This window comes from Acidovorax sp. GW101-11A03 (assembly GCF_059424825.1).
This window is the reverse complement of record NZ_JBWKZU010000029.1, coordinates 1-56,102: the sequence shown is the minus strand read 5'-3', so window position 1 is coordinate 56,102 and position 56,102 is coordinate 1. Positions and strand designations below refer to the sequence as shown.

Below are 56,102 nucleotides of genomic sequence, written 5' to 3'. Positions count from 1 at the left end.
CCCCGGCGGTGCAGTTCGTCAATCAGGGTGCCGAGGATCATGGCGCCCGTGGCGCCCAGCGGGTGGCCCATGGCGATGGCGCCGCCGTTCACGTTGACCTTGTCGTGCGGTACGCCAAGCTCGCGCATGAAGCGCATGGGCACGGCGGCAAAGGCCTCGTTCACTTCGAACAGGTCGATCTGGTCAATGGTCATGCCCGCGCGGGCCAGCGCCTTCTTGGCAGCGGGCACGGGGCCGGTGAGCATGATGGTGGGGTCGGCGCCGCTGAGCGCCGTGGCCACGATGCGTGCGCGCGGTGTGAGGCCATGTGCCTTGGCGGCGGCCTCGTTGCCGATCAGCACGGCGGCTGCGCCGTCCACAATGCCCGATGAGTTGCCCGCGTGGTGCACATGGTGGATGCGCTCCACCTGCGGGTAGCGCTGCAGCGCCACGGCGTCAAAGCCCATGCCGCCCAGTTGCTCGAACGAGGGCTTGAGGGCACCCAGGCCCTCCAGCGTGGTCTTGGGTTTGATGAATTCGTCTTCCGCCAGGATGGTCTGGCCGATGAAGTCGCGCACGGGTACGACCGAATTCTTGAAGTAGCCCGCTGCGCGCGCAGCGGTGGCGCGGCGTTGGGATTCGAGCGCGAAGGCGTCCACGTCGGCGCGGGTGTATCCGTCCAGCGTGGCGATCAGGTCGGCGCCGATGCCCTGGGGCACGAACAGCGTGGCGGAGTTGGTCTCCGGGTCTTGCGCCCAGGCGCCGCCGTCGGAGCCAATGGGCACGCGGCTCATGCTCTCCACGCCGCCCGCCACCACCAGGTCTTCCCAGCCGCTGCGCACCTTCTGCGCGGCCAGGTTCACGGCTTCGAGGCCCGAGGCGCAGAAGCGGTTGACCTGCACACCCGCGCAGCGAAAGTCCCACCCGGCCTTGAGCGCCGCCACCTTCGGTAAAACCGAGCCCTGCTCGCCCACGGGTGAGACGATGCCCATGACCACATCGTCCACCGCTGCGGTATCAAAGCGGTGGCGCGCCTGCAACTCAGTCAGCAGGCCCACCAGCAAGTCGATGGGCTTGACCTCGTGCAGGGTGCCGTCCTTCTTGCCCTTGCCGCGCGGGGTGCGCAGCGCGTCGAAAACATAGGCTTCGGTCATGGTGTGGTCTCCAGATTTGAATGAAATTGGCCGTTTGCGCGCGTCCATCAAGCGCTGATAGCTATAAAAAATGGAGCATCAACGCGCTGGCAGGCCCATGCCGCGTGAGATGACTTCTTTCATGATCTCGTTGGTGCCGCCGTAGATGCGCTGCACGCGCGCGTCGGCGTAGGCGCGGGTGATGGGGTATTCCCACATATAGCCGTAGCCGCCGAATAGCTGCACACATTCGTCCATCACCTTGCACTGCAGATCGGTCGTCCAGTACTTGGCCATGCTGGCGGTCTGGGTGTCGAGTTGGTCTTTCACGATCAGCTCGCAGCATTTGTCCACAAACACGCGGGCCACCTGCACCTCGGTTTGCAGTTCGGCCAGGGTGTAGCGGGTGTTCTGGAACGATGCGACGGGCTGGCCGAAGACCTTGCGCTCTTTGACGTAGTCCAGCGTCCAGTCAATCGCGGCCTGGGCCGCAGCCACGGCGGTGATGGCGATCTGCAGGCGCTCCCATGGCAGCTGCTCCATCAGGCAGATGAAGCCGCGCCCTTCCATGGCGGGCCCGCCCAGCAGATTCTCGGCGGGCACCTTCACGTCGTTGAAGAACAGCTCGGAGGTGTCTTGCGCCTTCATGCCCATCTTCTTGAGGCGCTGGCCCTTTTCAAAGCCGGGCATGCCGCGTTCGACCAACAACAGGCTGGTGCCCTTGGCACCTGCGGCCGGGTCGGTCTTGGCGACCACGATCACCAGGTCGGCATGCCAGCCGTTGGTGATGAAGGTCTTGCTGCCGTTGAGCACGTAGTGCGATCCATCTGCACTCTTGATGGCCGTGGTCTTGATGCCCTGCAGGTCGCTGCCCGCAGCAGGCTCGCTCATGGCGATGGCGCCCACCACGGCGCCGCTGGCCATCTGCGGCAGGTACTTGCGCTTTTGTGCCTCGGTGCCGTAGTGCAGGATGTACGGCGCCACGATCTCGCTGTGCAGACCAAAGCCTATGCCGGTGGTGCCTGCACGCGCCAGCTCTTCCATCTGCGCCACCGAATACAGTTTGTCGGCCCCGGCGCCGCCGTATTCCTCGGGCAGGCTCATGCACAGAAAGCCGTTGGCGCCCGCCTGGCTCCACACCTCGCGCGCCACATAGCCCTGGTCTTCCCAGTCGGCGTGGTGGGGCGTCACCTCTTTCTCGATAAAGCGGCGGAAGCTGTCGGCAAAGGCCTGGTGGTCGGGCTGGAAGAGGGTGCGTTCGATCATGGTGCTGCTCGATCCTATTTATGCAAAGTTACTGCTTGGTTAAAATCATTTTGCCATCGACGCCGCCGGAACGCACCCCCTGAAATGCAAAAAGCCGCCCGAAGGCGGCTGGGGTGAGGGCGCTCAGGTCCTCATGGCTTGACGTAGTCCGACACCACCTTCCACTTGCTGTCGGTGATCTGTGACAGGCGCGAGAGGTCGCTGCCCAGGCGCTTTTGCGGGCCAAAGGTGGCTTCGGCGCTGCCGAACATGTCGGGTGGAATCACCATCGTGTCCATGGCCTTGATGAAGCTGTCGGTGCTCAGGTTGGGGCCCGCCTTCTGTGCCGCCTTGATGAAGGCATCGACCGCGTTGTAGCCATAGACCGAGAAGACGGTGGGGTCTTCGTTGAACTTGGTCTTGTACTTGTTGGCCCAGAAGCGGATGGGCTGGCTGGCCTCGTCCAGGTAGGGGTGCTGCACCGTCATGGTGGCGTACAGGCCGTCCATGGGCTTGCCGCCCAGCTTGTGGATGAGGTCGGTGTAGGCAGCGCTGGAGCCCAGGAAGGTGGGGTTGAAGCCCGTCTTGCGCGCCTCGCCAATCGTGCCGATGGTCTCGCGAATGATGGTGCCCAGGATCACGAAGTCGCATTCCGAAGACTTCATCTTGGCGACCTGCGACGAAAAATCGGTAGCGCCGCGCTTGTACGAGGTCTTCTCGGCGAACTCCATGCCGATGGACTTGAGCGCGGCTTCGCCGCCGCGCATCACTTCCAGGCCGAACTCATCGTCCTGGTAGATGGTGCAGATCTTCTTGGCGCCTTTTTCCTTGATGAGCTTGGGTGCGGCCAGGCGGATCTGGTCGTAGTAGGTGGCGGCAAACGAATACTTGAGCTTGTGGAAGGGCTCGTACATTTCCCGCGCGGCGGTGATGGGGAAGAAGTTGATCACGTTCTTGCTGAACTGCACGGGCATGGCCGCCAGATTCTGGGCCGTGCCGATGTGGCCCACCATGATGAAAATCTTGTCCTGGTTGACCAGCTTCTGTGCGGCCAGCACGGCTTTCTTGGGGTCGTAGCCTGAATCTTCCACCTTCAGGTCCAGCTTGCGGCCATTGATGCCGCCCTGCTCGTTGGCTTCGTCCACGCGCAGCATCATGCCCAGCCGCACCTGCTTGCCAAACCCTGCCAGCGGGCCGGAAAGATCCTGGATGGAGCCCAGCGTGATGGTGTCCTTGCTCACGCCCTGGCTGGGCTGGGCTTGGGCGGAGGCACCGGCCATGGCCACGAGGGCCAGCGCGGCGATGTGATGAAACTTCATGGCACGTCTCCTTCGGTTGGATCGAAACAAAAACGATCGCTCGTTATAGAACGATGCCCGGGGTGGGGCACCAGCACTTTCCCTATCCTGACGGGGTTGGTTTGGGTTTGGTTGGGTTTGCGTGCCGCGCGCGCCTACCGGTACATGGCCTCGATCTGGGGGGCGTACTTTTGCTGCACCAGCTTGCGCTTGAGCTTCATGGTGGGCGTCAGCTCTTCATCCTCGGCCGTGAGCTGGGTGTCGAGCAGGAAGAACTTCTTGATCTGCTCCACGCGGGCGAACTTGGCATTCACACGGTCGATTTCGGCCTGGATCAAATCCTGCACCTCGCGCGCACGGGTCAGGCTGGCGTAGTTGCTGAAGGGCACGTCGTGGTCCTGCGCAAACTTCTCCACGTTCTCCTGGTCGATCATGATGATCACCGTGAGGTAGGGCAGCTTGTCGCCAATCACCACGGCGTCGGTCACGTAGGGGCTGAACTTGAGTTCGTTCTCCAGCTCGCTGGGCGTGATGTTCTTGCCACCCGCCGTGATGATGATGTCCTTCATGCGGTCGGTGATGCGCAGGTAGCCGTCGGCGTCGATGGCGCCCACATCGCCCGTGTGCAGCCAGCCGTCGGCGTCGATGGTTTCGGCGGTCTTTTCAGGCAGGTTGAGGTAGCCCTTGAACACGTTGGGGCCGCGCACCAGGATCTCGCCCGTGGCGGGGTCGATGCGCACCTCGTTGTAGCTGGCGGCCGGGCCGATGGAGCCGGGCTTGATGCGCGTTGCAGGCACGCCGGTGGCGGCGCCGCAGGTTTCGGTCATGCCCCATACCTCCAGCATGGGCACACCCAGTGCCAGGTACCACTTCACCAGCTCGGGCGAGATGGGCGCGGCGCCGGTGACGAGAAAACGCGCGCGGTGGATGCCGATGAGCTTGCGCACGTTGTTGAGTGCCAGCCAGCGCGCCAGCTGGAACTGCAGCTTCAGCAACCCGCCCACCGGCTGGCCCGCCAGCACCAGGTCGGCAATGCGTGTGCCGACGCCGATGGACCAGGCATAGGCCGCCTGCTGCAGCCGCGTGGATTCCTTCAGGGCAATCATCACGCCGGAGTAGAACTTCTCCCACACGCGCGGCACGGCCGTGAACACCGTGGGCGCGATCTCGCGCACGTTCTCGGGCACGGTGTCGGGGTTCTCCACAAAGTTCAGGCGCGCGCCGGTGTAGAGCGAGAAGTACTCGCCGCCCATGCGCTCGGCAATGTGGCACAGCGGCAGAAAACACATGGTCTCGTCCGCCTCGCTGCGCGATATCAGCGTGTTGTAGCCGCGCACGGTGTAGGTGAGTGCGGCGTGTGTGTGCATGGCGCCCTTGGGCTTGCCGGTGGTGCCCGAGGTGTAGACCAGGATGGCCACATCGTCGGGGCGGCAGGCCTTGACGCGCTGCATCAGCGCATCGGGGTGCTGGGCGTTCCAGGCGCGGCCCAGCTCGCGCAGGTTCGCCAGGCTCAGCACATCGGGGTCGTTCAGGCCGCGCAGGCCCTCCATGTCGAACACGACGATCTTGCGCAGCAGCGGCAACTGGCCGCGCACCTCCAGCGCCTTGTCGAGCTGCTCGTCGTCCTCCACAAACAACACCGTGGTGCGCGAGTCTTCGCTCAGGTAGTGCACCTGCGCGGCAGCGTCGGTGGGGTAGATGCCGTTGGCCACGCCGCCGCAGCTCAGCACGGCCAGGTCGGCCAGTACCCATTCGATGTTGGTGTTGGACAGGATGGATGCGCACTCACCCGGCGCAAACCCCAGTGACATCAGGCCGCCCGCGATCTCGCGCACAGCCTCGGCCGTCTGGTCCCAGGTCCAGCTCTTCCAGATGCCCAGCTCCTTCTGGCGCATCCAAACGCGCGGGCCACGCTCGGCCACGGCGTTCCAGAACATGGCGGCGATGGTGTCGCCTGCCAGCACGTCGGTGCCTGCGGGCTGGATGTGATCGAGGTCCCAGAGATTGCTCATGTTGTCCTCATCGCCATGTTTTCTTCTTTTTCCACCTGCGCTCACCGCGCACGCCTTCATCCTTCATGCCGAGGTAGAACTCCTTGATGTCGTCCTTCTCGCGCAAGCGCTCGCAGCTGTCTTCCATCACGATGCGGCCGTTCTCCAGCACATAGCCGTAGTCCGATGCGTTGAGCGCCATATTGGCGTTCTGCTCCACCAGCAGGATGGTGGTACCGCGCTCGCGGTTGATGCGCACCACGATCTCGAAGATCTCCTTGGTGAGCTTCGGACTGAGGCCCAGGCTGGGCTCGTCCAGCAGGATCAGCTCGGGCGCAGCCATGAGCGCGCGCGAGATGGCCAGCATCTGCTGCTGCCCGCCCGAGAGCAGGCCCGCGTCCTGCGCGGCGCGTTCCTTCAGGATGGGGAAGTAGCCGAACACGGTTTCGATGTCGCGCGCCACGCCATCCTTGTCGGCGCGTGTGTAGGCACCCATGAGCAGGTTGTCGCGCACCGAGAGCAGGGGGAACACCTCGCGCCCCTCAGGCACATGCATCAGGCCCCGGCGTACGATGGCGGCCGGGTCGTTGGCGGTGATGTCGGTGCCCTGGAACTCGATGGAGCCCTTGCGCGGGTCGATGATGCCGCTGATGGTCTTGAGGATGGTGGTCTTGCCCGCGCCGTTGCTGCCCAGCACGGCGGCGATCTCGCCGCGCCGCACCTGCAGGCTCACGCCCCGGATGGCCTTGATGGGACCGTAGGCGCTCTCCACGTTCTGCAGGCGCAGCAGGGGCTGGTCCGCTGCGGCCACAGCGGACGGGGTGGTTGCGGCCAGCACGGCGCTCATGTGCGGACTCCCATGCTGGAACCTGCCGGGCGGCGCAGATTGCTCACATCGTCGATCGTGCCCAGGTAGGCTTCCACCACGCCAGGGTGTGTCTGCACTTCGCGCGGTGTGCCCATGGCCACCACCTCGCCCTGGTTCATGGCCAGCACGCGGTCAGACACCTTGGAGACCAGCGACATGTCGTGTTCCACCATCAGCACCGTGATGCCCAGTTCATGCTGGATGTCCTGGATCCAGAAGGCCATGTCGTCGGTCTCCTCCACGTTCAGTCCAGACGAAGGCTCGTCGAGCAGCAGCAGCTTTGGCTCGGTGCACAGCGCGCGGGCCAGCTCCACCACCTTGCGCACGCCGTAGGGCAGGCCCGCCACCATGGTGTCGCGGTAGTGCTGCAGGTCGAGAAAGTCGATGATCTGCTCGGCCTTTTCGCGCGCCAGGATTTCCCCTTCGCGCACCTTGCGGGTGAAGAACATCTCGGCCCACAGGCTGCTGTGCTGCTGCGTGTGGCGGCCAATCAGCAGGTTGTGCAAAACGCTCGCGTGTTCAAACAGCTCGATGTTCTGGAAGGTGCGCGCAATGCCCAGGCTGGCCACCTTGTGGGGGGGCTGGTCGGTCAGCGGCAGCATGGCGCCGCCCGGGCCTGCATAGGCAATGGTGCCGGTGGTGGGCGTGTAGATGCGGCTGATGAGGTTGAACACCGTGGTCTTGCCCGCGCCGTTGGGGCCGATGAGGGTGAACACCTCGCCACGCCGCACGTCAAAGCTCACGTTGTTGACGGCCAGCACACCGCCAAAGCGTACGCTGAGATTCTGGGCCGAAAGCAGGACTTCGTTGGTCATCGCAGTCATTTCAACCTGTCGGATTTTTGAAAGGACTTCTGCCGCTTGAACATGCCCTGGCGGTAGAACGGGAACATCTGCAGCCAGGTGCGCACCTTGAGCCAGCGGCCGTACAGGCCCATGGGCTCGAACAGCACAAAGGCAATGAGCACCGCGCCATACACAACCGCTTGCAGCCCAGGCGCCTGGCCGATGGCAGCGGGCAGCCAATCCTTGCTGAGCGAGATGAGCTGCGGCATCGAGATCAGGAAGATCGCGCCCAGGAACGCCCCGTGCACCGAGCCCAGGCCGCCAATCACGATCATGAGCAGCAGGTCGATGGACTGCAGGATGTTGAACTGGTCGGGCGAGATGAACTGCAGCTTGTGGGCATACAGTGCGCCGCCGATGCCCGCCAGCGCGGCCGACAGCGAGAACGACAGCGTCTTGTAGCGCGCGAGGTGGATGCCCATGCTCTGCGCCGATATCTCTGAATCGCGGATGGCGACAAACGCGCGCCCTGTGGGCGAACGCAGCAGGTTCAGGATGGCCAGCGTGCAGACCACGGTGATGACGAGGCACAAGAAGTAGAACGACTCCGTGGTCTCGAACGCATAGCCGCCGATCTGCGGTGGCACCAGGTGCTTGCCGGAATTGCCGCCCGTCACCGACTCCCAGCGCGCAAACACCTCTTCGACGATGAAGCCAAACGACAGCGTGGCCATGCCCAGGTAGATGCCCTTGACGCGCAGCGCGGGCAGGCCCACCACCACGCCCACGGCGGCCGACAGCCCTGCCGCGCAGGCCAGCGACAGCGCAAACGGCCAGCCCATGCCCGTGAGCACGGCCTGCGTGTACGCCCCCACGCCCAGAAAGGCCGCGTGCCCGAGCGAGAACAGCCCCGTGAAACCCGCCAGCAGCATCAGCCCCAGGCCCACGATGGAGTAGATAAGCACAAAGGTGAGCTGCGCCAGCCAGTACTCGGGCGCGACCCAGGGCGCGGCGACCAGCGCCAGGCCCAACAGGCTGTACCAGAACACGTGGCCGCCGTGTTTGGCCAGGCGGATGTCTTGCGCGTACGAGGTCTTGAAGATGAAACGCATGCTTGTCTTTCAGACCTTTTTACGGAGCTTTTCACCGAACAGTCCGTTCGGTTTGACCATCAGCATGATGAGCACCACGATGTACGCCGCCGTGTCCTTGAAACCGTCGGGCAGGTAAAAGCCTGACAGCGATTCGACGATGCCAATCACCAGCCCACCGACGATGGCGCCCGGCAGGCTGCCGAAGCCCCCCACCACGGCGGCCGGAAACGCCTTGAGCCCGATGAAACCCATGTTGGCGTGCACAAATGTGATGGGTGCCAGCAGCAGCCCCGCCACCGCCGCCACCACGGCTGCCAGCCCCCAGGCCAGGCCGTTGAGCCGCTGCACCGGGATGCCCATGTAGTAGGCCGCCAGCTGGTTTTGCGATGCGGCCTGCATCGCAATGCCCAGCTTGCTGTAGCGGAACATCGCAAACAGCAGCACGCACAGCACGCCCGTGGCGCCGATCACCACCAGCTGCTCGGCGCTGACCACCAGCTCGCCCAGCCGCAGGGACTGGTCCTTGTAGGGCACGGGCAGCGTGTGCGTGTCGGTGCCGATGTTGGGGATCATGGTGACCAGGCCGCGCATCACATAGCCGATGCCGATGGTGAGCATGACGATGGAGAACGCAGGCTGGCCAAGGATGGGGCGGATCACCGCGCGCTCGACCAGCACCCCGAACAGCCCCATGGCCACCACGCTGGCCAGCACCGCCACCCAGAAGGGAAAGCCCAGCACGGTCATCAGCGCCAGGCCGCAGAAGGCGCCGAGCATCATGAGTTCGCCCTGCGCAAAACTCACGGTTTCGGTGGCTTTGTAGATGAGGACAAAACCCAGCGCGATCAGCCCGTAGATGCACCCCTGGGAGACACCGCTGATCAACAGTTGCACAAATTGCACCCTGGCTCTCCAGAAGATTTTTACAAAGCGGTTGCTTTGCATAAATAATGCTGCCTGCGACCGCTGCCCACCGCACTCGGGGCTAACCCTGATGGGGGGCGTGATCGGGTAGCGGCGGATATTGACCCAGCACCAACCCCCGCGCAATAGGAGTTACGTCGGGTGCACACAACCCGCCCACAGGAGAGCCCCATGTCCGTAGAGGTGGAAACGCAAGGCCGTGTCACGCTGGTGACACTGCGCAGGCCCGATGTGCGCAATGCGGTGGACGCAAACACGGCGCGGGCCTTGCACGCCGCATTTGTCGCGTTCGACCAGGACGCGCAGGCAGACGTGGCCGTGTTCCACGGAGCAGGCGGGCATTTCTGCGCGGGCTGGGATCTGCAGTCGGGTGCGCGTTTGCTGGCCGACGGTGTGGCGCCCGAGGCGCTGGCGCAATCGCTCGATTTCGCCCCCGATGCGGTCCACCCGCCGGGGCCGATGGGCCCGAGCCGCTTGCAGCTGACCAAGCCTGTGATCGCTGCGATAGAAGGTGCGGCGGTGGCGGGCGGCATGGAGCTGGCGCTGTGGTGCGACCTGCGTGTGATGGCCGAGGACGCGTACATGGGCGTGTTCTGCCGCCGTTTTGGCGTGCCCCTGATCGACGGCGGCACTGTGCGGCTGCCGCGCCTGGTGGGCCTGTCGCACGCGCTGGACCTGATCCTGACCGGCCGCAAGGTCGAGGCCGACGAGGCTTTGCGCATGGGCCTGTGCAACCGCGTGGTGCCTGCGGGCCAGGCGCTGCAGGCGGCCCTGGCGCTGGCACACACGCTGACCGCCTTTCCGCAGGCCACGCTGCGCGCCGACCGTGCGAGTGCGCTGGCGGGCGAGGGTTTGCCTCTGCAGCAGGCGCTGCTGCAGGAGTGGGCCGGTGGGCGCGAATGCCTGGCCGAAGCGCTGCGCGGGGCCACCCGGTTTGCCACCGGGGAAGGGCGCCACGGCAAGTTTTAGATAAAAATGGCCGTTTGCGCCTGTCCATCATGCGCTGATAGCTACAAAATCAGGAGCATTCAGGGCCGTGCCCCTTGTTCCTTGCACCACATCCATCCCAGGAGACCCATGAGCAAATCCGCGCCCCCCGCCCCGCAAGCCTTCGAGCCCGCCTTCATCGCCGGGCTCAAGTCCATCTTTGAAGAGAAGATTGTTTTCAACCAGGTGCTGGGCCTCAAGATCACGTCGCTGGCGCCCGATGGCGTGGTGGGGCGCATCGACATGAAGCCCGACCTGGTGGGCCACTATGCCTACAACCGCATCCATGGCGGTGTGATCAGCGCGGGGCTTGACGCCATGGGCGGTCTGGCCGTGATGGCCGCGATTGGCGCCAAACACCTGGACGAGCCGCCCGAGCAGCGCCTGCACCGCTTTGCCAAGCTGGGCACCATCGACCTGCGCATTGACTACCTGCGCCCCGGCATTGGCAGCCACTTCGAGCTGCGCGCCCAGGTGCTGCGTCTGGGCTCGCGCGTGGCCACCACGCGCATGGAGTTTCTGGGGCCCGATGGGCAGATCATGTCGGCCGGGGCGGCGGCCTACATCGTTTCCTGATCTCAAGGGACCGGCCGCGGCTCCAGGTTGCGCGCCGTGCCCAGCCAGGTGGCGCACAGCGTCTCGGTGCCCGATGCGTCCACTGCGAGCACGTCGGCGGCGCAGATGCTCAGCAGCCTGCCCGCGTCCACCACGCGGCCCCGCGCGCGCAGGCAGGCGCCGCGCGCCGGGGCAAACAGCTTGACGGTGCCATCCACCGTGGCGTTGGCCCAGCCGGGCGGCAGCAGGCTACCTGCGGCGGCCACGGCGGCGAAGTCGCCCAGCGCATACACGGCCGTGGCCTGCAGCTGGCCGGGGCGAAAGCAGAACGATTCCAGGATGGGCATCTCCAGCGTCACGGCGCCCGGCGCTGTGTGCACGAAGCGCAGTCCCAGGGTGCGCGCCATGGGCATGGCCAGCACGGCCGCCTGCAGGCGCTGCAGGGCGGGCAGGGTGCCGGGGGTGTCGGCCGTGGACGTGTCGGGGGTCATGGGCGGTCTCCTTGTTAAGGTGGGGTGGGGGCGCGGCGCACCCGGGGCCAGGGCGCACGCGGCGGGGTGCCGTTGGCAGCAGGGTGCTGGCGTGTTTCCTGCTCTGCCTGGCGGGCGCGCAGCCACTGCACATGGTCCAGCGCCTGCTGGTGCTGGGCCTGCAACGCCGCGATCTGCGCCTGGATGTCGTTGGTACGGGCCTGCACCGCATCGGCCAGGCCACCGGGGCCGATGCGGCCACGCCGCCAAGCGAGCAGATGGCTGCGGATCTGCGGCACGCCAAACCCGAGTGCGCGCGACATGGCAATGAACACCACCTCGCGCCGCGCCGAGGGTGCATAGTGGCGGTAGCCATTGGGCAGGCGTTCTGGGCGCAGCAGCCCGGCGCGTTCGTAGTGGCGCAGCGCATGCACGGTCACGCCGGTGAGTCGAGCGAGTTCGGATATCTGCATGGGTGGCAGACTAGCAAGCTTCGCGCTGCGCGAGGCTTGCGCAGGTGACAGGGGGTGTCACGCTGTGTGGTCTTGCAAGCCCTGCAAGCGCATGCAACGACCGAACCGTTTGGTTACCGTTCTTGCGTAACAGGGGCATCTTTCACTGGATGCGAAACCTAGCATGGCCTCTTTTCAAGGAGATCTGATGGCCGTGCAAAACCCCTTCTTTGGCAAGCGTGAACCCGAGTCGTTCCAACCCCGCAGCAGCACCACTTCAGGCTCCGTGTTGGGCGGCAGTGGGGTGAACAGTGCAGTGTCGGCGCAGCCGACCGCACCGGCAGCCCCCAAGCCCAGCAGCGCCAGCGACAGCTCGGGCAGCAAGCTTACGGTGGGCCCCAACATCAAGCTCAAGGGCGTGGAGATCACCGACTGCGACACCCTGGTGGTCGAGGGCACCGTCGAGGCCACAATGGATTCGCGCGTGATCCAGATCTCGGAAAACGGGGCCTTCAAGGGCTCCGCCGAGATCGATATTGCCGAGATCCACGGCGAGTTCAACGGCACACTCACCGTGCGCCAGAAGCTCGTGATCTACAGCTCGGGCAAGGTCAACGGCAAGATCCGCTACGGCAAGCTGGTGGTGGAAGAGGGCGGCCAGCTGGCGGGCGAGATCGAGGCGGGGTTCTCGGCCTCATCGTCATCGTCTTCCTCCGGCAGCAGCCATCTGCAGCGCGGGGCCGGGCCTTTGCGCACCGAACCGGCCACCGCACTGGCGGCCTGACGCCCGAATCTGCGCGCCGCCGCGAGCGGCGCGTCACTGCGGCGCCGTCACGCGAACGCGCTGTGCTCAGGCCGGTGCGTTGTGCTTGGGCACCGGGCGCGGGCGGCCCTGGTGGTCGATGGCCACGTAGGTCAGGCGTGCTTCGGTCACTTTCACATACTGCCCCTGGGCAGAAAAGCGTTCGGCATACACCTCCACCTCCACGGTGACCGAGGTGTTGCCCACGCGCGTGATGGCCGAGAAGAACGACAGGATGTCGCCCACGCGCACGGGCTGCTTGAAGATGAATTCATTGACCGCCACCGTGGCCATGCGGCCTTGGATGTAGCGGGCGGGCAGCACGGATCCCGCCAGGTCCACCTGCGCCATCACCCATCCGCCAAAGATGTCGCCATTGCCGTTGGTGTCGGCGGGCATGGGGATGACCTTGAGCACCAGTTCCTTGTCGGTGGGCAATGCGGCGGGTGGTGGGCTGAAAACGGCAGACATGGGCACAATCTCGGTTGGGGCTGAGGCAATCCTTGGGGAAACCGGTGGTTTCACCAGGCCTTGCGCCCCGAGAAAAACCACCTGGGCATCAGCCAGGTCGGAAAAAACAACAACCGGAATTGTCCCCCATGCGCCACCACGGCGAAACTGCCCCCACCGCTGCCGGTGCCATGGCCCCCGCCGCTGGCACCCCGCCCGCCCCGTCCGACTGGGCCACCCTGCACCGGCTGCTGCCCTACCTGTGGCAATACAAGTGGCGCGTGATCGCCGCCATCGTCTTCATGGTGGGCGCCAAGTTCGCCAACGTGGGCGTGCCCATCCTGCTCAAGACGCTGGTCGATGCCATGAGCATCCAGCCCGGCGACCCGGCCGCCTTGCTGGTGGTGCCCGTGGGGCTGCTGCTGGCCTACGGCGCGCTGCGGCTGTCCACCTCGCTGTTCACGGAGCTGCGCGAGCTGGTGTTTGCCAAGGCCACCCAGGGCGCGGCGCGCTCGATTGCGCTGCAGACCTTCGAGCACCTGCACGCCCTGAGCCTGCGGTTTCACCTGGAGCGCCAGACCGGCGGCATGACGCGCGATATCGAGCGCGGCGTGCGCGGCATCGAGTCGCTGATCTCCTTCACCCTGTTCAACGTGGTGGCCACACTGGTCGAGGTGGTGCTGGTGCTGTCGGTGCTGGCCATCAAGTTCGACGCCTGGTTTGCGTGGATCACGCTGGCGGCGCTGGCGCTGTACATCCTCTTCACGGTGCTGGTGACCGAGTGGCGGACAAAATTCCGCCGCGAGGCCAACGAGTTTGACTCGGCCGCGCACTCCAAGGCCGTGGACTCGCTGCTCAACTACGAGACGGTGAAGTACTTCAACAACGAAGGCTTCGAGGCCCGCCGCTACGACGAAAGCCTGGAGCGCCTGCGCCGCGCGCGCCTGAAGAGCCAGACGACGCTGTCCATGCTCAACACCGGCCAGCAGCTCATCATTGCGGTGGGCCTGGTGGCCATGCTCTGGCGCGCCACGCAGGGCGTGGTCGATGGCCGCATGACGCTGGGCGATCTGGTCATGGTCAACGCTTTCATGATCCAGCTCTACATCCCGCTCAACTTCCTGGGCGTGATCTACCGCGAGATCAAGCAGAGCCTCACCGACCTGGACAAGATGTTCACGCTGATGGATAAGGAGCGCGAGGTGGCCGATGCCCCCGGCGCCCAGCCGCTGGCAGGGCTGGACCAGCCCACCGTGCGCTTTGAGGACGTGGTGTTTGCCTACGATCCTGGCGTTATAAGCACTGGCGGGCGCACCATCCTGCAAGGCATCAGCTTCGAGATCCCTGCGGGCAAGACGGTGGCGGTGGTCGGGCCCTCGGGCTCGGGCAAGAGCACGCTGGCGCGGCTGCTGTTCCGCTTTTATGACATCCAGCAGGGCCGCATCACCATTGCGGGGCAGGAGATCCGCAGTGTGACGCAGGCCAGCGTGCGGCAGGCGATTGGCATCGTGCCGCAGGACACCGTGCTGTTCAACGACACCGTGGCCTACAACATTGCCTACGGCCGCCCTGGCGCCACGCAGGAAGAGATCGAAGCCGCCGCCCGCGCCGCACGCATCCACGACTTCATTGCCAGCACGCCCAAGGGCTACGCCACCATGGTGGGCGAGCGGGGGCTCAAGCTCTCGGGCGGTGAGAAGCAGCGCGTGGCGATTGCGCGCACCTTGCTCAAGAACCCGCCCATCCTGATTTTTGACGAGGCCACCAGTGCGCTGGACTCGGCCAACGAGCGCGCCATCCAGGCCGAGCTGCAGGGCGTGGCGCAGAACAAGACCACGCTGGTGATTGCCCACCGCCTGTCCACGGTGGTGGACGCGCACGAAATCCTGGTCATGGACGCGGGCCGCATCATCGAACGCGGCACGCACGCGCAGCTGCTGGCTCAGCGCGGGCGCTACGCCGACATGTGGACGCTGCAACAAAGTGACCCCAGCGCCTGAACGCCTTACGTTTCCCTCTCTTTCTTTCCGACTTTTCCTCGTGCCATGAAGCCTGTCCTGCTTGCCCTCATGTTCCTGTCCGAAGAACACCGCGCCCAGATGGCGCAGTCGTTCGAACTGGTCTACGCGCCCGATGCGGCGCAGGCCGCTGTCGCCATCGCCGAGCACGGCGCGCGCATCACGGTGGTGCTGACCATCGGCGCCACGGGCCTGTCTGCCGCGCAGATCGATGCCTTGCCGAACATCAGCCTCGTCTGCGCCCTGGGCGCGGGCTACGAGAACATTGCGGTGGCGCACGCCAAGGCGCGCGGCATTGTGGTGGCGACCGGTGCGGGCACCAACGACGACTGCGTGGCTGACCACGCCCTGGGCCTGCTGATTGCCGCCGTGCGTGGCATCCCCCGGCTGGACCAGCTCACGCGCCAGGGCGTGTGGCGCACGGCGTTGCCGCTGCCGCCCAATGTGTCGCACAAGCGCCTGGGCATCATCGGCCTGGGCACCATCGGCAAGAAGATCGCGCAGCGGGCGCTGGGTTTCGAGATGCAGGTGGGCTACCACAACCGCACCGCGCGCACCGATGTGCCCCACCGCTACTTTGCCGACGTGACTGCGCTGGCCGACTGGGCGGATTTCCTCGTTGTTGCCACGCCCGGCGGCGCGGGCACGCAGCACCTGGTGAACGCCGCCGTGCTGAGCGCGCTCGGCCCGCGCGGCGTGGTGGTCAACATCGCCCGGGGCAGCGTGATCGACACAGCCGCCCTGGCCGCCGCGCTGCGCGAAGGCCGCATCGCCGCTGCGGGGCTGGACGTGTACGAGAGCGAGCCCGCGCCCCCGGCCGAGCTGATCGGGCTGGACAACGTGGTGCTCACGCCCCATGTGGCGGGCTGGTCGCCCGAGGCGGTGCAGGCCTCGGTGGACCGCTTCCTGGAGAATGCTCGCCGCCATCTGGCGGGTGAGGCGCCGGTGTCGCCGCTCTGAAATTTGTATAAAAAAGGCCGCTTGCGCGCGATGGGTAAGCGTTTTTAGCTATCAAATCAGGAGTTTTGATGTCCGCTGTCGATCTCGACGCATTGCAAGCCCGGCTGCGTGCCTTTGCGGCCGAGCGCCACTGGCAGCCGTTCCACACGCCCAAGAACCTGGCCATGGCGCTGATGGTGGAGGCGGCCGAGCTGGCTGAGATCTTCCAGTGGATGACGCCCGAGCAGTCGCTCGCGGTGGCAGGCGATCCGGCCCTCAAGGAGCCCATTGCCGACGAGGTGGCCGATGTGCTGCTCTACCTGCTGCAGATTGCCGACCACGCAGGCGTGGACCTGGCCCAGGCGGTGGAGAACAAGCTGCGCAAGAACGCGGTCAAACACCCCGTGCCGGAAGGCGATTTAAAGCAAAAATAGCCGCCTGCGCCTGATGGACAAGCGCTGGCAGCTATTGTTTGTATAGTGCCGTCAAATCGCTGACGGCGCGGGGTCGGCGGGCGTTGGCTTTCTTTTACTGCTTGCGCGCCGCAATCGCCTTCTCGGCCATGTTCACCAGGTCGGCGCCGATCTGGCCCTTCCACTTGTCATAGACGGGGCGGGTGGCCTTCACAAAAGCGGCGCGTTCGGCGGGGGAGAGCTGGGTCACGGTCACGCCCAGGGCGCCGATGTCCTTGAGCAGAGGCTTGTCGGCCTCGATAACGCCCTTGCGGGCGATGGCGATTTCTTCCTTGCCTGCGTCGATGGCGGCCTGCTTGACGATCTCGCGGTCGGCGGGCGTCCAGCTGTTCCAGATTTCCTTGTTCACCACAAAGATCAGCGGGTCGTTCACGTAGCCCCACAGCGTGATGTTCTTTTGCGCCACGCTGTGCAGCTTGGCGGCAGTGAAAATGGACAGGGGGTTCTCTTGCCCGTCCACCGCGCCACTGGCAAAGGCGGGCTGTGCGTCGGCCCAGCTCATCTGCGTGGGGTTGGCGCCCAGCGCGGTGAAGGTGTCCAGGAACAGGGGCGAGCCCACCACGCGGATCTTCAGGCCCTTGAGGTCTTCAGGGGTCTTGATCGCCTTCTTGGAGTTGGAGATTTCGCGGTAGCCGTTCTCGCCCCAGGCCAGGGGCACCACGCCGGCCTTGTCCAGCGTGGCGAAGATGCTCTTGCCCACGTCGCCCTGCGTCACGGCGTCCACGGCGGCGTAGTCGGGGAACAGGAAGGGCAGCGAGAACAGGTTGAGCTGCTTGACCTGGGGCGACCAGTTGATGGTGGAGCCCACGGCCATGTCGATCACGCCCTGGCGCAGCGCGCTGAACTCGCGCGTCTGGTCGCCCTGGATCAGCGAGACACCGGGGTACAGCTTGATGTTGATGCGGCCCTGGGTGCGCTCGCGCACCTTGTTGGCCCACAGCTCGCCGCCCTTGCCCCAGGGGAAGGCGGTGCCCAGCACCAGCGACATGCGGTATTCGCTCTTGTAGGCCGTTTGCGCGATGGCAGCAGGCGCGGTGAAGGCCAGGGCGGCCGCAGCGGCCACGGCCGAGGTGAGGAAGGTGCGCAGTTTCATGGGTTGTCTCCTTGTTGGATGGTTGGTTGAATGGGTATGCGATGAGAGGAAATCAGTAGCCCAGGCGCTGGGGCAGCCAGAGCGCGATCTGCGGGAACACGACGACCAGCAGCATGGCCAGGGTCATGGCCAGTACAAACCACACGACCCAGCGGGTGGTCTGCTCCATGCGCACGCCCGCAATCTTGCTGGACACCATGAGGTTCACGGCCATGGGGGGCGTGAACTGGCCAATCGCCACCGTGAGCGTCAGCACCACGCCGAACCACACCACGTCCCACTGGTAGTACTGCATGATGGGCATGAGCAGGGGCACGAAGATCAGGAAGATGGAGATGCCGTCGAGGAACATGCCCGCGACGAGCAGCACCACAATCAGCGCGCCCAGCACGCCTTGCTCGCTCAGGCCCGACTGCACGATGGCGCGGGTGACGGGGTCAATCACGCCCAGCGTGGACAGCGAGAACGCAAAGATGCCCGCCAGCGAGACCACCACCAGGATCACGGCCGAGAGTTCCCCGGCCTCGCGCAGGATGGCGAACAGGTCGCGCACCTGGATCGTGCGGTGCACCACCATGCCCACAAACAGGCCGTAGAACACCGCGACGACGGCGGCCTCGGTGGGCGTGAACCAGCCTGCGCGCATGCCGCCCAGGATCACCACCGGCGCTGCCAGGCCCCAGGAGGCCTCGCGCAGGCTGCGCCAGAACGGCGGGCGCGGCATGTCGGCTTCGGCGCCACCCATCTTGTGGCGCCGCGCCAGCCACACGGCCGGGACGATCAGGGCAATGCCCGCCAGCACCCCGGGGAACATGCCGGCCGCAAACAGCGCGGGCACCGAGGCGCCGGGCACCAGCACCGAATACACGATGAAGGCCACCGAGGGCGGGATGAGGATGTCGGTGGCCGCTGCACCCGCCACCACGCTGGCCGAGTAGGCGGCGGGGTAGCCTGCGCGCGCCATGGCCACAATCATGACCCCGCCCACGGCGGCGGCAGTGGCCGGGCCCGAGCCCGAGATGCCGCCCAGAAACATGGCCACCGCAATCGCCACCAGCGGCAGCATGCCCGGGCCGCGCCCGACGATGGACACCGCAAAATTCACCAGCCGCAGCGCCACGCCCGAGCGGTCAAAGATCGAGCCCACGAGCACAAACATGGGGATGGCCAGCAGCGGGTATTTGCCAAGCCCGGCATAGAAGTTCTGCGGCACGGCCAGCAGGCCGAACCAGGGGGTCTCGGCATTGGCCAGCGCAATGGCGGCAGCGCCCGCCAGGCCCAGGGCGGCGCCAATCGGCACGCCCAGAAACATCATGCCCAGGAAGGCCACAAACAGCAGTGTGGCGATCATGTGCGTGCCTCCGTGGCAGCTGAGGGGGCCGCTGTACGCCGCAGGCGTGCCCACAGTTGCAGTGCCCGGGCCGTGGTCAGCGCGCACAGCACCGGCAGCCAGACGGAATACCACCACTGTGGCACGCCGATGCCGGGGGAGGTTTCTTCAAACCGGTAGTCGTCCCACACCACGCGCACGCTCAGCACCGTGATCAGCCCAAACAGCAGTGCGACCATGAGTGCGCCGAACTGCGCCAGCACCTGGCGCCGACGCTCCGAGCCGCCATCGGCATAGAACTCGATGCGGATGTGCAGCTGCCGCGCCACTGCCGCCGAGCCGCCCACCAGGGCCAGCACGATCATCAGGAACACCGAGATCTCCTCGGTCCAGGCAAACGATGCATCGGTGAAATAGCGCACCACCACATTGACGAAGGTGATGAGTGCCAGGGCGGCCATCGTCAGGACGATGAGCCAGTCTTCCAGGCGCAGGGATCGGGGGGCGTCAGCAGCCGCTGGCGCTGTGGGCGCAGCGGGCCGCCCATCGGGAGTGGAGGTGGACATGGACGCGGGGAGTCAGAAAACACACGGGGCGGATGCCGATCTTGTGGCCCGGCAGTGTTGTGCACCTGGGCGTTGACCGATGGAGCGGCGGGGTGGGCGCGCAGCGCATTATGCGTTGCCTGCTAAGCATGCACAGCATTGGTGCAGTGCGGCAAACGATGCCGCTGGACCCGGCCGGGGGCGTGCAGGTGGCACACCATGCAGGCCCGCTCCGCGCATGATCTGTAGAAACCCTCATGCCGGGCGCCAGCAGGGCGCAGCCTGCGCGCGGATAATGCGCCGATGGAAACCAAGTGGCTTGAAGATTTCGTCAGTCTTGCGGAAACGCGCAGCTTCAGCCGCTCTGCCCAGTTGCGGCATGTGACCCAGCCCGCGTTCTCGCGGCGCATCCAGGCGCTCGAAGCCTGGGCGGGCACCGATCTGGTGGACCGCAGCTCCTACCCCACCCGCCTCACGCCCGCTGGCAAAACCCTGTATGACCAGGCGCTGGAAATGTTGCAGGCGCTGCAGAACACCCGCGCCATGCTGCGTGCGCACACCAGCGCGGGCAAGGACATGATCGAGTTCGCCGTGCCGCACACGCTGGCGTTCACCTTCTTCCCGGCCTGGGTGTCCAGCCTGGCCGACAAGTTCGGTCCGTTCAAGAGCCGGCTGATTGCGCTGAACGTGCACGATGCCGTGATGCGCCTGGTGGAAGGCGGCTGCGACCTGCTCATCGCCTACCACCACCCCTCCCAGCCCTTTCAGCTCGATGCCGACCGCTACGAGATGGTGAGTCTGGGGCAGGAGGTGATCTCACCCTACAGCAAGGCCGACGCCGACGGCCAGCCCGTGCACCGCCTGCCGGGCCGCGCGGGCCAGCCGCTGCCTTACCTGGGCTACGCGCCCGGCGCCTACCTGGGGCGGGTCACGGAACTCATCCTCAAGCAGTCGGGCACGCCCATCCACCTGGAGCGGGTGTACGAGACCGACATGGCCGAGGGCCTCAAGGCCATGGCGCTTGAAGGCCACGGCGTGGCCTTTTTGCCGCACAGCGCCGTGAAGAAAGAACTGCGCTCGCGCCGCCTGGTCAGCGCGGCGCCCTCCGAAGCCGAGGGCCTGCAGATGACCATGGACGTGCGGGCCTACCGCGAGAAACCGGGGGGCAAGGAAGCCCCCAAGGGCACGGCCCAGGCGCTCTGGACCTACCTCCAGGCCCAGGCCGGGTCATGCTAAGGGTAAATACGGATATAAACACTTTGCATAGTTGCGCCCGCAAACGGCATTGGAGTTTCATAGTAACGACACGTACAGTTCGCGCCATCGCTGGGTCGGTGGCAACAACACATGCCTGCAACTGCCACGATGGCACGAACATTGCAAAGCCGATTCCTTTCTTTTAACGGGACGTCGTATGAAAGTTCAGCACTGGAGATTCGCTAAGGGCCTGGTTGCCCTGGGCTGCCTGCTGGCGGCGTCCGTGCAGGCGGCGACGGTGCTGGAGCGCGTGAGTGCGGGCGGCAAGCTGGTGATTGCCCACCGGGAGTCGTCGGTGCCGTTCTCGTACATCGATTCCCAGTCGGGCAAGCCCGTGGGTTATGCCGTGGACCTGTGCTTGCGCCTGGCCGACGTGGTGCGCAAGAAGACCGGCAAGAAAGACATGGAAGTGGAGTTCGTGGCCGTCACGCCCGCCAACCGCATCACCATGATCGAGCAGGGCAAGGCCGACATGGAATGTGGCTCCACCACCAACAACGCCGAGCGGCGCCAGAAGGTGGCGTTCACCATTCCCCACTTCATCACCGGCGCACGGCTGCTGGTGAAGTCCGCCAGCCCCATCGACAAGGTGGAAGACCTCAACGGCAAGAAACTGGTGTCCACCAAGGGCACCACCCCCCTCAAGGCGGCCGACCAGGCCAACCGCGAGCGCCTGATGGGCATCACCATCGTGGAAGCCCCCGACCATGCCAAGGCCGTAGAGATGGTCGAAAAAGGCGAGGCCGATGCCTTTGTGATGGACGATGTGCTCCTGTATGGCTTGGCCGCCGGCCGGCCCGATCCCAAGGCGCTCAAGGTGGTGGGCCGCTTCATGACCACCGAGCCGCTGGCCATCATGCTGCCCAAGAACGACCCCGAGTTCAAGAAACTGGTGGACGAGGAAATGCGCCGTCTGATCACCAGCCGCGACATCTACCCCATATATGACAAGTGGTTCAACAAACCCATCCCGCCCAACAACACGGTGCTGAACCTGCCAGTCAGTTACCTGTTGCGTGACTTCTGGAAGTACCCTACCGATCAGGTCCCGTTCTGACTAACATCTTCGGGTAAGTCCTCCCCCATTTCTAGACGTTTGGGCTTGCAGCCCGGACGGGTTGCGGCCAGTCTCTAGAATTCCTCCCTTTTTTCTGTTTTCAACACAAGGAGATCCCTATGAAGAAACATTTGCTCGCGATTGCTGTGACCGCCCTGGCCGCAGGCAGCGCGTTCGCTCAAGCCACCGACACCCTGGCCAAGATCAAGGCTTCTGGCAGCGTGACGCTGGGTGTGCGCGAGTCTTCGGGTCTTTCCTACACGCTGGGCAACGGCAAGTACGTGGGCTTCCACACCGAAATGGGTGAAATCGTCCTGGCCGACATCCAGAAGGCCCTGGGCCTGGCCAAGCTGGAAGTCAAGTACCAGCCCGTGACCTCGCAGAACCGCATCCCCCTGGTGACTAACGGCACCGTGGACCTGGAGTGTGGCTCCACCACCAACAACGCTGCCCGCCAGAAGGATGTGGCGTTCGCTGTGACCACTTACGTGGAAGAAGTGCGCATTGCCGCCAAGGCCAACTCGGGCATCACGTCCATCAAGGACCTGAACGGCAAGACCGTGGCCACCACCACGGGCACCACCTCGGTGCAAACGCTGCGCAAGCACGAGCGCGCTGGCGGCGTGGACTTCAAGGAAGTGTTCGGCAAGGACCACGCCGACAGCTTCCTGATGCTGGAAACCGGCCGTGCCGACGCCTTCGTGATGGACGGCTCCATCCTGGCCGCCAACATCTCCAAGTCCAAGAACCCTGCCGATTACAAGATCGTGGGTGAAGTCCTGAACGTGGAACCCATCGCCTGCATGCTGCGCAAGGACGACCCCGCCTTCAAGAAGGCTGTGGACGACTCCATCAAGCGCCAGATCGCCGACGGTTCGCTGGCCAAGCTGTACGACAAGTGGTTCATGCAACCCGTGCCGCCGACCAACACCAAGATCGGCCTGCCCATCTCCGACGCTACGAAGGCTGCCTGGGCTGCCCCTAACGACAAGCCCATGGAAGACTACGCCAAGAAGTAATCTTCGCAACGCTTGTGCCCCTTCGGCCAGCCGGTTTGAAGGGGCTTTTTTGTTGGACCGGGCGCCACGCGCCTGGCCCGGCGCAATACCAAGAATTAAAGGGGTGCTCCTATGAGTTGGGATTGGCAGGTGTTCTGCCAGGACACCATGGACCGGGAAGTTGTGCAGAGCTGCTTTGGCAAGGGCGGCGACATCACCTACCTGGACTGGATGCTGTCGGCCTGGGGCTGGACGGTGTCTGTTTCGTTGCTGGCCCTGGTGCTGGCGCTTGTGTTGGGCTCATTGATCGGTACGCTGCGCACCTTGCAGGACCGGCCCATGATCGTTCGGCTGGGCAATGCCTGGGTCGAGCTGTTTCGCAATATTCCGCTGCTGGTCCAGATCTTCCTCTGGTACCACGTCATCCCGAGCCTGTTTCCTGTGATGAAGGGCGTGCCCGGCTTTGCACTGGTGGTGCTGGCCCTGGGCTTCTTCACCTCGGCGCGTATCGCCGAGCAGGTGCGCTCGGGTATCCAGGCCCTGCCGCGCGGCCAGCGCTACGCGGGCATGGCCATGGGGTTCACCACCTTCCAGACCTACCGCTACGTGCTGCTGCCCATGGCGTTTCGCATCATCATCCCGCCGCTGACCAGCGAGACGATGAACATCTTCAAGAACTCGTCCGTGGCGTTCGCCGTGTCGGTGGCCGAACTCACCATGTTCGCCATGCAGGCCCAGGAAGAAACCTCGCGCGGCATCGAGGTCTACCTCGCCGTGACCACGCTGTACATCCTCTCGGCTTTCGCCATCAACCGGATCATGGCGTTCGTCGAGAAGCGCGTGCGCATCCCGGGCATGGTGGTGGCTGGTGCGGCAGGGGGAGGACACTGATATGAATCTCGACTTCTCCTTCTACAACTGGGACCTGATCTCCAACTTCGTGCTCAAGGGGCTGTACTTCAGCCTGATGCTCACGGTGATCGCCACCATTGGTGGCGTGTTCTTCGGCACCCTGCTGGCGCTGATGCGTCTGTCGGGCAAGAAGTGGCTGGATGTGCCTGCCACCATCTATGTCAACGGCATGCGCTCCATTCCGCTGGTGATGGTGATCCTGTGGTTCTTCCTGCTGGTGCCTGCGATCATCGGCCGCCCCATCGGCGCCGAGGTGTCGGCGGTCATCACCTTCATTGCGTTCGAAGCCGCGTATTTCAGCGAAATCATGCGCGCCGGCATCCAGTCCATCCCACGCGGCCAGGTGTATGCCGGCCAGGCGCTCGGGATGACCTACGGCCAGAACATGAAGCTGGTGGTGCTGCCTCAGGCGTTCCGCAACATGCTGCCGGTGCTGCTCACGCAGACCATCATCCTGTTCCAGGACACGTCGCTGGTGTATGCCATCGGTGCCTACGACATGCTCAAGGGCTTTGAGGTGGCGGGCAAGAACTTCGGCCGCCCCATCGAGGCCTACCTGGCTGCCGCCGTCCTGTACTTCGTGATGTGCTATGCGCTGTCCTGGATGGTCAAGCGCCTGCACCAGAAGATCGCGATCATCCGCTGATCGACGCTGGTGCAAAAGAGATTGGATTGAGGAAAAAGAAATGATCGAACTCAAGAACGTATCCAAGTGGTATGGCCCCGTGCAGGTGCTCAACGAGTGCTCGGCCACCATCAACAAGGGCGAAGTGGTGGTGGTGTGCGGCCCCTCGGGCTCGGGCAAGTCCACGCTCATCAAGACCATCAATGCGCTCGAACCCTTCCAGAAGGGCGAGATCACGGTGGACGGCGTGAAGCTGCACGACCCCAGCACCAACCTGCCCAAGCTGCGCAGCCGCGTGGGCATGGTGTTCCAGCACTTCGAGCTGTTCCCCCACCTGTCGGTGACGGACAACCTGACGATCGCGCAGATCAAGGTGCTGGGCCGCAGTGCGGACGATGCCAAGAAGCGCGGCCTGAAGATGCTGGAGCGCGTGGGCCTGATTGCCCACAAGGACAAGTTCCCCGGCCAGCTCTCGGGTGGTCAGCAGCAGCGCGTGGCCATTGCCCGTGCGCTGTCGATGGACCCCATCGTGATGCTGTTCGACGAACCCACATCCGCGCTCGACCCAGAAATGGTCGGCGAAGTGCTGGACGTGATGGTGGGCCTGGCCAATGAAGGCATGACCATGATGTGCGTGACCCACGAAATGGGCTTTGCCCGTAAGGTGAGCAATCGCGTGATCTTCATGGACGTGGGCGGCAAGATCCTGGAAGACTGCTCCAAGGAGGAGTTCTTCAACAACCCCGATGCACGCCAGCCCCGTACCAAAGACTTTCTCAACAAGATCCTGGCGCATTGATGGTGCGTCGCCCCGGGCCTCCCAGCCTCGGGGTTGGAACAAAGAAAAGCGCTCCTCGGAGCGCTTTTTTCATGGGCACAGGAACGCCCGAAAACGTGGGGCGGTCCAGCGGGGGGGGGCTCCAGTTAGCGCTTGCTCCCCCGCCGCCCTGCTGGCGGGTGGCCTTCCACGATGAGCTGGGCTTCCACGTCCTTCCACAGGTCATCGCGCCGTTTCAGGGCCTCAGATACGGCCTCGTGCCGCAGCTGGGCCACGGCCGACACCAGGGCATTGCACACAAAAAATGCGGCGGTGTACGAGTCGAAAGGCGAGGCATTGGAGATGCGCACCTGCACGCGGTGGTGGGCCAGGGCCGCCAGTGGCGCGGCGTTGCTGTCGATGATGGCCAGCACCTGCGCCCCCGCGTCGCGAAACCGCTGGGCCACCTTCACCGGCCCGCTGGCATAACGCCGGATGCTGAAGACCAGCAGCGTGTCTTCGGGCTGGATCCACAGCAACTGGTCGGTGGCGGCCACGGCGCCCGCGCCCAGCTCGTGTACGCCGGGGCGGCACATGTTCAGGTGCAGCGCCAGCCAGGCGGCCACGGGGGCGCTGTTGATCTGCGCGAGCACAAAGACGCGTCCCCGGCTCTGCGCGATGCGCGCCACGATGGCCTCGAATGCCGCCATGTCCAGCCCGTCGCGTGTGGCGGTGATGTTGTGCTGGTCGTGCAGCAGGGCGTCGTCCACACATTGCTGCAGGCTGCGTTCGGTGCCGATGGTGACGGGCGCCCGCTGCCCGGCGGTTTGCAGCAGCGCCGTGACCTCGCCCCGCGCCTCGCGCTGAGCCTCGGCATAACTCGCGTAGCCCAGCTTGGCAAACAGCCGCACCACGGTGGATGCGCTGGTGCCGGTGCGCGCCGCCAGCGCGGTGGCCGACTCCAGCAGCGCGTGCGGGTAGTCGCGCCCCAGCGCCTCGGCCAGGGCGCGCTCGCTGGCGGTGAGTTCGCTGCCCTGGCGGGCCAGGCGCTCGGTCAGCAGTGCGGTGGATGATTGCAATGACGATTTCATTTATGTCTCATTTATGAAAAATGTATTGCAAACAGCCGAAACGCGTGCAACACTGCGGCGCAAATTGTGCCCCGGCCCGGGGTGTGACCCAAGGACAAACATGCACGAAACGCTTGAAAACACGGCATCCCAGGCGCCATCTGCCCCAACCGCCCCGGCACTGGCCTGGCTGGCGGACCAGGGGCAGGCCATGCAAGACCTGTTGCAAAAAGTGGTCAACATCGACAGCGGCAGCCGCGACGAAGCGGGTGTGACCGCCGTGGCCCATGCGCTGGCCGGGCGCCTGCGGGCCGCGGGCGTGCCCGTGCAGTTCGAGCCCGTGCCCGGCTACGGCGTGCTGCTGCACGCTCAGGTCAACCCGGACGAGGCGGCAGGCGAGGGAGCGCCGATCATCCTCATGGGCCACATGGACACGGTGTACCCCGCTGGCACGGTGGCGCGCCGCCCCTTCCGCGTGGAAGACGGCCGCGCCTACGGCCCCGGCGTGGCCGACATGAAGTCCGGCCTGGTGCTCAATGTGTTTGTTGCCGAGGCCTTTGCGCGTTGCGGCGGGCTGAAGGCCCCGCTGCACCTGTTCTTCTCGTGCGACGAAGAGATCGGCTCGCCCGCCACGCGCGACCTCATCATGGCCCGGGTGCACGGCGCCCGGGCCGTGCTCAATGCCGAGCCCGGCCGCGTGAGCGGCAACGTGGTCACCAGCCGCAAGGGCTCGATGGTGGTGGAGTTCGAAGTGACGGGCGTGGCCGCGCACGCAGGCATCAACCACGCCGCAGGCGCCAGCGCCATCGAAGCCCTGGCGCGCAAGACGCTGGCACTGCACGCGCTCACCGACCCGGCCACGGGCGTGACCTGCAACGTGGGCGTGGTGCAGGGCGGCATCGTGCCCAACATGGTCGCCCCGCATGCCAAGGCCGAGGTGGACCTGCGCTTTACCGCCGACACCGACCCCGACGCACTCCTGGAGCGCGTGCGCGCCATCGTTGAGGAAGCATCCGTGCCCCGCACCCAGGGCCGCATCACCACCGCGCGCCGCACTCTGCCCATGAAGCCCACGCCCGACTACCTGCTGGCGCTCTACCAGCAGGGCGCACGTGCGCTGGGCTTTGAGGTGCAGGGCGAGTTCACCGGCGGCGCGGCCGACAGCGGCCTCACGGCCTCGGTGGGTGTGCCCACGCTGTGCGCCACGGGCCCCGTCGGCGGCCACCCGCACACCGAGCGTGAGTACTGTGAGCTGAGCACGTTCGTGCCCCGCGCACAGGCGGTGGCGCTGGCCGTGCTGGGCCACCCCTGATTCCTGCCTTGTTCCCCATTTTTGTTTTTGCGTTTTTGAAGACAGCCATGAACCACATCCCTTCCCGCCGCCACCTCCTGTCCACCGGCCTCGGCCTGGCCGGCCTTGCCGCTGTGCCCGCGTGGGCGCAGGACAAATTCCCCTCGCGCCCCATCACGCTGGTGGTGCCGTTCCCGCCCGGCGGGTCGGTGGACATCATGGCGCGCCAGTATTCCGAGCCGCTGTCCAAGCTGCTGGGCGTGCCCATCGTGGTGGAGAACCGCGCGGGCGCGGGCGGCTCGGTGGGCGCGCAGTATGTGGCGCGCGCCAAGGCCGACGGCTACACGCTGGTCGTGTCGTCGCAAAGCAGCCACCTGGCCAACCCGCTCACGCAGCCCAAGGTGGGCTACGACCCGGTCAAGGACTTTGAAAACATCGCCATCCTGGGCCGCCTGCCCAATGCGCTGGTGGTGCACAGCAGCCTGCCGTTCAAGACCTTCAAGGAATTCATCGACTACGCCAAGAAGAACCCCGGCAAGCTCAACTACGGCAGCGGCGGCGTGGGCAGCATGGGCCAGCTGAACGTGGAAATGCTCAAGGCCGCCACCGGCGCCTTCACCACCCACATCCCCTACCGGGGCGGCACGCCGCTGATCACGGCGGTGCTGGGCAACGAGGTGCAGTTCATCCTCGACAACCTGGTCATCATGCTGCCGCACATCCAGGCGGGCAAGGTGCGTGCGCTGGCCCTCGCCAACGACCAGCGCCTGCCCCAGCTGCCCGACGTGCCGACCCTGGCCGAAGTGGGCTACCCCCAGCTCAACCTCACCTCCTGGATCGGCCTGGCTGCGCCCGGCGGCACGCCCGATGCGGTGGTGCAGACCCTGTACAAGGCGGTGCGCGAGGTCGCCACCTCGCCCGCCATGCTGGCCAACCTCAAGGAGCGCGGCGTGATCCCGCCCGAAGAGATGACCCCCGCCGCGTTCGAGAAGATGATGTCCGAGCGCCTGGTGAAGTTTGGCGAGGTGGTGCGCAAGGCGGGCATCACCGCCGAATAAGGTGCGGGCCGCAGGAATAGGAGTGTTTTTTTGGCTGCTTCCGCGCAATGGATAAGCGCTGATAGCTATAAAAATAATAGTAATCATGCCAATGGGACAATGTCGCCCATGACAGCCGCACTCCACACCCCCACCGCGCCCACCACCCTCACCATCACCCGCCCCGACGACTGGCACCTGCACGTGCGCGACGGGGAGCCACTGCACACGGTGGTGCCCCACACCGCCGCCCAGTTCGGCCGCGCGATCATCATGCCCAACCTGCGCCCGCCAGTCACCACGGCGGAGCAGGCGCTGGCCTACAAGCAGCGCATCCTGGCCGCCGTGCCCGCAGGCCTGAGCTTCGAGCCGCTGATGACGCTGTACCTGACGGACAACCTGCCGCCCGAAGAGATCGTGCGCGCCAAAGCTGCGGGCGTGGTGGCCTGCAAGCTCTACCCCGCAGGCGCCACCACCAACAGCGACGCGGGCGTGACCGACATCCGCAAGACCTACAAGACACTCGAAGCCATGCAGAAGGCGGGCATGCTGCTGCTGGTGCACGGCGAAGTGACCAGCAGCGACATCGACCTGTTCGACCGCGAGGCCGTGTTCATCGAGCAGCAACTCATCCCGCTGCGCCGCGACTTCCCCGAGCTGAAGATCGTCTTCGAGCACATCACCACCAAGGACGCGGCCGACTACGTGATGCAGGCCGACCGTTTCACCGCCGCCACCATCACCGCGCACCACCTGCTGTACAACCGCAATGCCATCTTTGTGGGCGGCGTGCGCCCGCACTACTACTGCCTGCCGGTGCTCAAGCGCGAAACCCACCGCGTGGCCCTGGTGCAGGCCGCCACCAGCGGCAGCAGCAAGTTCTTCCTGGGCACCGACAGCGCACCGCACCCGGCGCACCTCAAGGAGCACGCCAGCGGCTGCGCGGGCTGCTACACGGCCCACGCGGCCATCGAGATGTATGCCGAGGCGTTCGACAACGCTGGTGCACTCGACAAGCTCGAAGGCTTTGCCAGCTTCCACGGCCCTGACTTCTACAGCCTGCCGCGCAACACCGGCACCATCACCCTGCGCCGCGAATCGTGGACGCCCCCCGACAGCTTTGCGTTTGGCGAAGCCGAACTCAAGCCCCTGCGTGCCGGTGAAGCCCTGCCGTGGCGGCTGGTGTAAGCGAGGCCTTCGACGCCATCGACTGGAGCGCCCCCTGGCTGGCGCCGTGGCGCACCCTGGGCCAGCCCGTGGCGCAGCAGCTGCAGCACGATCCTGCCGTGCACCGGGCCTTGCAGGTCGCAGCGCCGCCAGCGTTGCCAGTGGGTTTTGTGCCCCAGTCCGAGCTGCCCGAAGGCACGGCCTACGAGCAGTACATCTGGGACACCCGCCGCGTGCCCACACGCGACAACCTGCACGACTTCTTCAACGGCCTGGTGTGGCACCAGTTTCCGCGCACCAAGGGCCGCCTGAACCAGCTGCAGGCCCAGGCCATCGCCGCCGACGGTGTACAGGCCGTGCGCGGGCCGCTGCGCGATGCGCTCACGGTGTTTGATGAAAACGGTGCGCTGCTGCAGGCGCCCGACGCGCTATGGCAGGCGCTGCACTCGCGCGACTGGCAGCGGCTGTTCATCGACCTGCGCCCGCTCTGGGCCCAGGCCCGGCTGGTGCTGGTAGGCCATGCGCTGATGGAGAAGCTGGTTGTGCCCCGAAAACCCATGGTTGCGCACGTCTATCCAGCCCCGGTAGCTATTGAATCAATAGCAAATCTGGATGCCTGGCTGGCGCAGGAGATCCAGCCCCTGCCCTGGGCTGCCAAACCTTTCTCGCCGCTGCCCGTGCTGGGCGTGCCCGGCTGGTGGCCCGCCAATGAGGCGCCAGGTTTTTATGCCGACGCCCAGGTGTTCCGGCCACCCCGCGCAGCGACAGGGGCCTAGGAGCGGCTAACAAGACTCAGCGAAGCGGTTCTGGCCAGGCGCTGTGTCGCAGGCAGTACGGGCAGTACGACAAGACGCGGCAACGACGCCAGAAGCGTTTTGTGAGCCGCGCTAATTCCCGTCAAGGCTTGTGTGATAAGGGGCGCATGCAGGTTTGCACCTACCATAGCGCGATGCAATCGCGGCCAGAGGGCGGGTGCCGTTCCCACACAGGGGGCGGCGCTTGAAGAGCGGCCGCCGGCCCCCATCTAAGCCAGCAAACACCTGTTGTTGTTTACCCCACGGAGAATTCAAGCCATGAAGCGGATCCTGTTATTTGTGATGACCAACCTGGCCGTCGTTGTCGTGCTGGGGGTGGTGGCCAGCCTGCTGGGCGTCAACCGCTACCTCACGGCCAACGGCCTGAACCTGGGCGCGCTGCTGGGCTTCGCGCTGGTCATGGGTTTTGGCGGCGCGATCATCTCGCTGCTCATCAGCAAGCCCATGGCCAAGTGGACCTCGGGCGTGCGCGTGATCGATGGCTCCGGCTCGCCCGACGAGCGCTGGATCGTCGAGACCGTGCGCAAGTTTGCCGACAAGGCGGGCATCGGCATGCCCGAAGTCGGCATCTTTGAAGGCGACCCGAATGCCTTTGCCACGGGCGCGTTCAAGAACTCCGCGCTGGTGGCCGTGTCCACGGGCCTGCTGCAGGGCATGACGCGTGACGAGGTCGAGGCCGTCATCGGCCACGAGGTGGCGCACATTGCCAACGGCGACATGGTCACCATGACGCTGATCCAGGGCGTGATGAACACCTTTGTGGTGTTCCTGTCGCGCGTCATCGGCTACGCAGTGGACAGCTTCCTGCGCAAGAACGATGAGAACAGCTCGGGCCCCGGCATCGGCTACTACGTGACCACCATCGTGCTCGACATCGTGCTGGGCTTTGCCGCAGCCATCATCGTGGCCTGGTTCAGCCGCCAGCGCGAATTCCGCGCCGACGCAGGTGCTGCGCAACTCATGGGCCGCCGCCAGCCCATGATCAACGCCCTGGCCCGCCTGGGCGGCATGCACCCCGGCGAGCTGCCCAAGAGCGTGGCCGCCATGGGCATTGCCGGTGGCATTGGCAAGCTGTTCAGCACCCACCCGCCCATCGAAGAGCGCATTGCCGCGCTGCAGAATGCGCAGCAGCAATAAGGGCTGACGGGGTGGGGCCTCGCCCCACGCAGCCCCTCAAGACACCGCCGCAGGGTTTGCGCCCTGCGGCGGTTTCCTTTTGGGTCAACCAACCAACGGGGTTGTGGGCCGTCGCCGGCGCTTGCACCGTGGCTGGCCCCTTGCCAACTCAAGTGGGTGTCACCTTGTGTCGATATGCTGGTGTGCGCCTGCGGTGCCCCGGCGCATGCCCCGGGGCTGGTGGCCGACTTCGGCCCGGTGTTTTTGTCCCCCCACGGAATCCATTCTTATGTCCATCTCCCACGCACGTGTTGCGGTTCGTCTGGCCCTGGCCTTTGGTGTTGTGTGTCTTGTCATGTCGCTCTCGGCGGCGGTGGGCATCTGGCGGCTGGCAGGGTTGCAGGACATTGCCGACGACCTGGGCGGCGCATCGTCCGAGCGCGCTTTGCTGGCGCGGGAGCTTCACGCCATCGTTGTGCTCAGTTCTGCCCGCGCCGAGACGCTGCTGGAGATCGACAACAACCCCGCCTATGCAGCGCGCATCGACGCCGACCGCAAGACCACCTCGGCACGGTCGTCCGAAGTGCGCAAGCGCCTGGACGAACTGGCGGCAGACCCCGAATCCCAGGCGCTGTTCGACGCCATCGACAAGGCGGGAAACGGTTTTCGCACGGTGCGCGATGACCTGGTCAAGCGCCGCAAGGCGGGCGAGGCACTGCCTGCAGACGCGGTCGCCAACCAGCTGCGCCCGGCAGCCGATGCCTATGCAGCGGCCGTGAACAAGCTGGCCGAGTACCAGCGCCAGCGCGTGGCCCAGGCCCGCGAGGCCGCCGCCAGCAGCGAACGCCAGGGCATCACGCTGCTGGCAGCGGGCTCGGTGGTGGGCTTGCTGCTGAGCCTGGCCTGCGCATGGTGGCTGTCGCGCTCCATCCTGCAGCCGCTCGCCCAGGCATCCGAGGTGACGGACCGCATTGCCGACGGTGACCTCACCTCGGCCATCCCCGCTTTGAGCACGGGCAACCGCGACGAGCTGCAGGCCTTGCTGTCACGCTTGGGCGGCATGCAGGCCCGCCTGGCAGGGCTGGTGGTGGGCATGCGCCAGGCCAGCACCTCGGTGGCGGGTGCGAGCAGCGAGATTGCGGCGGGCAACAGCGACTTGTCGGCCCGCACTGAACACACCGCCTCCAACCTCGAAGAAATCGCCGCCAGCATGGAAGAACTGCTGGCCACCGTGCGCCACAGCGCCGACGCTGCAGCGCAGGCCAGCACCCTGGCCACCGGTGCCAGCAGCGTTGCCCAGCGTGGGCGTGAGGCCGTGGACCGCGTGGTGGGCACCATGGATGGCATTGCGCTGTCTTCGCGTCGCATTGCCGATATCACCAGCGTGATCGACGGCATTGCGTTCCAGACCAACATCCTGGCGCTGAACGCTGCCGTCGAGGCCGCGCGCGCAGGCGAGCAGGGCCGGGGCTTTGCGGTGGTGGCGGGCGAGGTGCGCAGCCTGGCCCAGCGCTCGGCCACCGCGGCCAAGGAGATTGGGGGCCTGATCAGCGACAGCGTGCGGCAGGTGGACGAGGGCACGCAACTCGTCCACGCGGCGGGCAGCACCATGGGCGAGATCGTCCAGTCGGTGCAGCAGGTGGCCACCATCATTGGCGAGATCAGCACCGCCGCCCGCGAGCAGACCACGGGCCTGAGCCAGGTGGGCGAGGCCGTCTCGCAACTCGACCAGATGACGCAGCAGAACGCCGCGCTGGTGGAGGAGTCCTCCGCCGCAGCCCAGGGCCTGCGCGTGCAGGCGCAGCAGCTGGCCGAGCTGGTGGAGGCGTTCCGCCTGCCTGCGGGCAACGCGCTGCGTTGAGCCGTGCGCAGTAGGTACTGCGACCGGACCGCTACTTCACATCCACCCGCCAGCGCCGCCGTGGCGCACGCAGCGCATGGCGCTTGCGGTACTCGGCCGGGGCCATGCCGGTGTAGCGCACAAAGATGCGCCGGAACGCCGCCGGGTCGGCATATCCGCAGGCGACCGCGATGCTGGGCACGCTCTCCAGCGTCACCTCCAGCAGCACCTTGGCGCGTGCGCAGCGCAGGCTGTGCAGGTGGTCCAGCGGCGACTGCGACAGCTCCTGCTGGAAATGCCGCAGCAGGGTGCGTGTGCTCACCGACGCCGCCTCGGCCAGCCGGTCCAGCGAGTAAGGCTGGTCCAGGTGTGCCTCCATCCAGGCAATGGCGCGGGCGAGTGTGCTGTCGCGCGTGGCGGGGATGTGCTGCTGCGCATTGGCCTGCAGCGCCGCGCGGGCGCGCTGGTGGTCGGGGGCCATCACGGTCTCGCAGGCGGCGGCCAGCTCCGGCCCCAGCGCCTGGCGCACCAGGGCAATGGCCAGCAGGTTCACGTTGCTGGGCAGCGCGCAGCTCAGCCAGGGGCCATCGTCCGACAGGTCCTGGCCCAGGCTGTGGCCAATGCCCGGGAAGTCCCGTTCGAACCCTGCGATGTAGAACCAGGGCAGGCAGGCCTGCCGCCCGTTCAGCCGCCCGCTCTGTGCGGCCAGCCAGGCGCCGTTGCCCACGGTGAGCAGCTTCTGTCCCGCGTCCAGCGCAATGCCCAGCTGGCGGGACAACGCCTGGTGCCGGGCCGCCACGGCGCGGATGGCCGGGATGTCGGGCGCGTGGAAAGACGGGATCAGCAGTGCCTGGGCGGGCGCTGGGGCCACTGTGCCATCGTCCGGGGTCACGTAGGCCGCCAGGGGGCCGGGCAGGGGTGCCAGCGGCAGGCCCTCGGCGTCCAGCAGGCGCCAGGCCAGGCGGGGCGCCTGCGCCCCCAGCCGCAGGCTGGCCAGCAGGTTGGCGCCGCGCAGCAGGTCTATGAGTTGCAGGGCACTGCCCACGGCCGACTCGGGCAGCAGCGGGATGTCCACGCGGAACACCGGGGGCTTGGGCGGCGCCGAAGGCAAGGACAAAGGTGACGATGGCATGGCGATATTGGCTCTGTGGATGGCGATTTTCGCTTGTCATGAAGGTGGTGTGCGCTTTTAGCATGACTGTGCTTTTCGCTTTCCCACCCAGGCCCTCGTGGCTGTTCACTCCCTACGGATCTGCCCATGCACAAACCCCTCTCTGCCATCGCGATTGCCGCCGGCCTCGTCGCCAGCGGGCTGACTTTTGTCTCTTCGGCCCAGGCCCAGGCGCTGGATGCCGCCGGCCTGCAGGCCATCGACGCCGCCGTGAACGCCGTGGCGCCCAAGATGGTCAGCTGGCGCCGCGACATCCATGCCCACCCCGAACTCTCGGGCCAGGAGGTGCGCACCGCCAAGCTCGTGGCCGAGCACCTGAAGAAGCTGGGCATGGAGGTGCAGACCGGTGTGGGCGGCACCGGCGTGGTGGGCACGCTCAAGGGCGGCCTGCCCGGCAAGGTGGTGGCCCTGCGCGCCGACATGGACGCACTGCCCGTGCTGGAGAACACCGGCCTGCCCTTTGCGAGCAAGGCCAAGGCCAACTACCTGGGCAAGGAAGTGCCCGTGATGCACGCCTGCGGCCACGACGCCCACACCGCCATGCTGATGGGCGCGGCCGAGGTGCTGGCGGGCATGAAGGCCCAGCTGCCCGGCACCGTGAAGTTCATCTTCCAGCCTGCCGAAGAGGGCGCGCCGGTGGAGCCCGATGCCAACGGCAAGGTGCCCAGCTTCGGCGCCAAGGCGATGATCGAAGCCGGTGCACTCAAGGACGTGCAGGCCATCTACGGCCTGCATATCACCTCCAACCTGCCTGGCGGTGTGGTGGGCTACCGCAGCGGCCCGCTGATGGCCGGGTCGGACAACATCACCATTCATGTGGAAGGGCGCGGCGGCCATGGCTCCTCACCCTGGGCCACCATCGACCCCATCGTGGCCGCCAGCCAGGTGGTGATGGGCCTGCAGACCGTGGTGAGCCGCCAGCTCAACATCAGCCAGGAACCGGCCGTGGTCACCATCGGCCAGATCCAGGGCGGCACCCGCTACAACATCATCCCCGACAAGGTGGAGATGATGGGCACGCTGCGCACCTTTGACGAAGACATGCGCCAGGAGGCCCTCAAGCGCATCACCACCACGGCTGAGTCAATCGCTGCCGCCAGCGGCGCCAAGGCCAGCGTGCGTTTTGGCCCCGTGGCCTACCCCGTGACCACGAACCCTGCGCAGCTCACGCAGGCCTCGCTGCCCGCGCTGAACCTGGCCATGGGCGGCAAGACCATGGTGATCCCCAAGGTGGCGGGCTCCGAGGACTTCTCGGAGTTCCAGAAGGTCGTTCCGGGCTTCTTCTACTTCCTGGGCGCGCCACCCAAGGGCAAGGAATTTGCCAAGGCCCCGCCCAACCACTCTGCGCTGTTCGACATCGACGAGGACCAGTTGCCCAATGGGGCTCGCAGCCTGGCTGCCCTGGCCGTGGACTTTTTGCAGCGCAAGTAAAAAGAAGCCAAAAGAAGAGGGGCGCCGTGCGGTTCAGGCCGCGCGGTGGTGCGTTGCCAGCTGTCGCCCGATGAGCAGGCGAAACGGCAGCAGCAGCGCCACCCCCAGCCCGAGCTTCACGCCCAGATCACCCAGCGCCCAGGTGACCCAGGGGTCGCTAGTGCCCCCAAACGCAATGCTCCAGAACACGGCGGTGTCCAGCACCGCTGCGAGCAGCGTGGCTACCAGCGGCGCGCGCCACCAGGTGCCATGGCGCAGACGGTCAAACACGGCAATGTCCAGCCACTGCGAGAGCAAAAACGCCGCGCCCGATGCGATGGCAATGCGCACCGGCGCCAGCACCAGCGATGCCGCCACGGCCACCGCAAACCCCACCCACGCCACCCGCCGCGCCTGCTGCGGGCCGTGGGCGCGGTTCACCAGTTCGCTGACCAGAAAGGCCACCGGGTAGGTGATGGCGCCCCAGGTGAGCCAGTCGTTGACGGGGAACTGCACCAGGATGTTGGACGCCAGCACCACGGCGGCCATGGCCAGGGCCGCCGCTGCAAACTGCGCCAGGCTGGGCGCCCGCATCATGCGGCCGCGCCGAGCAGGCTGCGCGCTACGGCCTCGCCCACCTTGATGCCATCCACGCCCGCCGACAGAATGCCGCCCGCATAGCTTGCGCCTTCGCCCGCCGGGTACAGGCCCGGCGTGTTCAGGCTTTGCAGGTTGTCGCCGCGTCCGATCTTGAGCGGTGACGACGTGCGTGTCTCCACGCCCGTCAGCACCGCGTCGTGCATGTCAAAGCCCTTGATCTTGCGGCCGAACACCGGCAGCGCCTCGCGCAGCGCCTCGATGGCGTAGCTGGGCAGGGCGGCGTGCAAATCGCCCAGCGCCACGCCGGGCTTGTACGAAGGCTCCACGCTGCCCAGCTGAGTCGAAGGCTTGCCCGCGATGAACTCGCCCACCAGCTGGCCCGGCGCGCTGTAGTCGCGCCCGCCCAGCACAAAGGCGTTGGATTCGAGCTGGCGCTGCAGCACGCTGCCCGATAGCGGGTGGAACTGCCCGGCGGGCAGGGCCTCCACGCCGTAGGTCTGGCCCAGGTGGGTTTCAAACGCCTGCGCGTCCTGCGGGTAGTCGCGGGGGTCGATGCCCACCACCATGCCCGCGTTGGCATTGCGCTCGTTGCGCGAATACTGGCTCATGCCGTTGGTCACCACGCGGTTGGGCTCGCTGGTGGCGGCCACCACCGTGCCGCCGGGGCACATGCAAAAGCTGTACACCGCACGGCCGTTGGCGGCGTGGTGCACCAGCTTGTAGTCGGCTGCGCCCAGCAGCGGGTGGCCTGCGTGGCGGCCCCAGCGGGCGCGGTCGATCACGCCCTGCGGGTGTTCGATGCGGAAACCGATGGAGAACGGCTTGGCCTCCATGGCCACGCCGCGCTGGTACAGCATGGCAAAGGTGTCGCGCGAGCTGTGGCCCAGCGCCATCACCACATGGTCGGCGCGCAGCTCGGTGGTGTCGCCCGTGGCCTGGTTCAGCACCTTCAGACCGCGCAGGTGGCGCTGGTCGCCCTGGCCTTCGATGATCACGTCCGTCACGCGCTGCTCAAAGCGGATCTCGCCGCCCAGCGCAATGATCTGCTCGCGCAGGTTTTCGACCACCTTCACCAGCTTGAAGGTGCCGATGTGCGGGTGGGCGACGTAGAGGATTTCTTCAGGTGCGCCAGCCTTGACGAACTCGTTCATCACCTTGCGGCCCAGGTGGCGCGGGTCCTTGATCTGGCTGTAGAGCTTGCCATCGCTGAAGGTGCCTGCGCCGCCTTCGCCAAACTGCACGTTGCTCTCGGCATGCAGCTCGCGCTTGCGCCACAGGCCCCAGGTGTCTTTGGTGCGCTCGCGCACGGTCTTGCCGCGCTCCAGCACGATGGGCTTGAAGCCCATCTGCGCCAGCACCAGCGCAGCAAAGATGCCGCAGGGGCCAAAGCCCACCACCACCGGGCGCAGGGGCAGGTCGGCAGGCGCCTGGCCCACAGGGTGCCAGGCCATGTCGGGCGTGGGCTGGATGTGTGGGTTGCCAGCAAACTTTGCGAGCAGCACTGCTTCGCGTTCGGGCTGGGCCAGCGTGATGTCCACGATGTACACCGCCAGCAGGTCGGCCTTGCGCGCGTCAAAGCTGCGCTTGAAGACGTGCAGGTGGGCGATGTCGGCGTCGGAGATGCCCAGGATTTGGGTGACAGCAGCGCGCAGGGGCGCCTCGGGGGCTTCGGCAGCGGTGAAGGGCAGCCGGATTTCAGAGAGTCGGATCATGGTCTTGCGGGCCCGTGTCGATCGGGCGGCGTGCAAAGTCGTGGGGCCATGATTTTACCGGCGTGGCCCCGCTGACCCGTGCCCAGAAAAAAGGCCCGCCGGGTGGCGGGCCTTGGGGCCAAAGCTGTCAATGCTTGGTTGCTATCAATTGAATAGCTTTAGGCGCTTGATGGTCGCGCGCAAACGGCCATTTGGGCTGGTATTTTCTGCCCTCATGCGGGCAGGAAGCCTTCCACCGACAGGTAGCGCTCGCCCGTGTCGTAGTTGAAGCCCAGCACCTTTGCACCCGCAGGCAGCTCGGGCAGCTTCTGCGCAATGGCTGCCAGCGTGGCGCCCGAGGAGATGCCCACCAGCAGGCCTTCTTCGCGCGCGGCGCGGCGCGCAAATTCGCGCGCGGGTTCGGCATCGACCTGGATCACGCCGTCCAGCAGGCTGGTGTCCAGGTTCTTGGGGATGAAGCCCGCGCCAATGCCCTGGATGGGGTGGGGCGAGGGCTGGCCGCCCGAGATCACGGGCGAGGCCGAGGGCTCGACCGCAAACACCTTGAGCTGGGTGAACTTCGCCTTGAGCACCTTGGCGACGCCCGTGATGTGCCCGCCCGTGCCCACGCCGGTGATCAGCACATCGATGCCGTCAGGGAAGTCCGCCAGGATCTCCTGTGCCGTGGTGCGCACATGCACGTCGATGTTGGCCGGGTTCTCGAACTGCTGGGGGATCCACGCGCCCGGCGTCTGCGCCTGCAGCTCCTGCGCGCGGGCGATCGCGCCCTTCATGCCCTTCTCGCGCGGGGTCAGGTCAAACTGCGCGCCATAGGCCAGCATCAGGCGGCGGCGCTCGATGCTCATGCTGTCGGGCATCACGAGGATCAGCTTGTAGCCCTTGACGGCCGCCACCAGCGCCAGGCCGATACCCGTGTTGCCGCTGGTGGGCTCGATGATGGTGCCGCCGGGCTTCAGCGCGCCCGACTTCTCGGCGTCTTCCACCATCGACAGTGCAATGCGGTCCTTGATGGAGCCGCCCGGATTGCTGCGCTCGGACTTCACCCACACGCTGGCCGCCGGGCCGAACAGGCGGTTGATGCGCACGTGGGGCGTGTTGCCAATGGTCTGCAGAATGTTGTCAACTTTCATGGCGTCTCCTGTGAGGTGTCGGGTGGGACGAAAGGGGAAGGGTGTGACGCGCATTCTGAACCAGTTGTTCTACTGCCCTGGTGATATGGATATAGCCAGGGTATTGATCCAGGTGGCGGGTCGCCGTTCAGGGGGCGGGCTGGATCTCCACCTGCATCGCACGCTCCACCGGCGTGATCTGCACCCGCACCGGCAGCCCCAGTGCAATCGTCTGCGCATTGGTGGCCGTGTGCTGCGTCACCTCGCTGCAGGTGTAGCGCGCGGCCCGCCCGCTGCGCCATACCGCCAGTGCCAGCGGCAGCATCCACTGGTCGGCCAGGTGCGGGCCCAGGGCGCCGCTGCTGCGCTGGTAGGCGCGCACCTCGTCCACCAGCCGCTTGGCCACCTGCTCGGCCGACAGGTGGCGCTCGCCCAACTGGCAGAACACCTCGGTCACGTGCGCGTGCTCCAGCGTGGCGATCAGCGCATTTCCTGGCCCTTCGTTCTGGCGCGTGGGCGGCTGGCGCAGCTGGCCGGATTCAAACGTCCAGCCCATGCGCTGGCCCAGCGCCTCCAGCTCCCGCGTGGCAATGTTGCGCGCCAGGCCGGGCACCAGCGCCTCGCCCCAGGCGTTGTGCAGCGGGCCGCGTTCCAGCAGGTCCATGGGCGCCAGCGCTTGTGTGGCGGGCGTGATGCGCGCCACCAGCTCGCCACCGCCAGCGGGGTAGAAGCCGCGCCGCTGCAATTGCAGTTCCAGCCCCACACCCAGCCGCCGCACCAGCGGCGCAAACGCCCGCTCCAGAAAATCAAATGGCGGCGCCATCGGGTTGTGCGTGCCGCCCGACAGCTGCACCTGGCTGTCGCCATCGGCCAGCATCAGCGCGGGCAATACGGTCTGCAGCACCAGCAGGCAACTGCCTGCCGTGGCGATCTGAAAGCGGTAGTCGCCCGCACGCAACGCGCCGGGCGTGAACACCAGCGTTTGCGAGCCCAGATCGGCGCCCTCTGCTTGCCCGCCACACACGGCCACCGCCGCCTGCACGCAGGCCAGGTGCTGGCGCATCAGCCCCGGCTTGGGCCGCCCCGCGCGGATGCGGGTGATGTGCAGTGGGCGGCCGGTGACCATGGACAGGGCCAGGCCCGTGCGCAGGATCTGGCCGCCGCCTTCGCCGGTGGAGCCGTCGAGGGTCAGCGGCTTCAGGCTTGGTGATTCAGTCAGTTCCATCAGTTCATCGTAAAAACATCGCCCCGGGGCGTGAACGGCAAGCGCCGCCCCGGAGCCAGAAGGTAAGCATGCGGGCGGCGCACATCCAGGTGGTCGCAGTCCGCGTCGGTAATGATGAGCAGCGGGCCTTCTTTCGGAAAGTCCGCGCTGTTCTCCAGCAGGTTGATGGCAGGTTGCAGCACGGTGCCACCGCGCCCCTGGATCTGTACCCGGTGCGCAATGTCCTGCGCGGGCAGGTAACCCAGGTCATACGGCGCGGCATCGCAGCACACGACCCGCACGGCGGGCACCTCCTTGGCCTCGGCATAGCTGGCAATGCTGCCCAGGGCTTTGGCCAGGGTGTGTTTGTCCATCGAGCCCGAGGTGTCGAGCACCACGCCAAACGTGCGCCCGTCGCGCCAGCGGCTATCAGGGCCCACATGGGGGCGCGGAATATCCGGCGTGGCCGATTGGCGGCGGCTCAGGCGCGCATAGGTGCGCCGGGTTTCGATGGGTGGAAAGTGGTGGTCAAACCACCGCGCCAGCTCCACCTCCCACGGAATGGGCGGCTGCAGCAGCGCGCGGATTTCCTCCAGCAGTCCCGCAGGCAGTAAGCCACGGCCTTGCGATTCGTGCAGCATCAGGCCTTTGCCTAATTGCTCCTTGTAGAACGCATCCAGATCGGTAAACGGCACACGATCGGTGCGCAGACGGCGCTGCAGCATGTCGCCCTGCTGGCCCGCCAGGGTTTGCAGTTTGCGCATGCGCCGCAGGTCCACCACGATGCGGTCGTACACCTCCTCGGCTGAGAGGCCGCGCAGCGCCAGGTCGTGCAGCAGGCCCAGCGCCGGGGCGCTGCCCACCTGCATCTGGATCAGCCAGTCGTTGATGACGTAGTCGCACGCCACGTTCCACAGGTAGTGGTCTCGCCCCCGCTGCCGGTCCATGTGGCGCAGGGCCACGTGCAGAATTTCGTGGGCCAGCACAAAGCGGGTTTCCTGCTCGCTCAGGCCCGCTGCGGGGTTGAGGTAGATGGTGCGCAGGGTTTCATCCACGGCGGCCACCATCACCTCCTCGCGGCGGCTCAGCTCGGCATCTTCCAGAATTTCAAACGCCGCCACCATCGACCCCAACAGCGGAAAGCTGCTGATGAACCAGCTGCGTGCACGTTCGGTCACGCTGCGCGGTGCGCTGCGTGTGTTGGCTCCCAGCGCCGTGCGGGTGCCTGCCGCAATCTCCACCGCCTGCGTGACCGAGTTGGCAATGCCTGCGGCAAAGACTTCGCTCCAGGTTTCTTGTGTGCTGGCAAAGCCATAACGCCTTTGCGCAGGCGGCGCCTGTGACCAGTCTTCGGGCGCTTGCAAGCTCGTCGCGCGGGCACCGGCCAACCCCAGCCCGGCGACCCACTCGGGCATCCCGTTGTCGCCAAACTGGCGGTACCAGCGGTCCTCGTCCCATGCGGGTGCATCCACCGGCATCTGCATATCGTGCGGACAAGTGCCGAATTTGACGGTGGCCAAAAAGCGGGTGCTGGCCACATCGCAGGCTGCGCTCCAGGCCGCCCAGTCGCCCCGGTCGCGCTGGAAGAAGTCCATGGCGTAGCTCAGCACACCCCGCGCCAGCACAAAGGCCCACTCGGCCGCTTCTGCATGGCGCTTGGGGTGGATGTGGATCACGTCGTGCCGCAGCACCACCAGCCAGCCATCGGCGGGGCACAGCGATGCCGCAGTGCGCACCCAGGATACGCGGTGCGCCAGTGGGCCAAAGATGGGGTGCGCCTTCACCATCGCCATGCCAGCGTCAAAAGCCAGGGGGGCGGGGTTGGGCTTATGGGGGGTTTTGGCCATGGGGCTCAGGCTGTTTTGGCCTGGCGTTCCACCAGGCGGGGCAGGTCGCGCACCACTTCGATCATGTACCAGGCAGGCAGCGTCTGCCCGGCCTCTTCGGCCACGGCAATCTGCGCTATCTCCAGGCTGATCTGGGCCAGGTCTTTGAGCATGGCTTTGGAGCGATGCACCAGGGCTTGCAGTTCGCCTGTGTTCGCGCTCTTGTCTTGTGGCAGGGCCTTGATGAGCCGTGCGCGAAATGCCTGTGCCAGAAAGTACAGCACATCGCGGTCTTCAGGCGCGTGGGGCCAGCGCGCATCGCCTTTGAAGATGGCTTCCAGCCGGTGCCGGTCGGCCGCCAGCTTGCCAAACGCCTTGAACTGCGCCGCATGCTGGGGCGTGAGGCAGCCATAGGCCAGCGCCTCCACCATCGAGGCCGAGGGCGCATCGCCAAACGCGTGCAGCGCATCGCTGAGCATGTGCCACGAGCGGGGCGTAGAGAACGGCTCCTCGTGCTTGGGCGGGGCGCTCCACAGGTGATCAGGGCGCTGCTGCAGATACTCCAGCACCAGGGGGTGAATGGCATTGGCCGTGGCCCAGGTCAGCCATTCAGAGGCTGACACCTTCATGTGCACATGCACCATGCGGTTCATCAGCGCCGATGACATGGGCTTGACGATGGCAGAGTCCTGTGCGCGGTTGCCCGCGCCAATGACGATGGAGCCCTCGGGCAGGGTGTACTCGCCCACACGCCGATCATGGATCAGGCTGTAGAAGGCCTTTTGCACATCCTGCGAGCAGGCGTTGAGCTCATCCAGAAAGATGCAGTAGGGCTCCTTGCGCGCAATCATGGCGGGTGGGCAAAAGCGGCTCACCCCATCCACAATCTGGGGCACACCCATCAAGTCCTCCGGCGCGAGCTGGCTGCCCAGCAGAGACACGCAATCCAGCCCCACGCTGCGGGCAAATTGCTCCACCAGCGCAGACTTACCCACCCCCGGCGGGCCCCAGATGAAGACGGGACGGGTGATGGCAACGTTCAGCAAAAATTCGGTGAGTTGCGACGGGGACAGGGCGTGTACGGTTTGCATGGTGTTGTTCTTGTCGTGATGGGGGCATGTCAGCGCTGGTAGCGCAGTACCGTGTCGTTTAGCAAAGCATCCAGCGCGGCGTTCCCAGGCACGGGCAACGGCTGAACCGGCTCTGCCGCATTGCGCGCCAGCTCGGCCTCGATGAACGCATGGATGCCGGGCCAGCGCGGGCTGGTGGCGGCTTCGCCCGCGCGCATCTTCACCTCCAGCAGGGCGTTGATCTCATCGATCAGCGCTGCATCGCGCACCGGGTGCAGCGTGTGCTGGGCCAGCTCGGCAAAGCGCATGGGCGGCACGCCGGGTTGGGTGCGTATCCACCGCGCGGCCAGCAGCGGGCGCAGCACGTACAGGTACTTTTTGTAGCGCACCGCGTCGGCTTGCAGGTGTTCGCGAAAGTTCTTCTTGGCCATGGAGGCGTAGTGGTGCCAACCCTTGGCGTTGGAGAACACTTGCCCCGCCAGCGCACGGAACTGCGCCATGGTGTCGGCCTCTTCGCTGTAGACGATGGGCGAGCCCAGCCATTCGAGCAGCGTGGGGTTGGATTCGCGCAGCAGGCCCAGGGCCTTGCGCAGGTCCCAGCCATTGATGTCCAGGTCGCCGCTGATGGGCACCTCGATCACGTCGCGGCCCGGCGCCACGGTCAGGTACCAGGGAAGGCGGTTGACGTAGATGAAGCGCACGTCGTAGTCGCTGTCGGGCGAGGCAAAGCCCCAGCCCCGGCTGCCGGATTCGCAGGCAAACAGCACCGTTACGTTGTGCCGGGCTTCGATGTCACGCAAGGCCTGCAGCACCTGTGCGTGCATGTGGGGCTCCACCGGGTGGGCGGAGCGCAGCATTTCTTTTTGTTCTGATGTATGCATAAAAATGGGATGTAGCGCTTGATGAATAAGCGCAAGCAGCTATCAAAAATGTAGTAATTTCTGCAGTCCTTCGCAACAGGCGCGGCCCAGGCGACAGACGCCAAGCAAGGGCCGCCCCGCAGCGAGGGCGTCGTCCCCCTTGGGGGAAGCCGCGCAGCGGCTCAGGGGGGCTACCCTTTCACACAGACCACCTGCTTGAGCGTGTACACCACCTCCACCAGGTCTTCCTGCGCCGCCATCACCGCGTCGATGTCCTTGTAGGCCATTGGAATCTCATCGATCACATCCGCGTCCTTGCGGCATTCCACGCCTTCGGTGGCCTTGATCTGGTCTTCCACGGTGAACAGCTTCTTGGCCTTGGTGCGGCTCATCGTTCGCCCTGCGCCGTGGCTGCAGCTGTTGAAGCTCTCGGGGTTACCCTTTCCGCGCACGATGAAGCTCTTGGCGCCCATGCTTCCCGGGATGATCCCCAGCTTGCCTTGCTCGGCACTCACCGCGCCTTTGCGGGTCACGAACACGTCTTGCCCGAAGTGCGTTTCGCGCTGCACGTAGTTGTGGTGGCAGTTCACCGCCTCAATGTGCGTCTCGAACGGCTTGGTGATGACTTTTCGCAGCGCGGCAATCACGCGGCCCATCATCACCTCGCGGTTGGCGGCGGCAAACTTCTGCGCCCACCCCACGGCCTTCACGTAGTCACCGAAGTACTGCGCGCCTTCCTCGAAGTACGCCAGGTCCTTGTCCGGCAGGTTGCGCTGGTTCATCTCGGCATCCTTCTTGGCCAGCTCGATGAAGTGGGTGCCGATGGCGTTCCCCACCCCGCGCGAGCCCGAGTGCAGCATCACCCACACGGACTGGTGTTCGTCCAGGCAGATCTCGATAAAGTGGTTACCCGTTCCCAGCGTTCCCAGGTGCTTGTAGTTGTTGGTGTTCTTGATGCGCGGGTGTGCTTCGCAAATTTCCTCAAACTCATCCACCAGCCCGGCCCAGGCGCGGTCGGTCTCGGCAGGTGGCGTATCCCAGCTTCCCTTGTCGCGGCCAAAGCGCTTGGGCGTCATCCCCACCGGCACGGCGCGCTCGATGGCGGCGCGCACGCCGGAGAGGTTGTCGGGCAGGTCGCTGGCCGTGAGCGTGGTCTTGCACGCCATCATTCCGCACCCCAGGTCCACCCCCACCGCAGCAGGGATGATGGCCTTGAGGGTGGGCACCACCGAGCCGATGGTCGCGCCGATCCCCAGGTGCACGTCGGGCATCACCGCCACGTGCTTGAACACGATGGGCAGGCGCGCGATGTTGCGCAGCTGGTTCTTGGCGTCTTCCTCCACAGGCACGCCGTTCGTCCACATCTTCACAGGCACACCGTTCGGGATTTCGAGTTGTTCGTAGTTGTTGGTCATGGTTCTTTTCTCGTTGTTTCTTCGTTGTGTTTCGTTTTTGGCGGCGATGTTCGTCATGCAGCCATTGCGTCAAAGACCGCGCTCATCCGCTCTGGGAGCGGGTAGCAATGGTGATCCAAGGCCCCCGCTGGCAACCAGGAACTGGTAGGGCCTGTATCCACCAGGCGCATGAGCTTTTCCGCCCAACGCGCTTTGGTCGCAGGCCGGTTCAGCCATTCCTCCATGGTGCGTTGGTATTCGACCTGGTCCGTGGCAAACGCATTGCCCATCTGGTTGGCATTCCACACATAGTCCCAATAGCATGCGTCCACAAAGTTCAGGGTCGATGCGTCGCTTTCGCAGTCCAGCCAGTGCTGCAGCAGGGGCTCCAGCGGCACGCGGGCATAGGCCCACATGAGCAGGATGGAGAAAGCGTTATCGCCCTGGAAGAGTGAATCGCTGCCCGCAGGCCATTGCTCCAACCCTTGTGCAAAGTACGCCATCGCAAAGCCCTGCAGCGCAGACTGTTCTGTCGCTGAAAACGAGCTGGGCTCGCACCGCCCCAACCGGTCCAGATACAGCTCGGTGGAGTGGTGCAGCCGGGCACCTTCGGCCAGCAGTTCCAGAAGCCGTGGGGTCAAGTATTTGATTTCATCCGCAGGCTGCACCTGGCTCTTGGCCGAATCGTTGTACTCGTAGAAGTGTTTCTCCGTCAGTTGGCGCAGCGGCAGGCGTCGCATCTCATGCTCCAGCTCGGCATCCATGCAGCAGGCGGTACACACGTCCAGCAGGTGATCCGGTGCCTGGTAGTGCGCAAACGCTTTGTAGGCCGCCTGAGTGGCGGCTTCCAACGCATTGCTTGCTGCGCATGCCGGTACTGCGTTGGCTTCGGTTTTCTTCTTTTTCATGGCAGTTCTCTTTTCTGCTTTTTCTGGTGGACGCGACGGGATTCGAACCCGCATCAATACAGCGACCAGGGTGCTTGAATCCACTGGCCCAGTGAACGGTTGGAAACGCGCGCCAGTGGCAGACCCGTCATCGGAGCCAGCACCTGCATCCTCAACCTTGCCCGTTCACCGACTCTCCCGCTGTACTCGGTGTTACCCGAGCTGCCGGCAATATCAACATTTTTGGCAGTGGCGCTCCCTTCTGTGCCAGCGCGCCCTTGTTTTTTCCACTCCTGGCTCAGCGCATCTTCACCAGCCCGTTCAGCACCTGGTCCAGGCCGCCAAACACCGAGATCTTGTCGATGCGCTCGGCCACGCGTTCCAGCGTCTCCAGCTCCTTCATGCGCAGGGCGACGGGGTTGTCCTCCATCACCTTGGCGGTGTTGAGCAGCGAGCGCGTGGCGGCGGTTTCCTCGCGGCGGCGGATCACGTTGGCCTCGGCCTGCTTCTGGGCTTGCACCACCTGGGTCAGGATGGTTTTCATCTCGCCGGGCAGCACGATGTCTTTCACGCCCACGCTCTCCAGCTGCATGCCATAAGGCAACAGCTTGGCGGCCATGTGTGCGGTCACCACCTCGTCGATCACCGTCTTGTTCTCCAGCAGCTCATCGAGCGTGCGGGTGCCCACGGCGGCGCGCAGCGCAAACTGCAGCTCGCGGTACAGGTGGTCGGCAGGCTTTTGCAACTGGGCAAAGGCGCGCAGCACATCGGTGTAGCGGTAGGTGGCGCTCAGGTTCAGGCGCAGGCTCACCTTGTCACGGGTCATGATGTCCTGGCCCGATACCTCCACGGCTTGCAGGCGCAAATCCACCAGCTCCACGGCCACAGTGCGGCCGTACTTCCAGAAGGCGTATGTGCCAGCGGTCAGCAGGCGCTCCACCTTGCCGTCCACCGTCAACAGCGCGCACTGGCCCTCGGGCACCTGCACCTGCAGCACGCCGGTCAATCCGGTCACGCTGCGCTGGCGCAGCTGGGTTTGCGTCAATCGCGCCACCAGTGCGGCAGGCAGTTCGGCGCCCGCTTGCAGGTCCACCACCTGCACGCTCACCTCCACCAGGCCTTTCCAGTACAGGCGGCGGGTGCCGGGGGGCAGGATCTCCACCAGCACGCCGTTTTCGCTGCGCAGGCCCACTTCAGTTTCCGACAGGTTCACCTGCACAAACTCGGCTGCCACCACGGCAGGCTCCTGCGCCATCAGGTATTCGGCCAGGCCGTGGGTGAAGGCGGGTTGTTCGAGGGCGAAGGTCTCCACGCGCAACTGGTCGGTACCCGCAAACAGCCAGTAGGTGCCGCTGCGCAGCACGCGGTCAAAGCTGCCGTTGCGCAGCAGCAGGGCGCGTTCGTTCTTCTTGACGGTGGTGCGTTGGAACAGTTTCATCAGCATCTCTTTTTCCTCTCTTTTCTTCGTTGTCGTATCGGGTTGCCGTTACAGCGATGGCGGGGTGCCAGAGGGCGCAGTCTGGGCCGTGCAGTGCGCCGTTGTTGTTGGCCTCATCCCAACGGGAAGGGCGACAGCGCGGCTGGCTGCGGGCGCGGGCTGTGCCGGGTGCTGGCACAAACCGCCACCGGCTGACGGGGTGAAACCCTTGCCGTTGCAGTGCAACCTTGGGGCCTCTCCCCGCGTTCGGCGGGTGGTCTTTCGACCGGTGCAAAGTTCCAGCCTTGCGGCCGGAGTAGTGGGCAGGAGTCGAACCTGCTACAGACCTCTTGCGAGGTTGCTCTACCAATGAGCTACCAAAGGTGGCAAGCCGGGAGTCGAACCCGGCATCTCCTCTTGCGAGGCGTCACCAAGACCTTGCCAATACCCAGCGTTTGCGATGTGCGGCATGCAGGACATCGACAGAACCCGAAGGCCCCGGATGCCCGGCACCGGCGGGGCGGACTGTTGTCCCAACCTCGGCCTGTGAGCGGTCACCGCTTGCGCTGGATGCTTCTTCTATTGCCAGATGTGTGCCAGCTTGCAATGCATGGCATTGAATGCATGCAAGTTGTTGATTTGTATGTGAATATTTCCTTTGCAGTGAAATTGATAGGGTGCGCGGTTATCAAGATAACTAGAATGAAAGCTAGTTAAATAGATAAAATCATGCGAAAAAACAAAGTGATCATCGGATTCCTGGGCACCCAGCTCGACTCCGGCAAGGGCGCCGGCCGATGGGAGAAGTGGCGCCCCACCGTGTCGCTGGTGCAGCATGAGGACGTGGTGATCGAGCGGCTGGAGCTGCTCTACACCCCGCCGCACCGTGAGCTGGCCCACCAGGTGCGCACGGACATGGCCACCGCCTCGCCCGAGACCACGGTGAACCTGGTGCCGCTGCCCATTGCCGACCCATGGGACTTCGGCGAGGTCTATGCCCAGCTGTACGACTGGACGCAGGCCTACCGCTTTGACACCGAACGCGAGGAGTACTGGACCCACATCACCACCGGTACGCACGTCGCGCAGATCTGCCTTTTTTTGCTGGTGGAGTCGCGCCGCATTCCGGGCGTGCTGGTGCAGACCTCACCGCCCAAGCGCCAGCAGATGGGTGACCCCGGCAGCTACACGCTGATCGACCTGGACCTCTCGCGCTACGACGTGATCGCGCAGCGCTTCGGCGCGGAGCAGCAGGACGCGGTCCAGTTCCTCAAAAGCGGTATCGCCACGCGCAATGCGCGCTTCAACGCGCTGATCGACGAGGTGGAGCGGGTGGCGGTGCGCTCGCGTGCGCCCATCCTGTTCACCGGGCCCACGGGCGCGGGCAAGTCGCACTTGGCGCGGCGCATGTACGAGCTGAAAAAATCCCGTCACCAGGTCGAGGGTGAGTTTGTGGAAGTGAACTGCGCCACGCTGCACGGCGACGGCGCGGCGTCCACGCTGTTCGGCCACAAGAAGGGTTCCTTCACCGGCGCCGCGGCCGACCGCGCGGGCCTGCTGCGCACCGCGCACAAGGGCGTGCTGTTCCTCGACGAAATCGGCGAGCTGGGCCCCGACGAGCAGGCCATGCTGCTCAAGGCGGTGGAGGAAAAGCGCTTCTACCCCCTGGGCAGCGACCGCGAAGTGGAGAGCGACTTTCAACTGGTGGCCGGTACCAACCGAGACCTGCGCACCGAGGTGGCGGCCGGGCGCTTTCGTGAAGACCTGTTCGCGCGCATCAACCTCTGGAGCTATGTGCTGCCTGGCCTTGCGCAGCGGCCCGAGGACATCGAGCCCAATGTGGACCATCTGCTGCAGCGCGCGGGCGAAGAGCTGGGCCGCAGCGTGCGCTTTTCCAACGAGGCGCGCACCGCCTACCTGCGCTATGCCCAATCGCCCGCCGCGCTGTGGACGGGCAACTTCCGCGACCTGTCGGCCAGCGTGACCCGCCTGGCCACGCTGGCCGACAGCGGCCGCATCGGCCTGCCGTTGGTCGAGGCCGAGATCGCCCGCTTGCGTTGGCTGTGGCAGCCCGCCAGCGATGCGCGCCATGGCCTAGCACCCGCATCAGGCGGGGTAGGACGCGACGAACTCGCGGCCTTGCTGGGCGACGAGGCGGTGGAATCCATCGACCTCTTCGACCAGCTCCAACTGGCGGCGGTGCTGCAGGTCTGCCGCCAGTCGCGCACGCTGTCGGACGCCGGGCGCCTGCTGTTCCAGGCCTCGCGCACGCAGCGCACGGTGGTCAACGACGCGGACCGGCTGCGCAAGTATCTTGTGCGCTTTGGCCTGGACTGGGATCGCGTCGTGGCCGCTGGGCGATAATCCCACCCGTGAAGCACGCCAGACCGCCGCTGGTGCAATCTGGGAAACCAGGCACTGGAGGAACGTCCGGACTGCACAGGACAGCGTAGCAGCTAACGGCTGCCCACCGTGAGGTGAGGATCAGAGCAACAGAGACGAGTCCCGGGGGAGTGCCGCAAGGCAAACCACCGGGGGTGAAACGGGCAATCTCTACGCGCAGCAATACCAAGTAGGCCAGCGTTGATGTGGTTCCGCAGAGCTGGCGGGTAGGTAGCACCGAGCCGTGGTGGCGACACCCGGCCCAGATTAATGGCGGTCACGCTGCGGGGGCCCGCAAGGGTTTCAGCAGTGCACAGAATCCGGCTTATCGGCGTGCTTCACACTTTATTTCTAGCCCGCGCTGGCACGCGGGTGCGGTGCCCGCTGGGCACCGCTTTCAATCATTCATTCAGTTTTTGGCGCAGTGCGGCGCATGCCCCTGCTCCAGCTCGGTGGCGCGTTTCACCGTTTCGGGGTGGCTGCTGAGCAGTGACCAGACCGGATGGGATTCGGCCTCCTTGCCCAGTTTGCGATTGCGCGCGGCGTCGGGAGCGCTGGCGGCGGATTGGGGTGTGGGGGCGTGGGCGGCATCGGCTGTGTTGTTGCCGCCTGGCGCTTTTTTGTCCTTGTCGCTGCCTTTGCCCTCTTCGTCTTCCTCGTCACGCGCAATTGCCAGCAGCAGCTGACCCATGGGCGCTGTGGGCAGCGCGGTGTGGCGCATGAGGGCGATGGCGTAGCAGTCGGCCTCGCGCTCGTGGCTGCGGCTGTAGGCCAGGCCCGTCATCACCGAGGCACCGGTGGAGACGATGCCCGACACGTCCCCCAGCGCCAGACCCAGGCCCATGTTGAGCACACCTTGCTCCACCACCATTCGGGTGGTGTGGCGGTGCACCACGTGGCCGATCTCGTGGGCCAGCACGCCCACCAGGGCGTCGTCGGGCAGGCCCTTGTCGGATGCAGCTTTCACGATGCCGTCGGTCATCACGATTTTGCCGCCGGGCAATGCGAATGCATTGGCGCCCATGCCCGCGCGGAACTCCAGCGTCAGGGGTGGGCGGTAGTCGGGGTAGCGGTGCCGCATTGCGGGCGCCTGCTGCACCAACGTGTCAAAGCGGGCCTTGAGCTGCGCCTGCCGCTCCGGAGGCAGTTTGCTGGGCTTCAGGGTGCCGTCGTCCATCTGCTTGAGCACGTTCTCGGCCACGCTGGTCTCCCAGGAGAGGGGCACAAACCGCGTGAGCTGCGTGGCGGCCCAGGGCGTGCCGTAGCGGTAGAACAGCGTGAGGCCGATGACGGCGGCGGTCGTCACGCCCAGCAACATGGGCCAGCGGGTCTGCATGCGCTGCGCGATGCCGGGGCGATCGCCTGCAGCGGCCAGCGCAGCGCGCCACTCGGCCACGGCGTCGATCTCGACACTGCCGTGGTCGCGCAGATCCACCACCACGCGGGGCTGGGGCTTGCGCTCGTTCCAGGCCTCGGGCCAGCCCACCTGTTTGCAGGCAAACACCACGGGCTCGGCACCGGCCTGCGAGAGCGGGTGCAGCACCAGCGACGGGCCCTGCGGCGTGGGCCGCAGGCTCACCATCACATGCCGGGCCTTGCTGCTGTGGCCATCGAACCAGCGTCCGGGGACCAGGGCTGGGTGCTCACCAGATGCGGACATGTTCACCCGATGAGGTCCAAGCCAGCGGCGTCGGCGAGCGCATCGCCCAGTGCACCCTGCTGCTGGCGCACCATGGCGCCAGCCACCTGTTCCACGCCGCCCTTGACGTGCAGGGTGACGGACTCAACCTTCATGCGGTATTCACTCACCCGCGCAAACGGGCGGTACAGGCCCAGCGTCAGCAGGGAGAGCAGCATGTTCTTGATGCGCAGACCCACGTAGCTGCCGCTCTTGAGGTGGCTTTTGAAGCGGGCCACATGGCTCACGCCGATGTTGTTCCACATGAGCTGGAACATGCGCGCCTCGCGGTAGGCCCGGGCGGGGGCCGAGGCCAGGATCAGCATGAAGAAGCCCACCACGGCCGACACGATGCCCACCACAATCATCCACAGGCCCATGCGTTCGCTCTGGCTGGCCATCAAGGCGATGGAGCTGCCCGCGAGCACGCCGACCAGCACGGCGATGCCCACGACACACAGGATGAACACGGCCACGGTGGCCAGCCAGATCTTCACGAAGTCCATGTACACCGGCTTCCAGCGGCCCTTTTCTGCGCCCAGCTGGGCCTTGAGCACCAGCAGGCTCTTGAAGTTGTACTCCAGCCGGATGAAGCACAGGATCGACAGCACCAGGCCCAGCAGCAGCAAGCCGCCCATGGCGGGGGTGAAGCTGGGCATGGGCGCCTTGCTGCTTTCTTCCTCGACCGCTTCCAGCGCCTGCGCCAGGTCGGGCGACAGCATCTGCATGCCAAAGAACACGCCAAACCACACCAGGGCCAGCGCAAACACGGGCCAGCTGGCGATGTAGACCTCTTTCCAGCTGGCGGTGAACTGCAGCCGCAGGCCGCGCCAGCGCGTGGCCGCGAGGCGAAAGCGCATGGCACTGGCCCAGATGAAGGGGGCCAGCGCCGCACCCGTCAGCAGGAACAGGCCCACGGCCGTGTCCTGCCCGGTTCGCACGGCGATGTTGTAGGCGATGGTGAGCAGCATCAGCATCACAAAACCCATCACCATCTTGCGCTGCTGCGCGGTGAATTCGAGGGGGCTGCCCGCCACCAGGGTGTGGCTGTAGAAATACTGGGCGGTGCGGCGCCGGGCCCAGGGGGTGTAGATGCCCAGCGTGACGATGGACAGCAGCACGTTGACGATCCACACCCGGAAATACTCGCCCCCGCTGCCGGTGAATTCGACGGGGTGGGCATCGATGGCCTGTGGCATGAAGGTGGACATCGGCCCTGCCGCGCCACCGGATCTTTCTTGGTTCATGAACTCCCTCCTGAGTGCTGCGCAGTGTAGCAGCGGCCCCCGCGCAAGGGAATCATGAAAAAAAGGCCGTCATCGCGCGACCATCATGCCTTGATAGCTATCATTTAAGGAGCGGATGCGGCGCGATGGCGAAGCTCTCGGCGGCGCATCAGAACTTCTCCCACGGCTGCAGGTAGCGCCACTGCCCCTCGGGCACTTTGGCCAGTGGCACGCGGCCGATGCGGATGCGCTTGATGCCCACCACCGCCAGGCCCACGGCCTCGCACATGGCCGGGATCTGGCCGGGCCGGATGCCCTTGAGCGCAAAACGCAGCTTGGTCTCGTTTTGCCAGCTCACCTTGATGGGCGGCAGTGGGCGGCCGTTGAAGCTCAGGCCATGGCACAGGCGCTGCAGGCCGTTCTGCGCGATCTCGCCTTTCACCTCCACGATGCACTCCTGCTCCAGCACCTCGATGTCTTCGGCCAGCTTGCGCGCAATGCGCTTGTCCTGCGTGTAGACCACCAGGCCGCTGGCCTCGGTGGGCAGGGGCGTGAAGCATTCGAGCTGCTTGAAGTGGCGCTGCAGCACACGGATGCCCGAGGCGTCTTCGGGCAGGTGGGATGCCGCGCTGAGCAGTGTGATCGCCTGTTGCGCACCCTGGCTGCGGCTGGCGTGGGCCGCCTGCCCTGTGGGTGCGCCTGGCAGGCCCAGACCGGCTTCAAACCCTGCGGGCTTGTGCAGCAGCAAGGTGACCGGTGTCAGCTCCAGCAGGCTGGCATCGGGTGCCACGGCCACCGCCTGATCGGGGCGCACGCGCGCGCCGGGGGCTTCCTCGATCTGGCCGTCCATGCTCACAAAGCCGCCCTCGATGAATTGCTCGGCCGTGCTGCGCGAGCAGTTCAGTTGTTCGGCCACGCGTTTGGCCAGGCGGATGTGGGTGGGGGCGGGGTTCTTCTCGGTCATTGAGGGGTGATTGTGTTTGGGTGTTCTTCGGTTCAGTTGTTGCCGGGGCGCTGGGAGCGGATGCGCTCGACATGCGCCAGCAGCGAGCGCTGCGCCACCGGCCACATGCGCGGCGGCACGTCGTCATAGGCGTGGCGCACCCAGTCTTCCATGCTGCCCTGCGGCAGGGCCTCCATGGCAGCCAGCACCTTGGCCTCGCGCGCCAGGCGGTGGGCCTTGAGCTTGGCAATCGCACCGCGCGCCGTGTGCACCGGTCCTCCGAGCACATAGCCATGTGCGGGCAGGATGAACTCCACGCCGTGCTCGGCACAGACGGCATCCAGCCGGTCCAGCGAATCCAGGTAGTCGGCCATGTTGCCGTCCGGTGGGTCCACCACGGTGGTGCTGCCGTTCAGGATGTGGTCGCCGCTGAAGAGCAGGCCATCTTCCACCAGCAGCAGGCACAGGTGGTTGGCGGCATGGCCGGGGGTGTGGATGGCCTGCAGGGTATGGGTGATTTTGGCCTCTCCCGCGCTACCATCAAGCCTGAGTAGCTCATCATTTTGTAGCGGACGGTCGGGCGTGAACTGGCTGGCTGCGCGTGCCGTGGGCGCCGATGGCAGGCCCAGAATGGGCGGTCGGGCCTTGCCCGCCTGCACACACAGTGCCTGCAGCGGCGCGGCGCCCGGCGAATGGTCGGGATGCGAGTGGGTGCAGACGATCATGCGGATGTCGCCACCCGCTGCGCGCCAGAGCTTGTCCAGGTGCTCGGTATCCGCCGGGCCGGGGTCGATGGCGATGAAACCCGTGGCCGGGTCGCCCACCAGGTAGCTGTTGGTGCCGGGTCCGGTCATCACCCCGGGGTTGGGCGCGGTGAGGCGCATCACATTGCGCAGCAGCGGCACGGGGCGCTCGGTCTGCCAGTCCAGCGGGTGCACGATCTGGCCATCGGGGCAGACCAGGGCCAGCTCGCCATAGGGCATGTCGCTTTCCATGTAGCGGGCTTCCTTGCCTGCCAGCGTGCCCGCGCGGGGGCAGCTGGTCCACAGCGGCGCTTCGCTTTTCAGCGCATCAAACACCGCCTGCGTGGAGCCAAACCCGGCCAGCCGCTGCAGGGTGCGGATGGTCGGGAAGATCATGAAGAACTGTCCCGCCTCGTGCCGCGCCAGCGCGTCGGCCGGGCGCACCCACACGGGCTCGAACTGCTCGGCCTCGTCGGCCACGGGCTCCTGGCCCTCGGGCATGCGGGCCACCAAAAAAGGCACGTCAAAGCGGCGCGGCAGGTCGCGGTCGGTGATCCAGTGCGCGAGCAGAAACACGCCATCGGCCGCCAGCCGCAGCCCGCGCGCCGCGCATTGCGCCACAAAGGGCTGGTGGCGGTCGATGGCGGCGATGTCCTGCGCGTTGGCCATCTGCCCCTGGCGCGGGCCACCGGCATGGCGGGCCAGCAGGATACCCAGCTCTTCAAAACTCTCGCGGATGGCGGCGATGGCCTGGGTGAGGTGCAAGTCGCTCTGAGAGGGGCGGCGGTCTGCGGCGGCGTGGGTATCGGGGGCCGCGTCCAGCGCGTCGATGCCTCCCCCGGGGAACACATAGGCTCCGGGTGCAAAGCTGGCCTTGTCGGAGCGCCGCGTCATCAGCACCTCGATCCCCCCGGCGCCGCCAGCGGCGGTGGCATCGCGCAGCAGCAGCACGGTGGCGGCAGGGCGGGTGGCGACGGGTTCGCGGAAGGGGTGAAGCTGTTGGGTGGAGCGGGGCATCGGGCGATTATCCGGCGTTGCCCCTAGGGCGTGTCATCAATCAATACCCCCACGCGAAAGCCAGCCAGGCCGTGCAGTGC

General features: G+C 65.9%; 50 protein-coding genes and 1 other RNA gene (1 of these 51 running past the window's edge). 21 read left to right on the top strand and 30 right to left on the bottom strand.

Annotated elements, in window-relative coordinates; all coding sequences use genetic code 11:
* The 8 genes from AC07Z7_RS13750 to AC07Z7_RS13715 all read right to left on the bottom strand — a co-directional run.
* Positions 1-1,133 carry the 5' portion of an acetyl-CoA C-acetyltransferase gene (locus tag AC07Z7_RS13750; protein WP_094288803.1) on the bottom strand. It extends 73 nt beyond the left edge of the window, so 1,133 of the gene's 1,206 nt are visible here — the first part of the coding sequence; it begins with the start codon at positions 1,131-1,133; its stop codon lies off the left edge, out of view.
* Positions 1,134-1,211: 78 nt separating this feature from the next.
* On the bottom strand, positions 1,212-2,378 hold the full coding sequence (locus AC07Z7_RS13745) for an acyl-CoA dehydrogenase family protein (protein ID WP_494766558.1): 1,167 nt from the start codon (positions 2,376-2,378) through the stop codon (positions 1,212-1,214).
* A gap of 131 nt (positions 2,379-2,509) precedes the next feature.
* A complete protein-coding gene (locus AC07Z7_RS13740; RefSeq protein WP_494766557.1) occupies positions 2,510-3,676 on the bottom strand; it encodes an ABC transporter substrate-binding protein in 1,167 nt (388 codons plus the stop codon).
* Between the two features lie 134 nt (positions 3,677-3,810).
* Complete coding sequence (locus AC07Z7_RS13735) at positions 3,811-5,667, bottom strand: AMP-dependent synthetase/ligase (protein ID WP_494766556.1); 1,857 nt, start codon at positions 5,665-5,667, stop codon at positions 3,811-3,813.
* A 7-nt stretch (positions 5,668-5,674) separates the two neighbouring features.
* Positions 5,675-6,493 carry an ABC transporter ATP-binding protein gene (locus AC07Z7_RS13730; RefSeq protein WP_494766555.1) on the bottom strand — a complete coding sequence of 273 codons (819 nt, stop codon included), beginning with the start codon at positions 6,491-6,493 and terminating at the stop codon, positions 5,675-5,677.
* The gene (locus AC07Z7_RS13725; protein ID WP_252659156.1) at positions 6,490-7,329 is read right to left on the bottom strand and encodes an ABC transporter ATP-binding protein; all 840 of its coding nucleotides are present in this window, start codon (positions 7,327-7,329) and stop codon (positions 6,490-6,492) included. The genes AC07Z7_RS13730 and AC07Z7_RS13725 overlap by 4 nt, the downstream gene beginning before the upstream one ends.
* 5 nt (positions 7,330-7,334) lie before the next feature.
* Complete coding sequence (locus AC07Z7_RS13720) at positions 7,335-8,411, bottom strand: branched-chain amino acid ABC transporter permease (RefSeq protein WP_094288789.1); 1,077 nt, start codon at positions 8,409-8,411, stop codon at positions 7,335-7,337.
* 9 nt (positions 8,412-8,420) lie between these two features.
* Positions 8,421-9,296: a branched-chain amino acid ABC transporter permease gene (locus AC07Z7_RS13715; protein WP_094288787.1), complete on the bottom strand. Its 876-nt coding sequence runs from the start codon at positions 9,294-9,296 to the stop codon at positions 8,421-8,423.
* A 192-nt stretch (positions 9,297-9,488) separates the two neighbouring features.
* Here AC07Z7_RS13715 and AC07Z7_RS13710 point away from each other — a divergent pair, with 192 nt between their 5' ends.
* Together AC07Z7_RS13710 and AC07Z7_RS13705 are read left to right on the top strand one after the other, a co-directional pair.
* Positions 9,489-10,286, top strand: coding sequence for a crotonase/enoyl-CoA hydratase family protein (locus AC07Z7_RS13710; RefSeq protein ID WP_094288785.1), 798 nt, complete (start codon positions 9,489-9,491; stop codon positions 10,284-10,286).
* Positions 10,287-10,394: 108 nt separating this feature from the next.
* Positions 10,395-10,880 carry a thioesterase family protein gene (locus AC07Z7_RS13705; protein ID WP_094288783.1) on the top strand — a complete coding sequence of 162 codons (486 nt, stop codon included), beginning with the start codon at positions 10,395-10,397 and terminating at the stop codon, positions 10,878-10,880.
* Between the two features lie 2 nt (positions 10,881-10,882).
* On the opposite strand, the gene AC07Z7_RS13700 is transcribed toward AC07Z7_RS13705, so the two are convergent.
* Both AC07Z7_RS13700 and AC07Z7_RS13695 read right to left on the bottom strand, forming a co-directional pair.
* Complete coding sequence (locus AC07Z7_RS13700; protein ID WP_494766554.1) at positions 10,883-11,350, bottom strand: PaaI family thioesterase; 468 nt, start codon at positions 11,348-11,350, stop codon at positions 10,883-10,885.
* Positions 11,351-11,364: 14 nt separating this feature from the next.
* Positions 11,365-11,802 (bottom strand): MerR family DNA-binding transcriptional regulator, encoded by a 438-nt coding sequence (locus AC07Z7_RS13695; protein ID WP_494766553.1) that lies wholly within the window; start codon positions 11,800-11,802, stop codon positions 11,365-11,367.
* Between the two features lie 187 nt (positions 11,803-11,989).
* Between AC07Z7_RS13695 and AC07Z7_RS13690 the strand changes: the two genes are divergently transcribed.
* Entirely contained in the window at positions 11,990-12,565 is a 576-nt protein-coding gene (locus AC07Z7_RS13690) for a bactofilin family protein (protein WP_094288777.1), read from the top strand.
* Positions 12,566-12,631: 66 nt separating this feature from the next.
* On the opposite strand, the gene AC07Z7_RS13685 is transcribed toward AC07Z7_RS13690, so the two are convergent.
* Entirely contained in the window at positions 12,632-13,054 is a 423-nt protein-coding gene (locus AC07Z7_RS13685; protein WP_015012492.1) for an acyl-CoA thioesterase, read from the bottom strand.
* 128 nt (positions 13,055-13,182) lie between these two features.
* On the opposite strand from AC07Z7_RS13685, the gene AC07Z7_RS13680 reads away from it, so the two are divergent.
* The 3 genes from AC07Z7_RS13680 to AC07Z7_RS13670 all read left to right on the top strand — a co-directional run bounded on the left by AC07Z7_RS13680 (position 13,183) and on the right by AC07Z7_RS13670 (position 16,424).
* Positions 13,183-15,033, top strand: a complete 1,851-nt coding sequence (locus AC07Z7_RS13680) for an ABCB family ABC transporter ATP-binding protein/permease (RefSeq protein ID WP_494766552.1) — start codon at positions 13,183-13,185, stop codon at positions 15,031-15,033.
* Positions 15,034-15,078: 45 nt separating this feature from the next.
* The gene (locus tag AC07Z7_RS13675; RefSeq protein WP_494766551.1) at positions 15,079-16,011 is read left to right on the top strand and encodes a 2-hydroxyacid dehydrogenase; all 933 of its coding nucleotides are present in this window, start codon (positions 15,079-15,081) and stop codon (positions 16,009-16,011) included.
* 68 nt (positions 16,012-16,079) lie between these two features.
* Positions 16,080-16,424: a nucleotide pyrophosphohydrolase gene (locus AC07Z7_RS13670; protein WP_494766550.1), complete on the top strand. Its 345-nt coding sequence runs from the start codon at positions 16,080-16,082 to the stop codon at positions 16,422-16,424.
* Between the two features lie 94 nt (positions 16,425-16,518).
* Here AC07Z7_RS13670 and AC07Z7_RS13665 read toward each other — a convergent pair whose 3' ends face one another.
* Genes AC07Z7_RS13665 through AC07Z7_RS13655 form a run of 3 tightly spaced genes read right to left on the bottom strand, consistent with a single transcriptional unit; the run spans position 16,519 to position 19,452 of the window.
* Positions 16,519-17,556, bottom strand: a complete 1,038-nt coding sequence (locus AC07Z7_RS13665) for a DctP family TRAP transporter solute-binding subunit (protein ID WP_494766549.1) — start codon at positions 17,554-17,556, stop codon at positions 16,519-16,521.
* Between the two features lie 52 nt (positions 17,557-17,608).
* Positions 17,609-18,907 (bottom strand): TRAP transporter large permease, encoded by a 1,299-nt coding sequence (locus tag AC07Z7_RS13660; RefSeq protein WP_494766548.1) that lies wholly within the window; start codon positions 18,905-18,907, stop codon positions 17,609-17,611.
* A complete protein-coding gene (locus AC07Z7_RS13655) occupies positions 18,904-19,452 on the bottom strand; it encodes a TRAP transporter small permease (RefSeq protein WP_252659164.1) in 549 nt (182 codons plus the stop codon). The genes AC07Z7_RS13660 and AC07Z7_RS13655 overlap by 4 nt, the downstream gene beginning before the upstream one ends.
* A 282-nt stretch (positions 19,453-19,734) precedes the next feature.
* On the opposite strand from AC07Z7_RS13655, the gene AC07Z7_RS13650 reads away from it, so the two are divergent.
* The 6 genes from AC07Z7_RS13650 (at position 19,735) to AC07Z7_RS13625 (ending at position 25,079) form a co-directional block, all read left to right on the top strand.
* A complete protein-coding gene (locus AC07Z7_RS13650) occupies positions 19,735-20,667 on the top strand; it encodes a LysR family transcriptional regulator (protein WP_094288763.1) in 933 nt (310 codons plus the stop codon).
* A gap of 178 nt (positions 20,668-20,845) precedes the next feature.
* On the top strand, positions 20,846-21,745 hold the full coding sequence (locus tag AC07Z7_RS13645; protein ID WP_094288761.1) for an amino acid ABC transporter substrate-binding protein: 900 nt from the start codon (positions 20,846-20,848) through the stop codon (positions 21,743-21,745).
* A gap of 119 nt (positions 21,746-21,864) precedes the next feature.
* Entirely contained in the window at positions 21,865-22,764 is a 900-nt protein-coding gene (locus AC07Z7_RS13640; RefSeq protein ID WP_252659165.1) for a transporter substrate-binding domain-containing protein, read from the top strand.
* Positions 22,765-22,875: 111 nt separating this feature from the next.
* On the top strand, positions 22,876-23,634 hold the full coding sequence (locus AC07Z7_RS13635) for an amino acid ABC transporter permease (protein WP_094288757.1): 759 nt from the start codon (positions 22,876-22,878) through the stop codon (positions 23,632-23,634).
* Position 23,635: 1 nt separating this feature from the next.
* Positions 23,636-24,301, top strand: a complete 666-nt coding sequence (locus AC07Z7_RS13630) for an amino acid ABC transporter permease (protein WP_094288755.1) — start codon at positions 23,636-23,638, stop codon at positions 24,299-24,301.
* Positions 24,302-24,341: 40 nt separating this feature from the next.
* Positions 24,342-25,079, top strand: a complete 738-nt coding sequence (locus AC07Z7_RS13625; RefSeq protein WP_462388434.1) for an amino acid ABC transporter ATP-binding protein — start codon at positions 24,342-24,344, stop codon at positions 25,077-25,079.
* Between the two features lie 125 nt (positions 25,080-25,204).
* Here the strand turns inward: AC07Z7_RS13625 and AC07Z7_RS13620 are convergent, their stop codons facing one another.
* Positions 25,205-26,128: a MurR/RpiR family transcriptional regulator gene (locus AC07Z7_RS13620; RefSeq protein ID WP_494766547.1), complete on the bottom strand. Its 924-nt coding sequence runs from the start codon at positions 26,126-26,128 to the stop codon at positions 25,205-25,207.
* A gap of 100 nt (positions 26,129-26,228) precedes the next feature.
* Between AC07Z7_RS13620 and AC07Z7_RS13615 the strand changes: the two genes are divergently transcribed.
* From AC07Z7_RS13615 to AC07Z7_RS13590, 6 genes are all read left to right on the top strand, one after another.
* Positions 26,229-27,419, top strand: a complete 1,191-nt coding sequence (locus AC07Z7_RS13615) for a M20 family metallopeptidase (protein ID WP_494766546.1) — start codon at positions 26,229-26,231, stop codon at positions 27,417-27,419.
* Between the two features lie 47 nt (positions 27,420-27,466).
* Entirely contained in the window at positions 27,467-28,456 is a 990-nt protein-coding gene (locus tag AC07Z7_RS13610) for a Bug family tripartite tricarboxylate transporter substrate binding protein (protein ID WP_494766545.1), read from the top strand.
* A 99-nt stretch (positions 28,457-28,555) separates the two neighbouring features.
* A complete protein-coding gene (pyrC, locus tag AC07Z7_RS13605) occupies positions 28,556-29,623 on the top strand; it encodes a dihydroorotase (protein WP_494766544.1) in 1,068 nt (355 codons plus the stop codon).
* The gene (locus tag AC07Z7_RS13600) at positions 29,608-30,378 is read left to right on the top strand and encodes a DUF3025 domain-containing protein (protein ID WP_494766543.1); all 771 of its coding nucleotides are present in this window, start codon (positions 29,608-29,610) and stop codon (positions 30,376-30,378) included. Before pyrC ends, AC07Z7_RS13600 begins: the two co-directional genes overlap by 16 nt.
* A gap of 297 nt (positions 30,379-30,675) precedes the next feature.
* Positions 30,676-31,554, top strand: coding sequence for a protease HtpX (gene htpX / locus AC07Z7_RS13595; RefSeq protein WP_094288743.1), 879 nt, complete (start codon positions 30,676-30,678; stop codon positions 31,552-31,554).
* A gap of 268 nt (positions 31,555-31,822) precedes the next feature.
* Positions 31,823-33,394 (top strand): methyl-accepting chemotaxis protein, encoded by a 1,572-nt coding sequence (locus tag AC07Z7_RS13590; protein WP_252659171.1) that lies wholly within the window; start codon positions 31,823-31,825, stop codon positions 33,392-33,394.
* Positions 33,395-33,425: 31 nt separating this feature from the next.
* On the opposite strand, the gene AC07Z7_RS13585 is transcribed toward AC07Z7_RS13590, so the two are convergent.
* Entirely contained in the window at positions 33,426-34,505 is a 1,080-nt protein-coding gene (locus AC07Z7_RS13585) for a GlxA family transcriptional regulator (RefSeq protein ID WP_494766542.1), read from the bottom strand.
* A 126-nt stretch (positions 34,506-34,631) separates the two neighbouring features.
* On the opposite strand from AC07Z7_RS13585, the gene AC07Z7_RS13580 reads away from it, so the two are divergent.
* On the top strand, positions 34,632-35,975 hold the full coding sequence (locus AC07Z7_RS13580) for an amidohydrolase (protein WP_494766541.1): 1,344 nt from the start codon (positions 34,632-34,634) through the stop codon (positions 35,973-35,975).
* 33 nt (positions 35,976-36,008) lie between these two features.
* On the opposite strand, the gene AC07Z7_RS13575 is transcribed toward AC07Z7_RS13580, so the two are convergent.
* The 10 genes from AC07Z7_RS13575 to AC07Z7_RS13530 all read right to left on the bottom strand — a co-directional run bounded on the left by AC07Z7_RS13575 (position 36,009) and on the right by AC07Z7_RS13530 (position 48,054).
* Positions 36,009-36,551 (bottom strand): VUT family protein, encoded by a 543-nt coding sequence (locus tag AC07Z7_RS13575; protein WP_494766540.1) that lies wholly within the window; start codon positions 36,549-36,551, stop codon positions 36,009-36,011.
* Positions 36,548-38,266, bottom strand: a complete 1,719-nt coding sequence (locus tag AC07Z7_RS13570; protein ID WP_494766539.1) for an NAD(P)/FAD-dependent oxidoreductase — start codon at positions 38,264-38,266, stop codon at positions 36,548-36,550. The genes AC07Z7_RS13575 and AC07Z7_RS13570 overlap by 4 nt, the downstream gene beginning before the upstream one ends.
* 212 nt (positions 38,267-38,478) lie before the next feature.
* Positions 38,479-39,396 carry a cysteine synthase A gene (cysK, locus tag AC07Z7_RS13565; RefSeq protein ID WP_494766538.1) on the bottom strand — a complete coding sequence of 306 codons (918 nt, stop codon included), beginning with the start codon at positions 39,394-39,396 and terminating at the stop codon, positions 38,479-38,481.
* 127 nt (positions 39,397-39,523) lie between these two features.
* Entirely contained in the window at positions 39,524-40,600 is a 1,077-nt protein-coding gene (gene rtcA / locus AC07Z7_RS13560) for an RNA 3'-terminal phosphate cyclase (RefSeq protein ID WP_252659176.1), read from the bottom strand.
* The gene (locus tag AC07Z7_RS13555) at positions 40,600-42,426 is read right to left on the bottom strand and encodes a vWA domain-containing protein (RefSeq protein WP_494766537.1); all 1,827 of its coding nucleotides are present in this window, start codon (positions 42,424-42,426) and stop codon (positions 40,600-40,602) included. Before AC07Z7_RS13555 ends, rtcA begins: the two co-directional genes overlap by 1 nt.
* A gap of 5 nt (positions 42,427-42,431) precedes the next feature.
* A complete protein-coding gene (locus AC07Z7_RS13550; RefSeq protein WP_494766536.1) occupies positions 42,432-43,496 on the bottom strand; it encodes an AAA family ATPase in 1,065 nt (354 codons plus the stop codon).
* Positions 43,497-43,525: 29 nt separating this feature from the next.
* Positions 43,526-44,332, bottom strand: a complete 807-nt coding sequence (locus AC07Z7_RS13545; RefSeq protein WP_494766535.1) for a nucleotidyltransferase domain-containing protein — start codon at positions 44,330-44,332, stop codon at positions 43,526-43,528.
* Positions 44,333-44,526: 194 nt separating this feature from the next.
* Positions 44,527-45,750 (bottom strand): RtcB family protein, encoded by a 1,224-nt coding sequence (locus AC07Z7_RS13540; protein WP_494766534.1) that lies wholly within the window; start codon positions 45,748-45,750, stop codon positions 44,527-44,529.
* Between the two features lie 53 nt (positions 45,751-45,803).
* Positions 45,804-46,637 carry a hypothetical protein gene (locus AC07Z7_RS13535; protein ID WP_494766533.1) on the bottom strand — a complete coding sequence of 278 codons (834 nt, stop codon included), beginning with the start codon at positions 46,635-46,637 and terminating at the stop codon, positions 45,804-45,806.
* 277 nt (positions 46,638-46,914) lie between these two features.
* A complete protein-coding gene (locus AC07Z7_RS13530; protein ID WP_494766532.1) occupies positions 46,915-48,054 on the bottom strand; it encodes a slipin family protein in 1,140 nt (379 codons plus the stop codon).
* 708 nt (positions 48,055-48,762) lie between these two features.
* On the opposite strand from AC07Z7_RS13530, the gene rtcR reads away from it, so the two are divergent.
* Together rtcR and rnpB are read left to right on the top strand one after the other, a co-directional pair.
* The gene (rtcR, locus tag AC07Z7_RS13525; RefSeq protein WP_494766531.1) at positions 48,763-50,397 is read left to right on the top strand and encodes an RNA repair transcriptional activator RtcR; all 1,635 of its coding nucleotides are present in this window, start codon (positions 48,763-48,765) and stop codon (positions 50,395-50,397) included.
* Between the two features lie 10 nt (positions 50,398-50,407).
* Positions 50,408-50,759, top strand: an RNA gene (gene rnpB, locus AC07Z7_RS13520) — RNase P RNA component class A.
* Between the two features lie 65 nt (positions 50,760-50,824).
* Here rnpB and AC07Z7_RS13515 read toward each other — a convergent pair.
* The 4 genes from AC07Z7_RS13515 to AC07Z7_RS13500 all read right to left on the bottom strand — a co-directional run bounded on the left by AC07Z7_RS13515 (position 50,825) and on the right by AC07Z7_RS13500 (position 56,022).
* Positions 50,825-52,075 carry a M48 family metallopeptidase gene (locus tag AC07Z7_RS13515; protein WP_494766530.1) on the bottom strand — a complete coding sequence of 417 codons (1,251 nt, stop codon included), beginning with the start codon at positions 52,073-52,075 and terminating at the stop codon, positions 50,825-50,827.
* A gap of 2 nt (positions 52,076-52,077) precedes the next feature.
* Entirely contained in the window at positions 52,078-53,340 is a 1,263-nt protein-coding gene (locus tag AC07Z7_RS13510; protein WP_094288703.1) for a YjgN family protein, read from the bottom strand.
* Between the two features lie 148 nt (positions 53,341-53,488).
* A complete protein-coding gene (locus AC07Z7_RS13505; protein ID WP_494766529.1) occupies positions 53,489-54,283 on the bottom strand; it encodes an rRNA pseudouridine synthase in 795 nt (264 codons plus the stop codon).
* Between the two features lie 32 nt (positions 54,284-54,315).
* Positions 54,316-56,022, bottom strand: coding sequence for an MBL fold metallo-hydrolase (locus AC07Z7_RS13500; RefSeq protein WP_494766528.1), 1,707 nt, complete (start codon positions 56,020-56,022; stop codon positions 54,316-54,318).
* Positions 56,023-56,102 lie beyond the last annotated feature (80 nt).

Coding starts and splice junctions, on each gene's coding strand:
- AC07Z7_RS13725 (WP_252659156.1), bottom strand. CDS start 7,329: ATGACCAACGAAGTCCTGCTTTCGGCCCAGAATCTCAGCGTACGCTTT.
- AC07Z7_RS13580 (WP_494766541.1), top strand. CDS start 34,632: ATGCACAAACCCCTCTCTGCCATCGCGATTGCCGCCGGCCTCGTCGCC.
- AC07Z7_RS13540 (WP_494766534.1), bottom strand. CDS start 45,750: ATGACCAACAACTACGAACAACTCGAAATCCCGAACGGTGTGCCTGTG.
- cysK (WP_494766538.1), bottom strand. CDS start 39,396: ATGAAAGTTGACAACATTCTGCAGACCATTGGCAACACGCCCCACGTG.
- rtcR (WP_494766531.1), top strand. CDS start 48,763: ATGCGAAAAAACAAAGTGATCATCGGATTCCTGGGCACCCAGCTCGAC.
- AC07Z7_RS13695 (WP_494766553.1), bottom strand. CDS start 11,802: ATGCAGATATCCGAACTCGCTCGACTCACCGGCGTGACCGTGCATGCG.
- AC07Z7_RS13655 (WP_252659164.1), bottom strand. CDS start 19,452: ATGTCCACCTCCACTCCCGATGGGCGGCCCGCTGCGCCCACAGCGCCA.
- htpX (WP_094288743.1), top strand. CDS start 30,676: ATGAAGCGGATCCTGTTATTTGTGATGACCAACCTGGCCGTCGTTGTC.
- AC07Z7_RS13670 (WP_494766550.1), top strand. CDS start 16,080: ATGTCCGCTGTCGATCTCGACGCATTGCAAGCCCGGCTGCGTGCCTTT.
- AC07Z7_RS13720 (WP_094288789.1), bottom strand. CDS start 8,411: ATGCGTTTCATCTTCAAGACCTCGTACGCGCAAGACATCCGCCTGGCC.
- AC07Z7_RS13545 (WP_494766535.1), bottom strand. CDS start 44,332: ATGCTGCGCTCCGCCCACCCGGTGGAGCCCCACATGCACGCACAGGTG.
- AC07Z7_RS13555 (WP_494766537.1), bottom strand. CDS start 42,426: ATGGCCAAAACCCCCCATAAGCCCAACCCCGCCCCCCTGGCTTTTGAC.
- AC07Z7_RS13645 (WP_094288761.1), top strand. CDS start 20,846: ATGAAAGTTCAGCACTGGAGATTCGCTAAGGGCCTGGTTGCCCTGGGC.
- AC07Z7_RS13550 (WP_494766536.1), bottom strand. CDS start 43,496: ATGCAAACCGTACACGCCCTGTCCCCGTCGCAACTCACCGAATTTTTG.
- rtcA (WP_252659176.1), bottom strand. CDS start 40,600: ATGGAACTGACTGAATCACCAAGCCTGAAGCCGCTGACCCTCGACGGC.
- AC07Z7_RS13575 (WP_494766540.1), bottom strand. CDS start 36,551: ATGATGCGGGCGCCCAGCCTGGCGCAGTTTGCAGCGGCGGCCCTGGCC.
- AC07Z7_RS13620 (WP_494766547.1), bottom strand. CDS start 26,128: ATGAAATCGTCATTGCAATCATCCACCGCACTGCTGACCGAGCGCCTG.
- AC07Z7_RS13630 (WP_094288755.1), top strand. CDS start 23,636: ATGAATCTCGACTTCTCCTTCTACAACTGGGACCTGATCTCCAACTTC.
- AC07Z7_RS13740 (WP_494766557.1), bottom strand. CDS start 3,676: ATGAAGTTTCATCACATCGCCGCGCTGGCCCTCGTGGCCATGGCCGGT.
- AC07Z7_RS13635 (WP_094288757.1), top strand. CDS start 22,876: ATGAGTTGGGATTGGCAGGTGTTCTGCCAGGACACCATGGACCGGGAA.
- pyrC (WP_494766544.1), top strand. CDS start 28,556: ATGTCGCCCATGACAGCCGCACTCCACACCCCCACCGCGCCCACCACC.
- AC07Z7_RS13710 (WP_094288785.1), top strand. CDS start 9,489: ATGTCCGTAGAGGTGGAAACGCAAGGCCGTGTCACGCTGGTGACACTG.
- AC07Z7_RS13640 (WP_252659165.1), top strand. CDS start 21,865: ATGAAGAAACATTTGCTCGCGATTGCTGTGACCGCCCTGGCCGCAGGC.
- AC07Z7_RS13610 (WP_494766545.1), top strand. CDS start 27,467: ATGAACCACATCCCTTCCCGCCGCCACCTCCTGTCCACCGGCCTCGGC.
- AC07Z7_RS13745 (WP_494766558.1), bottom strand. CDS start 2,378: ATGATCGAACGCACCCTCTTCCAGCCCGACCACCAGGCCTTTGCCGAC.
- AC07Z7_RS13515 (WP_494766530.1), bottom strand. CDS start 52,075: ATGTCCGCATCTGGTGAGCACCCAGCCCTGGTCCCCGGACGCTGGTTC.
- AC07Z7_RS13615 (WP_494766546.1), top strand. CDS start 26,229: ATGCACGAAACGCTTGAAAACACGGCATCCCAGGCGCCATCTGCCCCA.
- AC07Z7_RS13625 (WP_462388434.1), top strand. CDS start 24,342: ATGATCGAACTCAAGAACGTATCCAAGTGGTATGGCCCCGTGCAGGTG.
- AC07Z7_RS13585 (WP_494766542.1), bottom strand. CDS start 34,505: ATGCCATCGTCACCTTTGTCCTTGCCTTCGGCGCCGCCCAAGCCCCCG.
- AC07Z7_RS13570 (WP_494766539.1), bottom strand. CDS start 38,266: ATGATCCGACTCTCTGAAATCCGGCTGCCCTTCACCGCTGCCGAAGCC.
- AC07Z7_RS13675 (WP_494766551.1), top strand. CDS start 15,079: ATGAAGCCTGTCCTGCTTGCCCTCATGTTCCTGTCCGAAGAACACCGC.
- AC07Z7_RS13510 (WP_094288703.1), bottom strand. CDS start 53,340: ATGAACCAAGAAAGATCCGGTGGCGCGGCAGGGCCGATGTCCACCTTC.
- AC07Z7_RS13690 (WP_094288777.1), top strand. CDS start 11,990: ATGGCCGTGCAAAACCCCTTCTTTGGCAAGCGTGAACCCGAGTCGTTC.
- AC07Z7_RS13530 (WP_494766532.1), bottom strand. CDS start 48,054: ATGAAACTGTTCCAACGCACCACCGTCAAGAAGAACGAACGCGCCCTG.
- AC07Z7_RS13700 (WP_494766554.1), bottom strand. CDS start 11,350: ATGACCCCCGACACGTCCACGGCCGACACCCCCGGCACCCTGCCCGCC.
- AC07Z7_RS13730 (WP_494766555.1), bottom strand. CDS start 6,493: ATGAGCGCCGTGCTGGCCGCAACCACCCCGTCCGCTGTGGCCGCAGCG.
- AC07Z7_RS13680 (WP_494766552.1), top strand. CDS start 13,183: ATGCGCCACCACGGCGAAACTGCCCCCACCGCTGCCGGTGCCATGGCC.
- AC07Z7_RS13535 (WP_494766533.1), bottom strand. CDS start 46,637: ATGAAAAAGAAGAAAACCGAAGCCAACGCAGTACCGGCATGCGCAGCA.
- AC07Z7_RS13590 (WP_252659171.1), top strand. CDS start 31,823: ATGTCCATCTCCCACGCACGTGTTGCGGTTCGTCTGGCCCTGGCCTTT.
- AC07Z7_RS13685 (WP_015012492.1), bottom strand. CDS start 13,054: ATGTCTGCCGTTTTCAGCCCACCACCCGCCGCATTGCCCACCGACAAG.
- AC07Z7_RS13660 (WP_494766548.1), bottom strand. CDS start 18,907: ATGATCGCCACACTGCTGTTTGTGGCCTTCCTGGGCATGATGTTTCTG.
- AC07Z7_RS13665 (WP_494766549.1), bottom strand. CDS start 17,556: ATGAAACTGCGCACCTTCCTCACCTCGGCCGTGGCCGCTGCGGCCGCC.
- AC07Z7_RS13500 (WP_494766528.1), bottom strand. CDS start 56,022: ATGCCCCGCTCCACCCAACAGCTTCACCCCTTCCGCGAACCCGTCGCC.
- AC07Z7_RS13505 (WP_494766529.1), bottom strand. CDS start 54,283: ATGACCGAGAAGAACCCCGCCCCCACCCACATCCGCCTGGCCAAACGC.
- AC07Z7_RS13705 (WP_094288783.1), top strand. CDS start 10,395: ATGAGCAAATCCGCGCCCCCCGCCCCGCAAGCCTTCGAGCCCGCCTTC.
- AC07Z7_RS13735 (WP_494766556.1), bottom strand. CDS start 5,667: ATGAGCAATCTCTGGGACCTCGATCACATCCAGCCCGCAGGCACCGAC.
- AC07Z7_RS13650 (WP_094288763.1), top strand. CDS start 19,735: ATGGAAACCAAGTGGCTTGAAGATTTCGTCAGTCTTGCGGAAACGCGC.